Origin of the sequence: Salmonella sp. SAL04162 (assembly GCF_046551535.1) — a bacterium.
Lineage (GTDB): Bacteria > Pseudomonadota > Gammaproteobacteria > Enterobacterales > Enterobacteriaceae > Salmonella > Salmonella enterica.
This window is the reverse complement of sequence record NZ_JBGDVX010000013.1, coordinates 115,344-163,470: the sequence shown is the minus strand read 5'-3', so window position 1 is coordinate 163,470 and position 48,127 is coordinate 115,344. Positions and strand designations below refer to the sequence as shown.

Genomic DNA, 48,127 nt, shown 5'->3' with positions numbered 1-48,127 from the left:
GAAATACAAAACGCCCGATGATGTTCATCAGGCGTTTTACAGACAAAAAACTGTCAACCTATATCAGGACTAGTCACATTTCTGTCCAGGTTCGTCCATATCTGTCTGTAATTCAAAGATAATTTATTTTTCGCTAATAACCATATTTATTTTATGGCCTTTACGTGTTGGTCATTTTTCATCCATTGACATCCACGCGATCTGGGGGCAAAAAGGGGCAGATCCGGTTCGATAGAGGAGTGACCCCCAAATGGCGCTTACAGATCTCGCAATCCGGCATGCCAGGCCGCCTGGCAAGGCATACGGCTTTCTGACTGCCACGGTCTTTACATTCAGGTGACCCCCAGCGGATCCAAGCTGTGGTATCTGAAATTTCGCTTTGGAAACAAAGAGAACCGCATGGCATTAGGCCCTTATCCGCTCATTTCTCTCGCACTGGTAAGGGAGAAGCAAGCGGATAGAAGAAGGCTTATTTTAGAAGGCATTAATCCGGCGGAAAAACGCAGAGAGGACAAGCGGGGTGGAGAGCCCCTTTATACGTTCGAGTCCGTGGCGCGCGAATGGGGCGCCAGTAACATAATCTAGTCGGCGGAACATTCGACAGCGTTATTTTCTGAGCTTACAGGTTCCAGTATTGCACTGAACGCTGCCCAGTCGAGCTCACGGGTTTCTGGAACGTGCTACGTAACCGGTAACCCTCTTCTGGTTCAGTTATAACGCTTTTATGTGACATGCAGCATGATATGGTCGTTTTCTGAACTCCGTATAACCTGAGTATTTTTATCGAAGCGTGAACAAAACATTGCAGCCAGCCTTTCAACGTGGACAATAGTTATCCATACGGTGATTTTATATTCGATAAATCAATGGGTTTCATTGAAACATAGGACTGGTAATGGATGACAATGCTTTAGGGTTTGCCTCATACTGGCGCAATTCGCTGGCAGATGCTGAGTCAGGAAAGGGCAGTTTTGAACGCAAAGATGCCAAAAACTTCACTCACTGGCATGGGATAGCGGCGGGACGTCTTGACGAAACGATCGTCGGTAAATTTTTTGAGGGAGAAAAAGACGACGTCGAAACAGTCGATGTCATCTTGCGGCCAAAGGTTTATTTCCGGTTACTGCAGCGTGGAAAGGACCATTCCGCTGGTGCGCCTGATATTGTTACCCCGATAGTGACGCCAGCCCTGTTGAGCCGTGAAGGTTTTTTATATCCGGCGCCAGCGACCTCCATTCCCAGAGACCTGCTTGAACCTTTGCCAAAAGGGGCATTTTCAATTGGTGAGATTGGGCAGTATGATAAATATAAAACGACACATACCTCATTCTCTATCAACTTTGATGACAGCGTTGATAGGACCGCCGAAACGGATGAAGAACGAGAAGCACGATATGCAGCCTGGCAGCAGGATTGGCGTCAATATCTGGATGATTCAGAGAAGCTACTGAAGAACGTTGTCGGCGACTGGATTAAAAATCCCGAGCAATATGAACTCGCTGAGCACGGTTATATTGTTAAAACGGCGCAATCTGGCGGTGCCAGTTTCCATATCCTTTCGCTTTATGATCACCTGCTTGTTTGCAAAAAGGATGTGCCGCTCTTCAATCGTTTCGCCTCGCGAGAGGTTCATGCTGCAGAGTCATTACTTCCTCCCGAAGCAAAATTCAGCGACAGGCTTGGACACTCCGGGGATAAGTTTCCGCTGGCAAAGGCTCAGCGCGATGCCTTAAGCCATTTTCTGGATGCAAGGCATGGCGATATCCTTGCCGTTAATGGTCCACCAGGAACCGGGAAAACCACGCTGGTGCTTTCTATCATCGCCACGCAGTGGGCCCGAGCGGCTCTCGAAAAAGCGGAGCCTCCGGTTATTATCGCGACTTCAACGAATAACCAGGCTGTAACGAACATTATCGAGGCGTTCGGGAAAGATTTTTCCCAGGGCACTGGTGTAATGGCCGGACGATGGTTGCCAGAGCTGAAAAGCTTCGGCGCTTATTTTCCCTCAAGCACTCGTAAAGCCGAGGCCGCCAAAAAATATCAAACTGAAGATTTCTTCAACCAGGTTGAGTCAAAAGAGTATGTAGAGGATGCACTGCTGTTTTATCTGGAGAAAGCTAAGGCAGCCTTTCCTGAAAAAGAGTGTTCATCCCCTGAAAAGGTTATTGAACTCCTGCATGGTCAGTTGGCAGCAAAATCCGAACAACTGGTAAGGCTGAACACAACATGGCAAACGTTAAGCCAGGTTCGGGCAGCGCGTGAGCTTATTGCTAACGACATTAAGCAATATCTCGATAATTTAAATAAATTACTTGTCGGGCAAGAACAAAATGTCACTCTACTAAAAAGTGCTAAAGCGGAATGGAAAAAATATCGGGCCAGTGAATCACTGATCTATCCATTATTTTCATGGCTACCAGCGGTTCGCAGTAAGCGGCAGTACCAAATACAACTGTTTCTCGAAGATAAATTAGGTGCGCTGATTGCGGGAAATCAGTGGTCTGATCCTGAAACCATCGAACGTAATATCGATAGGTTACTTAATTCCGCCGAGCGCGAGCAAACAACCTACCGGCAGCAGATTGACTCCGCGCATGAAATCGTTCTTAAAGAACAGCAGGCGGCTCAGGAATGGCAGAGGCTGGCACTTGATTTAGGGTATGAGGGGGGCGAGGAACTGAGCTTCTCACAGGCAGATGAGCTGGCTGATACGCAGATTCGCTTCCCTGCATTCTTACTGGCGACCCACTACTGGGAAGGTCGTTGGTTGATGGATATGGCCAGCATTGATGATCTGCAGAAAGAAAAGGGCAAGAAAGGTGCTAAAGGAGTAGCCGCTCGCTGGCAACGCCGAATGAAACTTACCCCATGCGTGGTCATGACCTGTTATATGCTGCCCGGCAATATGCAGATAAGTGAACACAAAGGACAACGTAAATTCGAGAAAAGTTATTTATATGATTTTGCCGATTTACTCATTGTCGATGAAGCCGGGCAGGTGCTTCCTGAAGTGGCTGCTGCTTCGTTTGCTCTGGCTAAAAAGGCATTAGTGATTGGTGATACGGAACAGATCCCGCCAATATGGAGTATTACTCCTGCTATTGATATAGGTAACATGCTGGCGGAAAAAATTCTGTCAGGCAGTACGCAAGAAGAGATTACTGAGAAATATACGGCAATCGCAGAGCTTGGTAAAAGCGCCGCATCTGGCAGCGTCATGAAAATAGCGCAGTGTGCTTCACGCTATCAATATGATCCCGAACTGGCACGTGGCATGTACTTATATGAACACCGCCGGTGCTTCGATAATATTATTGGATACTGCAATACGCTTTGCTATCACGGTAAGTTGTTGCCTAAAAGAGGATGTGAAGAGAGCAATTTAATGCCCGCAATGGGTTATCTCCATATTGATGGTAAAGGAGAGCTGGCAAGTAGCGGAAGCCGATATAATTTGCTGGAGGCTGAAACGATAGCGGCCTGGCTGACAGATAACCAGCAAAGTATTGAAGCGTATTATGGTAAATCGCTTCATGAAGTTGTCGGTATCGTGACGCCTTTTAGTGCGCAGGTATCGACCATCAAACAGGCGCTGGATAAACAAGGCATCAGCGCAGGCGCGAATGAAAAGTCGCTTACAGTAGGCACCGTGCATTCTCTTCAGGGCGCTGAAAGAGCGATTGTTATATTCTCGCCAGTCTATTCAAAGCATGAAGACGGCGCGTTTATTGATAGCGATAACAGCATGCTGAACGTTGCTGTCTCCCGAGCTAAGGACAGTTTCCTTGTCTTCGGCGATATGGACCTGTTTGAGATCCAGCCAGCCTCATCTCCGCGGGGATTACTGGCAAAATATCTCTTTGAGTCAGAGAAAAATGCACTCTTTTTTGACTATAAAGAGCGTGAGGATTTAAAAACTTCCGAGACCAAAATCTACACACTCCATGGTGTGGAGCAGCATGATAATTTCCTGAATCAGACGTTTGAAAATACCGGTAAACACATCACGATAGTCTCTCCATGGCTGACCTGGCAAAAGCTGGAGCAAACCGGTTTTCTTGATTCCATGATTGCGGCGTGTTCACGTGGTATTAACGTCACGGTAGTCACTGACAGAAGCTACAACACTGAACATAATGATTTTGAGAAGCGAAAAGAGAAGCAGCAGAACCTCAAAGCGGCGCTGGAGAAACTGAACGCCCTTGGTATTGCGACAAAACTGGTCAATCGTGTTCATAGCAAAATTGTTATTGGTGATGATGGTTTGCTGTGCGTGGGATCGTTCAACTGGTTTAGCGCGACACGTGAAGCGCGATATGAACGATACGATACATCGATGGTTTATTGCGGTGATAACCTGAAGGGCGAGATTGAGGCAATTTACAATAGCCTTGAGAGGCGTCAGGTTTAGGGTGGGAATCTTGATTAGCCATCTTATCGACTGTTTTCCAGCGTAAGATGGCTGTATTACCTGGTGTGATACAAAAACTATATGATTTAGCAAACAATTATGTATGTCTGATACTGTAAGATTCACTGCGCAGTTTGTATGTACGCCCCAGAACAATTGGCAACACTATTGGCTAGCTCTCATAATTAGTACGCTCTGTTGAACGCATATACTGATCAAATATCCAGAACAAATCATTTCATCTGGGTCAAATGAGTGATATATTTTCACCCATAAACCCCGAGGAGGCATTATGTCTGAATTCGATTTATTTGCGCAGGAACTGCTAGAAAAAGCAGAAGCAGAAGAAAAACAACAACAAGAGCGCGACAGGAAGCTGATTGATCGGGTGCTTGAAATTTACGACCAGAAGTATGTCGCAGAACTACTAAGAAAAATAGGTAAAAATGAGTGGAGCCGCGAAACACTTAACCGTTGGGTAAATGGCAAGTGTGAGCCAAAATCGCTCACCATGGCTGAAGAAGCGCTGTTACGGAAAATGTTGCCGGAGCAACCCGCTCATCATCCTGACTATGATTTCCGCTTTATTGACCTGTTTGCCGGTATTGGTGGTATCCGTAAAGGATTCGAGGCCATCGGCGGGCAATGCGTTTTTACCAGTGAATGGAATAAAGAAGCGGTACGTACCTACAGAGCAAACTGGTACAACGATGAAGATGCGCACACATTCAATCTGGATATCCGCGAAGTCACGCTAAGCGGAGAAGAAGGCATCTCAGAAGAGAAAGCCTACGCTCATATCGATCAACATATCCCGGATCATGACGTCCTGCTGGCCGGTTTTCCCTGCCAGCCATTCAGTCTGGCTGGGGTAAGTAAGAAAAACTCGCTCGGACGCGCACATGGATTCGAATGTGAAGCGCAGGGCACTCTGTTTTTCGATGTCGCCCGCATAATCAAGGCAAAGCAACCAGCCATTTTTGTGCTGGAAAACGTGAAAAACCTTAAGAGCCATGACAAAGGCAAAACGTTTAAAGTCATTATGGATACCCTTGATGAATTAGGCTATGAAGTCGCTGATGCCAATATCACAGGGAAAGATGATCCTAAAATTATTGATGGTAAAAATTTCCTGCCACAACATCGTGAGCGTATTGTTCTGGTCGGATTCCGCCGTGACCTTAATATCCATCAGGGATTCACATTAAAGAATATTGATAAATTCTACCCTGAGAAAAGACCAACATTTGGTCAGCTTCTGGACTCTGTGGTTGACAGTAAATATATACTGAGCCCTAAGTTATGGGAATATCTCTATAACTATGCTAAAAAGCATGCTGCCAAAGGTAATGGATTCGGTTTTGGTCTGGTTGATCCGAATAATGAAAATAGCGTCGCGAGAACATTATCCGCTCGTTACCATAAAGATGGCTCTGAAATTCTCATCGACAGAGGATGGGATAAAGAACTCGGCGAAATCGATTTCTCTAATCCAGAGAATCAGGAACAAAGGCCAAGAAGACTGACGCCCCATGAATGCGCAAGATTAATGGGATTTGAACAACCCGGAGGCAAGCCATTCCGAATCCCCGTTTCCGATACTCAGGCCTATCGCCAGTTTGGGAACTCAGTGGTCGTTCCCGTTTTTGAAGCCGTGGCAAAACTGCTTCAGCCTTATATTATGAAAGCCGCTGCTAGTAAGGTGACCAAAAAATAATATAAACAGATCCCCCCGGAATTTATCCGGGGGGAAACAGAATCAAATTATTTCATCGGCATACAATGATTTAGTTTCATCAATAAATGTTTCTAACGAAATAAGATATTCCCGGATAGCTTTTGGGTACTTATCATGAAGGCTACTGGGCACAACTAACCTGACCCTTTCCTGCTGCATCTCTTGAAATTGAGCAACAGAAACACCTTCCTGAAGGGTAAAGAGATAAATATCCTGAATCCTGTCTGCCTCATTTAATATCTGCCGCCAGCGATCTTTACAGGTCGTTTTTACCGCTAACATACGCAGTTTCTGCTCTGGAAAAGCTTCATCGTGATAAGCTTGCGCAGAGGGGAATAAAAAATCTGGTTTCTTATTTCCTTCCGTAACGGCCTGAGTCTCAAAAGTTTTCAGTCCATACTCATTAAAAAGCTGTTCAAGATGCAGCTCCAGTGATTTTCCGGCTCGTGATTTTCGTCTGTTGCTCACGGAATTCGCCAGTGCAATAAATTCATTTACGGAACCAAACCCAGACTGAACTATACCCAGCACATGCATTTCCTCCACCAGCAGAAAAATTTCGTATTCAACACGACGACGTTCAATGAGTTGCTTATCCGGGCCTACGACATTGGGGGAATAGTGAGCTGCTGCATACTGGATAATCTCTTTACCCGAAGGGAAATTTGTTCTCCACTCTTCCGGAAGACAATACCCACTGGAAACCGGTTCTTTTAAAGCCAGACCGCCCAGAATCTCATTTGCGGGACCATAGACTAACGATCCGGGAACAATTTCTCCGAGCGATGACTCAACAATATCTTCTTCTTCAGCGTCATGACACACCCAGATATCAACGCATTGACTATCTACTCCCTGACGATGATCAAACGCCAATAAGGCCAGTGCCCCCGTGTTTTCAGAGTTTTGCAGAGGATTCTTTCCTCCTCCCCATCGGGTGATACGCTTTTCATTTCGGGTCTTACCAAAAAAACGTCCATTGTAATAAACGGCTCTGGCCTCACTGTCCGGGCAACTGTGCGAGGAGGTATGTGCATTCAGCGTCACGGACGGGTTAAGATCCCTTGTATGATTAATTGAAGGGAAAAGATGCTCAACAATCCCAGAAGGTATGTAAATGCCAACCTGATGCCCGCCCGTCGCACCGGTATCGTTGGCTGACAGGCGCTTGATGAACATATAGGTGTCACTGGTTGACTTATCTAAAAGCCATGAATGTAGCCCCGACATCATCACTTCCTCGCTGTAAAAATATCTCTGATTTATAGAGGGTTATCCTGCCACAGCTCTGCTTTTGTGAATACTCACGATGTCGTTTTATATGATGTCGTTCTTTTCCTTGTTCTCCCGTATTTAGTTCAGATCCCAAGATACTTTAAAAACCGTTTTCAGGTCGTTTTCTGAAATCTCAGTTAAGAGATTTTCACGTGCCAGGGTGCGCAGGTCATTACGCGCAGTGTTATCCGATACGCCAAGCGCTTCCGCTACGCCTGCCGTGGAATATTTCTTGCCAGGTTCCGCCAGAGTGATGTTCAGGAGTGTGACTTGCCGTCCACTCAGCCGCGATAAGCGCCCAGATTTATACAAAAAAAGATCAATTCGGGCAGCGCGGGCAACCAGATTGTCTACATGCTGTAAAAGCCTTGTCGTAGCTCGATGGATAATACTTGTAGTGGTCAAGTAATCGGCCACGGTTCTCGCACTATAGTCTGTAGCGCGCTGGTGGAGTCACACCTGTAGTCAAGCGACGCATAGAGCGCCAGATGAACCATTACGAGCGCAAGCAGAATTTATAAGGGCGGTGCCTTAAAGAGCACAGGGAGATTGTAAGCAACCCGATATTGCTGGCTTTTGCTTAGCTTGCTGACGGGATTCGTCGTATGAAGCATGAAAATTACCTCATGTTTTATATAAGGATTCGACACTATATCAAAACCGGTAACTCTCAATCTTTCAAAGCTATGTGTCAGATCAGGTCGTGATAAGACACATAAATTTAAAAATCTATATATCTGGCCAGATAGACTTTTTTATAACAGCTTTATAAATTAAACAAATCTGCCATAGAGACAGATTTGTTTAATTTATAATTAGAGGTTTGCAACGTTATGATATACTTTTTGCACATCATCATCATCTTCAAGGGCATCAACAAGTCCTTCAAAGATTTCTAAATCTTCTGGTGAAAGTTCAACTTCTGATTGAGCAATCATTTCTAATTCTGTTGTTGAAAATTCAGTAATTCCAGCGGCTTTTAGCGCTGCGATTCCTTTATGCAGGTCTGTCGCTTCAGTATAAATAACGATGTTCCCTTCTTCTTCGGTTACATCACGAACATCAACTTCAGCATCAAGCAAAATTTCAAAAATATGGTCAGGGTCTGTTCCTTTAAATACAATCACTCCAGTATTGTCAAACATATAGCTGACAGCACCTGCCGCTCCGATATTCCCGCCTTTTTTATTAAAAATTGTGCGGATATTAGCAATCGTACGGTTAACATTAGACGTCAACGTTTCAGCGATAACCATTGAACCATTTGGTCCAAAGCCTTCATAACGCCCTTGCACGAACGTTTCATCTCCGCCACCTTTGGCTTTATCAATGGCTTTATCAATAACATGTTTTGGAACCTGTGCTTGTTTCGCACGTTCAATAACGAATTTTAAAGCTGAGTTTGATTCCGGGTCTGGTTCACCTTGTTTAGCCGCAGCATAGATTTCTACTCCAAATTTTGCATATACTTTAGACGTTGCACCGTCTTTAGCCGTTTTTTTAGCAACAATATTTGCCCATTTACGTCCCACTGGAAACATCTCCTCAAAAAATTATTTACATTAATGGCAGGTTAATAACCTGCATGTTTTTCTACCGCATTATATCATAATATATAAATTCTCGTCTATGAGAAATAAAAACATCCGGCTTTTACGGGGGATTACTTTGATTTTAACAATAGCTAATATGGTGGATAAGTCATTTTCTAATTTTCTTCTGGTTCTTTTTTTATTCTTAATAATTGAATTGCAGCAATAACGTCTTATTGATGGTGGTTTCGCTCATCAGGTGAGGTGGAACGCTTGCACGTCTTGCGACATATTGTGGCAGAAACTTAATGGCGAAATTAAGAGCCTATCCCATTAGGGCTATTTTACTTGCCATTTTGGACCTGGGCAGTGCTCAAAATCCTCACGTACTACGTGTACGCTCCGGTTTTTGCGCGCTGTCCGTGTCCAAACTGGCTGCGCCAATAACGCCTACTGGGATAGTCTCTAAGACGATATATTCCCGCCTTGAGCCGCGTTAATTTGTTGAATACTTTTAAATGGAGGTATACCTCTTGTAGGCTATACCTCCTGCTTCACGTTATCGCGCGATTAACGCAAATACGCCCCAGCCAAAGTATTCTCGCGTCCAGGTGACGTGACGTTTGGGGGCTACCGTCAGTTCTGTTCGAACCTCTTGCGCAAACTCATCGTCAGGGTTTTCCTCCAGCCAGCGGCGCATGGTCATCCACTTCGCGGCTTCATATCTGTCCCAGCCTTGCGGGTCCGCCAGCACCATTTCCACTACGTCATAGCCGAGTTGGTCGAAAAAGGCGACCAGCTCGGGCAGGGGGCGAAAATCGGCGACGGATGAGACGCCACAGGCGTGGGCGATCTCTTCCGTTGCGGGGATCCGACGCCAGTACGGTTCGCCGATGAGAATGAGCCCGCCAGGTTTGAGGCTTTTGGCCAGCAGATCTATTGTCCCCGCGACACCGCCCGCAATCCAGGTAGCGCCTACGCAGGCCGCCACGTCATATTTTTCCTCGTCGATATAACCGGCCGCGTCGTTATGAATAAAATGTACGTATTCACTGACGCCGAGCTCTTCTGCACGTTGTTTTGCCTGTGTGGTGAAGAGCGGGCTTATATCAATGCCAGTACCTGTAACACCGTAATCGCGAGCCCAGGTGCAGAGCATCTCACCCGAGCCGCTACCGAGATCGAGAATCCGCGTGCCTGGCTTCATGCGTAACGCATGGCCCAGTGTGGCGTACTTTTCCGCTGTAAACGGATTATGGATACGGTGTTCGCTTTCGCTAATGGTAAAAATACGTGGGATATCCATTGGGTTATTCCTTTTACTGAGGGCAATATCCTCAGAAGTGGATGCTTTTTCAGCCAGCAGCGCAAACAGCTTGCCTGCAAAAGTTTCGCCGACCGGCCAGGTGTGGCTGTCCGGGCGCTGCAACACAGTGAAGCCAGCATCACCAAGCAGGCTGATATATTCATCATCGCGCCAGGCCTTCATTTGACTGCCGAAACGGGTGGTACAGCCGTTTTCCGCTATTGCCCAGAACTGCGTTGAGCTGGTTTGGGCCTCTTCATCCCAGGCATTTTCCGTTAACAGCAGATGAGGCACGGCAAGAAACAGGCCGTGCGGACAACGCTGCCAGCCTGGCTGCGCCATGCCCTGGCGTTTAACTTCATCGAAGGTATGCACTTCAACAAGCAGTTTGCCGTCCGGTTTCAACCACTGCGCGCAATGACTGATGAGGCTTTGCGCATCCGCAGCGCTAAAGACATTCAGTTCCCCAAACGTCATCATAATGAAATCAAAAGGTTCCGTGGGGTGGTATGTACGAATATCTTGCTGAATGTAGTCAATATTCAGGTTTGCGGCTTGCGCCTGCTGGCGAGCCCATGTGATGGATGCCGGAGAGAAATCTACGCCTGTGCAGTGAAACCCACGCTCCGCTAACAGGCGGGTATAAAAACCGGGTCCACAGCCGAGATCCAGAATGCGGGCGCCAGCGGGTAACTGACGGGTAATCCATGTTACCTGTTGCTCAATCACGGTTAGCCGGCGGCTGGCCCAGTCGTGGTCCTGCGACAGATGATTTTCCAGCATGCGTTGGCTGAAGGCTGGCTCGTCCCAGGGGATTTTGCCTTCATCGGGTAATAGCCGAATGCGATGCGTTGCAAAAATAACGGCGCTGATATCCATCATCATCTCCTTAGCGATTGTCAGGCTGGGCGCGAACGTTGTTCAGCCCGGTTGTATTAATGCGGTAGGGCTGACCATTAACGGATTTGATCAGCTTTTTGGTTTTGAGTTTTTTGAATACAGCGAGCGTGCAATCGGCAAGCAACAGCCCTTCGCGGCTATAGCATTCAACGGCGGTGACGCGGCCTGACGCATCGCGGATGTGCGTAATGCGTCCGCCTTTGGCGAGAACGTGTAAGGTACGTTGTTCCTGACGGGATAAATTCATACTGAAGAACCTGTTTAATCATCATAGGCAAAACGTGCAAACACACTGCGGTGTCCGCATTCGATTTCGGCGCATTGATAATCAGTCCGGCCTGAAAAGGTCGGGGAACTGATTATCGGATGATGACATTCTCCAGCATCAAAGCCTCGGGTTGAGTTGAAAGGTATTTACGTCGTGAATGATAACACCTGTTTTCTGTAAGTGAATAACCGGGAGTGAAAAGTGTGATCTCAAAGGGAGGATCATGCGTTTAGTAAGTCAGTTGAATAGATACCGCCGCTACCATAATGAATATTGATTAAACTCATATACCCGATAATGGCCGCTTTGATAGTCTCGACGTATCTTTTTAGCCATTGACAGGGTTGTTGCGTTGGAAATCTTTTTTTAACCCACTGAAAAATATCACTTAAATATTTTTCATGCATAAACATTTATGGTCCGCTGAGTTCGGATCTGGTTTTGTATGGGTTAAAAAAGGTACGTTATGAAAGTCATATGGACTGTCACTCCTGTGGGGTATCAGCGCATAGCGAAACGTTGCCCTTCATGCAGCGTAAAACGGGACTTCACGCCTTCTGGGGCATTTCGGGTTAATTCGCAAAAGAAGGTACTCGATGTCTGGAGTATCTATAAATGCACGCACTGCGATTACACCTGGAATATCTCCCTGTTCTCGCGCCTGCCAGTCAGCAAAATTAACCGCGATCTTTATTGTCGACTGATGGCGAATGATGCTGCCACGGTGCAATATTTTGCTTATGACAGCGCGATCCTGAAGCGAAACAATGCTGAATTATCGGGGCAGCCTGATTTTCATATTCAGGAACGGTGGCTGGTCAGTATCGCCCCCCACAAGCAGGTCAGTGTTAGCGTCAGGATTTCCCGTTCTTTTCAGGTCAGCCTGCTGTCGATTTTGAAGAAGCAACTCCTGTTAAGCGCAGCCGAAATCAAGAGACGGATTGAAACAGGACAAATAAGTGGCGTCACGATGAAAATGCTTAAATCGCGAAAACTGAAGAATGCGAAATATGATTTGCAGCTCTCTGTTGAAACACTGTATGACCGGCGAAGGATTGTTCTGACCCGTCGATAAAAATAATAAGCTCACCTTACGTTTAAGTGTGCTGGTATGGCAACGACGTAACGGAATGAAAGAAGGATTAAGGGACAGGTGAGCTTTAGTTGAATAACCCTTGTCTGTGGCATTCAGTGAAGGCTGAATGCCATGGATAATCCAGATTTTCGCACCAGTGATGATCAGCAGAATGACAAAGGGCGATGGGTTACAATTATCTGTAGAGTAAATAAATATTCACGCAACACCATTAAAAAATAAGAAAAAATGTCTCACTGTTGAGCTGATATTAATACCTGAATCACTGAATTAGAGTAATGTGAAGCTATCCATAGCGTAATCTGTTCTGTTGCGGTTAAAGGGGGAGGTATGCACACCTTTAGACCATACTCACTAAGGCATAGCGATCTGTTATATGAAGATATTCCGTTAGAAATACGCGAGCAAATAATATTATTGATTATCAATACGCTAGGAAATTGCTCCTCTTTTTATGATATGACATTATACTGCTATCATAATAGTCATTCTGATGAAGTTTATCGAAGAATATGTAAAACGTTGCGCAAAGAGTATGGCTTATTCACCTTATATGCGCATTCAACGTCATATCTGGATGAAATGAGTAATCTGTTATTAAAAACAGATGATAAAAGAAAGCATATTGATACCATTGAACTTGCTTTTAACTATATAGATACCTACCTTCGGACCTATGAAGTTACGCTTGGGTTAGAACCGGATAAGGCGATTAGTGAATTAAATAATCTATTTCATGAGCATGGTTTAAAATATCGATATGAAAATGGTAGAATTGTAAGGTTGCGCAGAATAAAACGGCTTAAAAACATATGTTATTATTTGTACTCTCCTGGAGAGTATGGCTTTGTCGAATATGATCTTATGGAAGCGTATAATCGCCTGATGCTTAATGATTTTGCCTGTGTCGTAAAGGAATGTCATGCAGCCTTCAGAAGCGTTCTTCTCAGAATTCATGAGAGAAAAGGTATCGTGTATCATGAACAAGATAGTTTAAATACACTAATGGCTAATCTGATGGCGAGAGGCGTTATATCTGCTGAATATGTACATAAATTTCATTTTTTAAGTGACGTGCTGGAATCAGAAATATTTCTGCCGATGGCGCCAGAAAAATCGCATCATCACTACGCAATGATGCTCCGTATCTCTGAAGAGTTGGCCTGTAGTATTTATTATCTTACTGAGCGGAGTATATTTTTTCTTACCCAGCGGGCTGAAGAAGATGGTGTCTCGCCATAATAATGATCGCGCTGTCGCTCAGTCAGACTGCATCATCGTTATTTAAATTTGTTCAGACGTCGGAATTTTTTGTTCTGCCGTCTGTTTTTTTAGTGATGAGCTGTTCAGTGCAATAATAAGGGGTACAGTACGATGACTGATTTTTAAACTGCATATCATCTGTGTCGCATTTACTCATAGGTATTGGGTCAGGGAGAGAGAAGAATGAGTACTATTTTAAAGCCTTTTTTATTGGCGGTAACCCTGATGTTAATCTTAATAAGGCCTGGCTTTGCAACAGAGGATGGAGCGATAACCATGGTTAAAACCTACAGCGCTTATGACTATTTGCAGACCAGAGCGCGGTTGATGCACGCTGTCGCCGATCACGGTCTGGTGTTATTTGGGGAATTTGATCATGCCAGAGCGGCACAGAATGTTAACCTGAAAATGCCGCCGACAACGGTTCTGGTCTTTGGCAATCCTAAAGGCGGAACGCCTCTCATGCTGGCGCATCCCGAACTGGCACTGGATTTACCGTTTCGGGTGCTCATTAGCCAGCAAGCCGATGGGCGAACGTTGGTCAGTTATCATCCCGCTGAAACGCTGCAACGTTATGGTCTTGATGCCGCAGCCATACAGACTTTGAAAAAACTGGAACAGCTCGTTGAAAAAAGTCTCCACTAAAGCTGAAAATCGGGCGATGTGTTTGCACAGGTGATGTCGCGAATAAATGCGCTCACATCGTCCATTACCTGATGAGATAAGGCGGCATCGAAGGTGGCGCTATCAGCATCACAGAACCCGTGCCGCGCATCGTACATTTTACACTGCACCCGGGGGCGCTTTTCCAGCGCCTGTCGCATGGCGAGGGGATCAAACGCCGGCTCATAACGCGCGATAATAACCAGTGCCGGACAGAGAGGCACAAGATGAAGGTACTGGCGTATACGGGAACCGTAATAGCAAATGACGCCATCGCATAACCCACTGGCTGCACTTAGCCATGCGAGCGTTGCGCCGACGCTATATCCTACGACGATTAACGTCTCATACTGCGTTCTGAGATCGTGGAGTAACGTGGTAACGACGGCGGGATCAAAGCCGACATTTGCTGAAAAGTGACGGTAAGCCTCCTCCTGCTGTTCATAGCGAAAGGGGGTATGGTGAGGAAACAACGCGGGAATATAGATGTCGAATCCGCGCGTCATCCATTCATGGCCTGCGCGTTGGATATGAGCGTTAATACCATAAATTTCATGCAGAATAATCGCTGCCCGGCGATGGCGGCTCGACAAACTGGAGGCGTTGCTTCCCCCGGATACGCCTGGGGCGAAAAACACGGTGTCTTTTATCATAACGCGTTCTTGATACAAAGAGAGCGGCTGGATTTTCGCCGATCACGCTATGTCAGAGGCATTGTTCCTGTCAATGTACAGACACATTTTATGGCCTGATTTTTGGTTGATAAATTTTATATTGGTAAACCAATATGCTGTTCATATTCAGGCATCAGGGCTAAAGGTGGAACATCAGTCGTGTATTGTCTATTGCCTTTCCTTTTATCTGGCCTCACTAGCGAAACGGGGCGCATTATTGTTTTGTTGGTTGACCAGTTTCGCGTTTTTGGTGTGCTACGCGTGCTATCCCTCTTTACAAATGCTATAGTCTGATACCGGGAAATCGCATCGGACGGGCACGACCAATATGAAATCAAACACTTCTCAGCAAAGACCTTACCAGGAAGTGGGCGCAATGATACGGGATCTGATTGTTCAGACGCCGTACCGCCCCGGGGAGCGCTTGCCGCCGGAAAGAGAGATCGCTGAGAGGCTCAATGTGACGCGTACCGTCGTGCGTGAAGCGCTGATCATGCTGGAAATTAAAGGTCTGGTTGAAGTCCGCCGCGGCGCCGGGATCTACGTGCTCGACAGCGCGGATAATAACGAGATGGAAGGCGCTGACGTCAATCACTGTAATGATGCCGGGCCGTTTGAACTGTTACAGGCGCGTCAGTTGCTGGAAAGCAATATCGCTGAATTTGCCGCTCTGCAGGCCACCCGCGAAGACATCATTAAAATGCGCCAGGCGTTACAACTGGAAGAGCGAGAGCTCGCCTCCAGCGCGCCGGGCGGCTCAGAAAGCGGCGATATGCAGTTTCATCTGGCCATTGCCGAAGCGACCCATAACAGTATGTTGGTAGAGCTCTTCCGTCAGTCCTGGCAATGGCGTGAAAATAATCCGATGTGGCTCCAGCTTCATAGCCATCTGGGCGATACGCTTTACCGTAAGGAGTGGCTGGTCGATCATAAGCAGATCCTCGCGGCGTTAATTAAGAAAGACGCCCGCGCAGCGAAGCTGGCGATGTGGCAGCACCTGGAAAACGTGAAGCAGCGTCTGCTGGAGTTTTCCAATGTTGATGACATCTACTTTGATGGCTATCTGTTTGAGTCATGGCCGCTGGACAACGTTGATGCCTGATTATACCTGGAATAGCGTGGGCAGGCCCAGTCCACGTTTTACTTCCTGTAACGTCTTTTGAGTGACCTCATGGGCCCGCTCGCTACCTTTTTTCAGCAATTCCATTAGCATTCCCTTATCCGCAATAAAGGTTGCCCGCCGTTCGCGTATTGGCGCGATCAGTTCTTGCAGGCAGGTCTCCAGCTCATTTTTACAGACACGGTCGCCTAATCCGCCTTGTTGATAATGTACTTTCATCGCCGCGACTTTGGCTTTATCCGGATGGAACGCATCCAGCCACGTAAAGACGACGTTACCTTCTATTTTTCCCGGATCGCTAATTTTTAAATGATTGGAATCGGTGTACATCGCGCTGACCGCACGGTGGATAGTCTCTTCGCTGGCGGAAAGAAGCAGGGTATTGCCGAGCGATTTCGACATCTTGGCGCTGCCGTCAATGCCTGGCAGACGGCCCGTATCGCTCAGGAGCGCCTGACAGGGGCGCAATACCGGCGAGGAGAAAAGACTATTCATCTTATGAACGATCTCATTCGTTTGCTCAATCATGGGCAATTGGTCGTCGCCAACTGGTACCATTTCGGCCTTAAAGGCGGTGATATCTGCCGCCTGGCTAATGGGATACGCCATGAACCCGACCGGCAGGGAACGGGTAAAGCCTTTTTGGGCAATCTCATTTTTTACCGTAGGATTACGCTCGACTCGGGCGACGGTAACAATATTCATATACAGCACCGTTAATTCAGCGAGGGCGGGTAATGCGGATTGCAGGCAGATCGTCGTCAGCTTGGGATCGATGCCGACGGCCAGATAGTCAGCTAACACTTGCGGAATATTATCGCGGATTTTTTGCGGATTACTGCCGTTATCGGTGAGTCCCTGCAGGTCGGCAATCAGGACATACTGTTGGTGATCCTGCTGTAGCGCGACGCGCTGGCGCAGTGAACCGACATAATGGCCGAGGTGCAACGAGCCGGTGGGGCGATCGCCAGTCAGAATGATGGGAAGGGTGTTCATTAAGGACTCCTTTATGCTTACTGTAAAGCCGAAAGACGTCCCGAAACACAGTAGCCGCCTTTCGGCGGCTACTTAAAGAGGGATAGTGATCCGTGCCGCCTTCAGGAAGGCAGCCACCAGCGGAGATGGCGTTGCGTAGCGTTGGATCGTTTCGTGTTCATGTGATCTAACGTATCACGACTAAACGTAAGGGTAAAGCGGCTGGCGTGTCGTCCGGGCATAAAGTCATATCGCCTGAACAGAGAACATGTTACTGACTTTGAAACGCGATTTTATAATTTGCTGTCCAAAAATACGTGGCGCTGAAAGGCGCATTTTTGATGCAAATCATTTATTACTGTGATAACACTGCGCGCGATAAAAACATTAAATATATTCACATAGTAAATATGTTCTATTGGAATGGTTGTTTTCTATATGACAAAAGTCTAAAAAACCCATTGATGTGAAAAGGAATAAGAATTGTCTATATTCCGATTCTGTGTAATTAAGTAATTTCTCGGATAAAAATAAGAAATGATATTGATATTTCTTTTTTGATATGGTTCTTATAGCGGCTATGGTTATTCAGGAAACGATGCTTGAATGCCAGGCGTAATAGATTTCAGGTCAGTAGCGCTATTGTAAAATGGATTGTTGATGGCAGAAGGTATTTAGCAAGAATCCAGTTATAGCAGATTGTCGGTATTTAATCTGGTATACAGAGACACCAACGAAATGGCTGGAAAATGGAACGTTCTTTCATTGTTGGCGTTCCGTCCTTGTCAGCCTGCTTTGCCGCATGATAATCACGGAGGGGGGATGGACGCCATCTATTTAAAACTGGACGGTATTGAAGGCGAAAGCCGGATCAAAGGTTTTGAAAACCAAATAAAACTTATTGCTTACAACCACAACCCGACGAAACGGGAGTCCGGCGAAGCGAGAGGGACATATATTGGAGGATTGACGCTGACAAAGCCTGTCGATCTTGCTACGCCTGGCCTCTATGAGCACTATTGTAACGGGAAAACGGTGAAAGAAGGCGTGCTGACATTATGCCGTCGTGATAAGGGCGCAATGCTGCCATTTATTATTTATACGCTCACCAATGTGCGGATTTCACGCATGAGCAATCATGGCGACGCCGAAGGCAGCGCCACGGAGACCGTGGATTTGGTTTATAGCCATATTCGCTGGGATATTCCCGCATTAGCGTCGAAAAGCAAAACACGGCGGCCCCTTCACCGACAGGCGCTGTGGCGATGAGGATAAAACAAGCGTGCGGACTCGCAGTGGGCAATGCGGTGTAGCGAAATGGCATTTAGCGGCTTGCGAAGGTCGATGAGCGCTCATGTAACCAATCGATTGCCAGAAAAGGCGATAACGCGTGGCCCTTACACCCGTTATGATTTTTACGCATAGCCGCTAATAAAACGGCATTTTTTATATACACATCAAGTTGATAGTGTGTTTCTGACCTTGACGTAAATAAGCGGGAAAAGCGATGAAACACACCATTGGGATACTGGGGGGGATGGGACCTGCGGCAACGGCGGATATGTTGGAAAAATTTGTTGAATTACGACATGCCAGTTGTGATCAACAACACATCCCGCTCATTGTCAGCTCTATTCCTGATATTCCCGATCGTACAGCATGTCTGTTATCCGGCGGGCCTTCGCCATTCCGTTATCTGGAGCGTTATCTGCATATGCTGGAAGACGCCGGGGCGGAGTGTATCGTTATCCCATGCAACACTGCGCATTATTGGTTTGATGATTTACAGAACGTCGCGAAAGCGCGAATGATCAGCATTCTGGACGCTACCCTGGGGGATATTCCGCCATCGGCGCGGCACGTTGGTCTGCTGGCGACCAATGCGACGCTGGCGACCGGGTTATATCAAAAGAAAGCTCTGGCGCGGGGGCTGACGTTAATTCAGCCGGAAGACGCGGGGCAGGCGTTGGTAATGCAGGCTATTTATACGCTTAAACGTGGCGATAAAACTGCGGCGCAAGCGCTGCTGCTGCCGCAAATCGATAGCCTTATTGCCCGTGGCGCGCAGGCAATTATTATGGGGTGTACCGAAATTCCGCTTATTGTGGCCGGACATGAACGCGCGATAGCGTGCCCGATGATTGATTCCACAGCGTCGCTGGTGCGCGCGGCGATTCGTTGGTATGAGTCCTGGCCGGACACCCGCGCCTCTTTGACCGGGGAACAACGCCTTACCGCCTGATGTGTTTACAGTGCGGCCTGAAGCCCACGCAGGTCGCGCCAAAATGTTTCGGCTACCTGACTCATGCGGGTATTCATGCGATAAGCATAAGCCTGGATCGGGATAACCAGTTCGTCGGCATCAAGCACGATCAGGCGCCCGTCAGTAATCTCCTGACGGATAGCATACTCGGGCAACCAGGCGATTCCGCAGCCGTCCATCGCAACCTGTTTTAACAATTCACTCATCGAAGAGACGAAAAATGTACTGAAACTCAGTTCAGCATGGCGAGTCAGGGTACGATTTATCAGCCGGCCCATATAGGAGTTCTGACTGTAATTAAGCAGGGGAAAGTGCGGCTGCTCAAGCGTATAGCGCGGCTCGCCCCGGCCATTGTTGGCGCAAACCGGAAACAGTCTCGACTCAAACAGGCGGATGTTATCAAACGGCGCTTGTTGCAGGTTTTCATCGTGATAAGAAAAGATAAAATCGCTTTGCCCCTCACGTAACATATCCACCGCCTGGTCGACATCTATCGCCTCAACGGCGTAGGTAAACTGCGTCGGCATCTGCTTAACGATGGTCGGCAACAGGCCGAGGGAGAGCGAGTGGGCGGCGGCAATCTTGATTTTACGCAGCGTATAATCGCTGCCGCCGCGCAGTTCGGTCAGATTACTTTCCAGCTGCTGTAACAGGTGGCGAACCTGGGAGTGAAAGATTTTACCCTGTTCGGAAAGCTGTAGCGGCGAGACCTGTCGATTAAACAGTTCAACGCCCACGGCATGTTCCAGGGCGCGAATCCGCCGGCTAAAAGCGGGTTGCGATACGTTGCGGATAATGGCGGCCTGAGAGAAATTGCGGCACTTTTCCAGCGTCAGAAAATCATATAGCCATTTTGTCTCAATATTGTGCAAACCTGCTCCAGTTACATCCATTTACCGTTATCCTGTCAGCCGCCCGAAAGGGCATTCTACGTCCATTCGGGCGGCTGACAACCGCTTATCCCGTCCTCTTTCAGAATGCCGTGATGGGGCAGCCTGAAACTGGCGGGAATTACGCCGGTTCAAAGGTACCTTTTACGCAGGCTTTCCCCTCATTGACCATGCGTTTGCCGCGCGCATACACCTGCTCAATGCGTAAATCTGCGCTAAAGACAAGCAGATCCGCATCGTTACCGGGACGGATTTCGCCTTTGCTGTCCAGACTGAGGAAGGCGGCTACGCTGGTCGTCAGCGGGCGCAGAGCATCGGTCAGGCTGAATCCGTAGTGGTTAACCAGCGTCTGCAACGTCTCCAGCAAACTTTCGAAGCCCGCGACGCCGATACCCGTCAGATTTCCGGCAGCGTCAAATAGCGGCTGGCTGCCGTTACCGTCTGAACTGAGCGTCACCCGGGAAAGCGGGACGCCGGCTTTTACCGCTCTGGCAATGCCCTCCGCCGGCGCGACGGGATCCGGGATACTGGAGGTAATGTCGATCACGCCGCCTTTAAGCGCAAACGCCAGCGCCTGCTCGAAAAGAGATTCGCTACGGTTGACGTGGGTAGGCAGCAGTTTACCGATCGGCACGTCGCTGTTTTCCAGGATGTCATACAGCGGCTGTAACCCTTTTTTGCTGCTGCCCATATGAAAAACGCTGACACCGGGTTTACCGCCCAGCAGGCCGCCAACGCGTGATTCGGCGGCCATGCTGGCGAGTTGATTCCCGCCGGGCGCGGCGGAACGGTGGTCGGAGACTGCGCATTTCACGCCAATGACGCGATCGATCAGCGCGACGTCTTTTTCTACCGAGCCAGTAATGGTCGGCGACGGAACGTGATAAGCGCCCGTGAGCATCCAGGCGGTGATCCCCTCCTCATTTAGCGCTCGCGTTTTGGCTAACAGCGACGCGGGATGACGGCTGACGGAGTCGGTGCCAAGCAGGCCGACGACCGTTGTTATCCCGGCTTCCGTCAGGCGGCTCAGGGAGACTTCCGGCGTCCGCGTCGTCGGCCCCGCTTCGCCGCCGCCGCCGATCAGATGAACGTGTTGGTCGATAAAGCCCGGGCACAGCATACGACCGCTAAGATTAATCACCGCACAGTCCGGTACGATATCGCCGGGGATGTCAGCGCCGACGGCAATAATTTTGCCATTCGCGAGCAGAACATCACAGATGCCCCGGTCTTCTGGCGCAAACAGGTGCGCGCCCTGTAACAAGGTAAACTCCGCGGCGGATAAATCAGGCATGATAACTCCTTATTAAACAATAAGCTGCATGACCCAGATCGACAGCAGCGCATTGATGGCGCAGACTGCGATAATATGCGGGTAATATTTGGCGTTGACTTCGGCAGTACCGAGACAGCGGCCGACATTCTGTACCGGGTTTCCCATCAGGTAAATGGCTGGCAGTAGTACGGTAACATCGTGGCCACTTAGCGCGCCGGCGGTAGCCAGACTGGCCGCCACGCCAACGGCGCCGCCCATACTCATCAGCGAAGCCAGAAGTACCGTAGCCGCTTCGCCGGGAAGCCCCCACAACGCCATCACGGGCTGGCAGATATGGCCTACCCAGTCGAGCAGACCGGTAATTTTCAGCGCCTGAATAATGACAAATGCCATGACCACATTGGGTAACAGGTTGGTTGTGGCGATGGTAAAACCGCGGCGTGCGCCATCGATAAACATATCCATGACATTCTTACGTACCTGAGTCGTCATGATTGGGCTCCTTGCGCAGGGTGACGGCGTTCTTCGATGTTAATCCAGATGCGCAAAAGGTTTGCGCCGATAAATTTGAATAGCAGAATGACCACCAGCGGAATGATGACTGACGTTCCCAGAAAGGCGAATACCGCAACGCCGGAGGAGAAATAGTTGGTGATAATAGCGCTGCCGCTGGTCTGCCAGGCGGCAAAAATCACTTTATCGCGTTCGGTGATTTCGCCTTCCTGCGCCAGCTCTTTGGTCATACCCGCCGCGGCGTCGGTATTTTGCAGGTTGGCGATCAGCGCCAGTGAGCAAATGCCGGGAATGCCAAGCAATGGTTTCAGGATGGGCGTCATCAATTGCTGCGCCGCCCGCAGACCACCCAGTCCATCCGTAATCGCGATGATACCCAGAGAAAGGATAACCGACGGTGCCAGCTCCAGCGCAAAAAGGAAGCCATCTTTCGCGCCCGTTCCGCCCGCGCCGCGAAAGGTCTGCGTACCGGTCACATGACCGAATGACCCGTTGAGTACGGTAAAATCAAAAACGCGCCACCAGCCTTCGCTTCCGGAAAATACGCCGGAAAAGAAAATAATGGTGAGAAAAAACGCCAGGTATCCCTTTATCCCGACCTTTTCTGTATCAAGCGGCATGGCCGCCCCGTCCACTTGTTGCGCCATAGCGATCCCCGAATTTTTTTGATGATGTGTTGGTTGTAGCCACAGGCCAAAAAGCCCGAAACAGAAAGACCTTATCAGCCATAAGGGTAAGGACAAAATGCAAGTATGTATCGTGCTATGCGTTTCTTGCATAGCAGCGCGAAAAATCACCATCTTCGCTACTGCCGGAGGCGCGGGGAACCGTGGACGGTATAACGCGAGGTAAAAAAGCAAAGAAACAGGTGTTGACGAAGACCGGAGCCGGGAGCAGGAAAAAGGAGAAATAAATTTGACGTTAGTCAATTTCACGCCACTTAATTATCGTTGTTAAAAAATAGGATTTTTTAACCTAAATTTTACTTTTTTACTGTAATTTTTCACGCCTTAAGAGGAATTGTCACGGTCAGGTCAGTAGCCGCTGATGGGTCAGCTTGCACCCTAAGAATCCTACGGGCAGGTAATAAAAAACGAATCATCGAATTAATTTCATGATGTGATTTATTTATAATTGTGATGATTTGAGAGGAAGCGATAATCATCATAATGGAATATATAGCCAAAATAATTCGAGTTGCGTAAAGGCGGCAAGGGAGTGAGTCCCCAGGAGCATAGATAACTATGTAACTGGGGTGAGCAACGGCCCGTCAGGGCGAGGCCTATGGATGGGCCGGGTAATCCGTAGCCAACACATAATCCACTTGAAGTATGAAGGGTATATAAAATAATAGGCAGATTGATAGCACTAAAAACCATAGAATAAGTATAGTTTTTAGTGGCATCTTTACCCTGAAATAACGTGTTGAGGATGTGCTATTAAAAACAGATCCGCATTGCGCCGCGAATAGCGTTAAAGATACAACCCGGTGCGGATAGCGCGGGTTTACTCTACCGCTTATTCACGTATCACAAACCGTTTTTGTTTTATCTGCTGCGCGGCGCTGATCAGCGCGGCAAAAAAGAGCGCCGCGGCGCCGCAAAGCGTGGCGTTGATAATTGCCGGCGCGCCATTGCCTGACAGACTGGCGGCGAGCGGACCGAGAATTTGCCCAATACCATACGTTAGCGTCACCAGGCCTAACAAATTAATATTACCCGGCGCGCTGAGCTGTCGGGCAAGCGGCATCACCAGCGAGGTTGTGCCCATAAACGTGGCGCCAAAACCAATACTGCTCAGTATTAACAGCAACAACGAGTCGCTGGCGAGAGACAGCAGCACGCAGGCGCTCTGGATCAACAGGTTCGCGGTCAGGCATGGCAGGACGCCCCAATGTTTTGCCGCCCACAGCCAGCCGAAGCAGCCGGGAATGATCGCCAGGCCGACCAACGACCAAAGGTGCGCCGTGAGTAGCGGAGAGCCCGCGCTTTTCGCCATCAGCGGCAAATAGGTGGCGACAATGATGTAGCCGAATCCGGCGAAACCGTACAACAGCGCCAGTTGCCACCAGGGCATAGGCTGATTTTCGATTCTTGCTAAGGGCGCAGGCGGCAGCGCATGAGCGCGGGGGGGAATCAACATTGCCACGATTAATAGCAATATACCGGCGAGCGCTCCGGCCCCCAGCCATAGCGAATGGGCCGAAAGCGCATAATGTAAACCGCCAATGACATATTCGTTGCCCAGTGCAATCCCGGCCCCGACGCCGGAAAAGAGCGCGGCGATCACAAACGGATGGCGGGTATGATGCAACACAATCATTGATCCAAAAATCATCATTCCCGCACTCGCGACGCCTGCCAGGAAGCGTACCAACATGACGACCGCGGGCTGAGTAAATATCGCCATAGACAGAATAAGAATACCGGTGGCGACCGCCGAAGCCAGCAGCATGGGGCGTAGACGAGAGGGGAGATGAAAAAGGCCAAAGGAAAACAGTAAGCTTCCCGCCAGGTACCCTGCATAATTGGCGCTGGCAATCCAGGAGAGCTGATTAAACGTTAGCTGCTTTTCCGCCAGCATTACCGGCAGCATGGGCGTATACAGAAAGCGGCCAACTCCCATCCCCAGCGTCAATACCATCATACCGAAAAGCGCCGTAAAAATGGGATGGCGAGGTGAAGCGCTCTGAGCATTAACCATGGTTTTTCTCTTTGCTAAAGTAAGGCAGGAATGCCGGATTGCTGTTGTAAATGATAATAAAAAGTAAAATTAATGTTTCAAATTTGCAAGAAAAGAAAGTGAAGCGCAGGCGAATAACGGATTGAGAAGAGGGGCATCGGTGGGAAATGACATTAAATTAATGCCTCCCACGTGCGGGGTTTGGCAGTTAAACTGAACGAGAATTGCGCCTTCCCCTTCTTAGATACTGAGCAGTGCCGGTATTTGCGACAGTAAATATAACACCAGACCAATAGCGCCGCCGACCAGCGTGCCGTTCACGCGGATAAACTGCAAATCTTTACCGATATTAAGCTCAATCTGCTGCGACATATCGCGCGCATCCCAGCCTTTTACGGTATCGCTGATGTGGCGCGTCAGGAAGGCGGCGAATTCCGGCGCGACCCGGTGCGCGGCCTGTTCCAGATGACCGTTAAGCGAGGCGCGTAATGCGTCGTCGGCGATCAGCGTCTCGCCAAACCATTGTCCGGCATGAGCGATGCGCTGCTTTACCTTCGAGTCTTCGGCGTTGATATCTGTTTTTAACCACTGGCGTAGATCCGCCCAGATCTCGCCGAGATAACGGTTAAACGCCTCATCTTCCTTCAGGTAACTTTTAATGTTTTCTGCCCGGGCAGCCATTTCCGGATCATGTTTAAGTTTATCGATCAGCTTATACGTCGCGCGATCGAAGGCATGACGAATCTGATGCGCGCGGTCGTGACTGATATCATCCAGCAGAGAATTTACCGCGTCGGAGACCAGTTCAGCGCTGTGTTCTCCCAGCCATTCGGTCGGCAGAATCTTCGCTTTTAACGGATGCTCGGTCTCCAGCCAGCGTATGATCTGTCTGGCGATAAATGTTCGGGAGCTGTCACGCTGTAACAGGGCGATAAGCTGGGCGATCAGCGTATCGAATAACACCTGGTGACGATCGTTTTTGGTCATGCTTTCCAGCATCAGGGCGCTGGTGCCGGAAAGGTCCACTTTATCAATCGCCTTATGTACCGCTCGCTTGAGCAGCCGCTGAATACGGGCGTCATCGGTTAGTTCCAGAAAGCCGCTCATAATTTGCAGCAGATGCTGCCCGACCCGGCTGGCGTTGTCCGGCTGGCTGAACCAGTTTCCGATAAGCAGCGCGGGTTCATGGCGGCGGATTAGCGCGATCAGCGACTGCGTATCAAGGAACTTCTCCTGCACAAATTGCCCAAGATTTTCGCCGATTCGGTCTTTATTACGGGGAATAATCGCCGTATGTCGTGAAATAAACGGAATGGGAATACGGCGAAACAGCGCCACCACGGCAAACCAGTCCGCCAGCGCGCCAACCATCGCCGCTTCGGCAATAGCTTTTACGCCCAGCACCCAGAAACTGGGCGGCAGGAAAAGCGTGGTTACAAACGTCGCGGCGGCTATCAGCAACAGTGAGAGCGCCAGGCGTTTGGCGCGTTTGAGTTCGGCGATTTTATTCATAGGGTTAAGGATAGAGCCAGACGGCAGGAACGTGCAAAAAACATCAGATTATCCTGTGCCGGATAAGCCTCTATCCGGCAGAGTAGTTACTTCTCAGCGGCCAGTTCTGCCGCCTCATGCTGGCGCACGCGCTGTAATAATGTCGCCAGGGTGAAGACCACAATCACCCCGGCCACCGCTGCCAGCAGGTGAAACGGCAGTCTCCCGCCGTGAAACCACAGCCAGCGGCCAACTTCGACCGACACCGCCATCACCGTCAGAATCACCATGTTCAGCGAGGCCGAAACCGTCCCTTTTGGCAAGTTGTTGGAGAAAAGCGTGAAGCGAAACAGCGTCGGGAAAATCATGCCAATGCCGAACGCGTACAGGCTGGTGCCCAGCACAGACCAAAGCCAGACGTGCGGCAGAAGAAGATTACCGAGGAGCAATGTTGCCAGCCCGCTTAACTGAATTGGTACGGCGCGCCAGATAAAACGCGGTCGGGTCGGATCTTTCACCAGGCGCACAACGATCATATTGGCCACGATCACCGCGCCGAATACGGGCACCTGCGCCCAGGCGAATTGCGAAGTACTCATCCCGCCGGCATCGATCAGGATCACCGGCGACACCGCCACCCAGCTCATCATCGGGATATAGCTCAACGACAGCGTCGCCGCCCCGGTGAGAAAAATCGGGTTGCGAAACACATTACGAAAATCGCGCAGTACGCTCACCGCACTGAACGGCACCGCGCCGCGTTGCACCGTTTCTGGCATCGCCAGCAGCAGGCCGCACAACGCCAACAGTCCCATCACCGCAATAATACCGAACAGCACCTTCCAGTGAACGAAGTGCATCAGCGCGGCGCCGGAGAGCGGGCCGATAACCGGAGCGACCAGCACAATGGAGGTAATAATCGCCATCAGCTTAATGGCTTTGGTTTGACCGAAAGCCTCCTGTACCGTGACGTAGCCGACCGTTGCGATAAAGCAAATGCTGGTGCCCTGCACAAAACGGGCAACCAGAAACTGCGTCATTGAGGTCGTCAACAGCGTTGCCGCGCAGGCGAGAGTAAAAATTAATGCCCCTGCGATCAGCACTGGCCGGCGGCCAATCCTGTCGGATAGCGGCCCCAGAAGCCATTGCAACGCCATTCCGCCCGCCAGATAGAGACTGACCGAGGCCGGTGCAAGACTGACGTCAGCATTAAAATCGCGCACGACGTTAATGATGCCAGGCTGAATCAGATCCGTCGTCAGATAGGCGGCAAAATCGTACAAAATCAGCGCCATCGGGAAAAATAACGTTGTGGCGCGTTGGGAGAAAAACTGAATAATCCGTTGCATAAAAAATGCGCTCCATGTCGGAGAACCCCATGATGGGACCGCGAAACTCAATACCGTCATCGTGACGTCAGGCAGGCGATGGAAACAGCGGCTGCGGATGTACTGAATTTCATGTAATCAAAAACGCTGCCGGTGAAAACACAGACAGGAAGAGACGCGTTCTGAATCTCGTCAGAACGTGTGGCGATTACAGATAACAATCAGCACATCACACCTCGGGAAATTTACGTTGCACGGAAAATATACACATTAAGTGTAATTAAATTTTGATGTTAATCAAAAGAGTTTGTCTGGTTAATAAAGATAAAGGCAGGGCGCGCAGACTGGCGTTTTGCGTGTTCAGTTCCGAAAACGCATGTGCATTACAGATAACAGGATTTATCTTCCGTCGCGCCTCGCAATGCTGAAAAGGTACGGATGAGAAAGGAATTTTCAGGAGGTAGAGTCGCAGCATCCTGGTTTGGGGTGACGGAGCGCCATGAAAAAATCGACGACCTCAACACCGCATGATGCGGTGTTTAAAACCTTTTTGCGCCACCCGGAAACCGCCCGCGATTTTATGTAGATTCATCTGCCGGTGTCGTTACGCCAGCTTTGCGACCTGCGGACGCTAAAGCTGGAGCCCGGCAGTTTTATTGAAAAAAATCTGCGAGCCTATTATTCCGATGTGCTTTGGTCGCTGAAAACGCGCGAGGGCGACGGTTATATCTACGTCGTGATTGAACATCAGAGCACGCCGGATGCGCATATGGCGTTCCGGCTGATGCGGTATTCGATGGCGGCGATGCAGCAGCATCTGGATGCGGGGCATAAGCATCTTCCGCTGGTGGTGCCGATGTTGTTTTATCACGGTGTTGATAGCCCGTATCCTTTTTCGCTGTGCTGGCTGGATGAGTTTGCGAACCCGGAAGTGGCAAGAAGACTCTATGCCGCTGCCTTTCCGCTGGTCGATATAACGGTGGTATCGGATGATGACATTATGCAGCACCGCCGCATTGCGCTGCTGGAGCTCATCCAAAAACATATCCGCCAGCGCGACCTGCTGGGACTGGTTGAACGGATTGCTTCGCTGTTAGTTACTGGTTGCGCTAATGACAGGCAGCTTAAAGCGCTGTTTAATTATCTTATGATTCAGCACGGACACACGCCTCGTTTCACCACGTTTATTCGTGATGTGGTAGGGCATGTCCCGCACACTAAGGAGAGACTGATGACGCTGATAGAGAGGATCCGCGCAGCGGATCGCAGAAAAGGGGAACGGCAAGGAAGACAGGTCGGTCTGGAGGAAGGATTAGAAAAAGGGCTGGAAAAAGGTCAGCGCGTTGCCGCATTGCGTATCGCCAGACAGATGCTGGCGGACGGACTTGACCGCGAGACTGTCCAGCGGTTCACCGGCCTTACGGCTGAAGAGCTTCAGGATGTTAGCCACTAACGCGGTTCCAGTCTGAATGTTGCAGGCCCGGTGATCGCCGGGCAACGCTCTCTGTAATTATCGCTGATAACCGCACGAATATACCGAACTTTACCGATAGCGCCAGCCATCTCTACTACCCTTATTGTTCTGAGCGGCATTTACGGCTGCCTTAATGACGATAACAAGGAGACATGTGATATGGCTTACCAGACAGTGAATCCTGCCAATAATCAGCTCATTAAAGAGTACCCCCCGCACACGGACGCGGATATTGAAGCCGCGCTGCAAAAAGCTGACGCGCTCTATCACTCCGACTGGTCCAAAGGAGAGATTGACCAACGTCTGCCGGTACTGCATAAACTGGCTGACTTGATCGACAGCCGTGTTGAAGAACTGGCAAAAATCGCCAGCCAGGAGATGGGTAAGCTCATCGAGCAGAGCCGTGGCGAAGTCAAACTGTGCGCGCAGATCGCTCGCTATTATGCGGATAACGCGAAGCAGTTTCTTGCCCCGGTGCCTTATAAAACCGAGTTTGGCGACGCGTGGGTAGAACATCATCCGATTGGCGTCATCATGGCCGTTGAGCCGTGGAACTTCCCGTACTATCAGTTGATGCGTGTGCTGGCGCCGAACCTGGCCGCAGGTAACCCGGTGCTGGCGAAACATGCCAGCATCGTACCGCACTGTGCCGAGACGTTTGCCCATCTGGTGCGTGAAGCTGGCGCGCCGGACGGCGCATGGACCAACCTGTTTATTTCCTCCGATCAGGTGGCGAACATCATCGCCGACCCGCGCGTGCAGGGCGCGGCGCTGACCGGATCTGAAAAAGCGGGGAGCGCCGTGGCGGCACAGGCGGCGAAGCACATTAAAAAATCGACGCTGGAACTGGGCGGGAACGATGTGTTCGTCGTGCTGGACGATGCCGATCTTGAGAAAGCGGTGAAAATTGGCGTGCAGGCACGGCTCACTAATGCGGGGCAGGTATGTACGGCGGCGAAGCGCTTTATCCTGCATGAGAAAATCGCCGATCAATTCCTCAGCCAGTTCACCGAGGCGTTCAGGAAGGTGAAGGTGGGGGATCAGATGGACGCTTTTACCGAACTGGGGCCGCTGTCGTCGAAAGATGCTCTGGATACACTGACCAGACAGGTCGAGGAAGCGGTGAAAAATGGCGCGACGCTGCACGTTGGCGGCAAGCCGCTGGAAAGCAAAGGTAACTTCTTTGAGCCGACGATTCTGACCCACATTACGCGTGACAACCCGGCGTACTTTGAAGAGTTCTTCGGCCCGGTGGCGCAGATGTATGTGGTGAAAGACGATGACGAGGCGGTAAAACTCGCCAACGATTCCCACTACGGCCTTGGCGGCGCGGTGTTTAGTCAGGATATTGAGCGTGCTAAACGCATGGCCTCCCGGATTGAAACCGGGATGGTTTATATCAACTGGCTGACCGACACCGCAGCGGAGCTGCCGTTCGGCGGCGTTAAGCGTTCGGGCTTCGGACGCGAGCTATCGGATCTGGGGATTAAGGAGTTTGTGAACCAGAAGCTGGTAGTGGTGCGCCGCTAATCCCTGTTGCCCCTCTGAAAACGGGAGGGGCCTGGCTTTTTTGCAGCGAAGGACGCGGATCTTAAATCAGAACGAAATAAGCGAACAAAACACCTTCAATCGCCCTCCTTATTTATCCACGTTGCACTAACCGTGCTTTTTATCCCGATATTGTTTGTACAGACATTCATGATGCCCGCATTTTCTGTTCTATGCGGAGGTCGGTATGGAATTTTACGAGAACCGCCCCAGACAACCATTTATTGGCTTTGTGCAGCTCAGACGGGCGCTAAAAAGGTGGTGGCTGCGTAAGCGGGCCTGTCAGGCGCTGCGACGAATGAGTGACGAGCAGTTAAGGGATATTGGGTTGGAAAGGAAGGATGTGGAATAACAGATAAGAGCCAGTAAAACTGGAAAGGCTGGATAATCTTATCTTAACCTCTCCAGTAGGCGGGTATCCTGGAACGCTAATTTTCCTGCCAGGCTTTCTCGATCAGCAGTTTGGCTTTATCCAGATCGTGTTCGTTACGCACAATCAATTCGACGTCGCCGGTTCCCCAGTGGCCAATGTTTGTGACGTCCCGGCTAAATCCTTCTTCAAGCTGGATATGCTGTGGATTGATTTTCAGCCACAGGCGTAGGTGTGGATCGGTCACGGGATAAACGGCCACGCACAGAAAGTTACGAATGAGGCGGAAGGCGTCATAGAGCTTAAGCTCTTTAAACTGAACCTCATCACTGAGTGAGAGCACATAACTTTTTAGCTGTTCATATAATGAAAGCAGCGCGGGTGAGGCCGAAGAGAGCTGTTCGCGCTGCGTGCGGGTATGGCGCTTACCGTTACCGCTGCTGACGGAACCGTTCGCGATGATGTGCTGAGGGCTATTTTCGACCACGGCGTTAACCAGTTCCAGCATTAACAGGTCGTCGGCAAAAAGCTTGTAGCGAATCAGGTTGATATTGCGGTTGATTTGCTGAACGGCATGTTCGTCGTATTTATTAAAATCGGCGGCAATACAGATTAACCGTGTGCCGGACCAGTCAATGGCTTTGGCCGCGGTTTTACTTATTTTCTCCATCACCAGCAACTGAAATTCCGCTTTATGATCGAGCAGCCAGTCGAGATAAAACAGCCCCTGGTTAATGACGTTTTCATTGCTGTGGCGCTTATATTCAATAATCACCGGGCAGTTATTTTCGTCGAGGCCGAGGGAATCAATTCGCCCACGATGGGTTTTACCCGTGCGGTATTCGGTCTCGAGAAAGCGGACGCCAAGGAATGTTTCCATATGGGATTCGATCAGCATTTGCAGATCTTTTTCAATGGCTGCAGCTTTGCCCGGCAGTTCTTGTACTTTCCCGCCACCGAGGCGGAAAAGCTGGATATCGCTCATGGATCCCTCCTGAATTTTCTGCGCACTATCATACGTTATGTGAAAAGAGATAAAAGCGGAAATCGGGCTTTTGGAGGTGAGATATGTTATAAGCCCGACAGCAGGTGGTTACCGGGCAGCGGGCCGTAGGTCGGATAAGCGTTAGCGCCATCCGACGCTGTTACAGCAATTTGCGCGTCTTACAGAAGGAAAGTCCAGCTGAAAATCAATGAAAATAAGCCGCTGGATGAGAGGTGATATTATATTTGGTGATGAGAATAAAGCGGCTATTTAGTCGCTTTATTGGTTTCTGGAGGCAGGTTAATTTATGGCGGCATCGGCATTATAAGAAGGAAAGGGTTCGAATGATGCAGACCCTATTCATCTGCCCGGGCAACGTTGACCACCGTATAAAGATGCCCCTCATTGATTTAACTTGTAATGAACTGCCACACAATCCAGCAGCCAAAGGCGATCAGAATGCCGCCGGCGGCGCGTTCAATTTTCCAGACAAGATTACCCAGACGACCTTGAATTTGCGGCAGGGCGATAAGCGTTATCAGCAGCAGATCCCAGAGTAACACTACGCTGGTCATCCAGATTCCACATATGGCCTGCTGTGTAACGGTCACGTTTGGGCCCAGCAGGGCGGTCATTAGCGCCAGATAAAACAGAGCATTTTTCGGATTCAACAGCGATGAACCTAGCCCCAGTAATAGTTGTTTTGCCAGTGACGGACATGCCGATGCGGCGTACCGCCACTCCAGCGGCCCGGCGCGGCTTTTCAACAGTTGACGGCCCACCCATAGCAGGTAGGCGGCACCCAATAGTTCGATGATGGTAAAGAGCAGCGGCGTCTGACGTAGTAGCCCTGACCCAATCACCACCAGCAGAATATAGAGCCCATTTCCCGCCGCAATGCCGAGGCACAGCCCGACGCTACCGCGCAGCCGATAGCGTACGGCGTAACCGACCAGCAAAAAGAAGTCCGGACCCGGGCTGAGCAGCGCCATAAAATGCGCCAGCGCCAGTGCGGGAAACGCCGGAGGAAATAACGTTGTAACCTGTTCCATAGTAACCTCAGTGATGATACTGAGGTCAGCCTATACCTGCGGATGCGCTATTTATTGTCGGATATTGATCTGTTCTGCGCGTACTGACGCGGCGTTGCCGCCGTGTAGCTGACGAAGGTTTTGTGGAAATGACTTTGATCGGCGAAACCGGTCTGATAGGCAACATCGGCAATATCGTCCCCGGCGCGCAATCGGTGCCGGGCATATTCAATGCGGGCCATATTGGTAAAGCTGACAGGAGTCAGGCCTGTATCCTGCTTAAAAGTGCGAATCAGAGTCTCCTTACGGAGCGCAAACTCCTGCGCCAGTGTGTCCAGCGTCGGCGGTTCCTGAAGGTTGCTGACTAAGCGGGCAACCAACTGGCGGCTGATGGCGCATGGCGGTTCGGCGTCGGCGCTTTGTAGCGGCAGGGCGCGCAACAGGTGGATAATAAGCGCCGGAAGTCCGGCGGTTTGTTGCTGAGTAATAGACGTCACAATTTGCTGATAAAGCTGGAAAAGCTGCGGGTCCTGCAACTGTGGCTGCGTGGTATGCAGGCGGCTATTCGCCGGCAAATGGGGGAGCTGCGTCAGGCACCAGTCCGCATCGAGATACAGCATATGATAGCTGCGTGGTCGCTCGTGGAGCGGGTTACAACTGTGTGGAGATTGCGGGGGGATCAGGATCAGCTCGCCGGGGCGTAACAGATACTCTTGTCCGTTACTGATGCAGCGGGTTTCTCCGGCGATGATTGCGCCCAGCGACAGTTGCGGGTGGCTGTGGCGCTTATAGGCCTGACGGCTTTCACTGGTGGTACGTAGCTCCAGCCACGGCAGTTGTGGCAGACGCCAGAAGCGTTGGTGAATATCTCGGATAAGGGGCATACAATCTCCTGTGCGGCCCGGCTTTTCTGCGCCCGTTTACTTCCTTAACCCCGCAAACGCCGCTCTAATCTCGTCTTCCGGCAACTGGATCCCGATAAATACCAGCGTGCTGTGCGGCGTTTCGTCGCCCCACGGTCTGTCCCAGTCGGCGCTGTAGAGGCGCTGCACGCCCTGGAACAGCAGGCGGTTGGGTTCGCCGTCGATCCACAGCATCCCTTTGTAACGCAGCAGTTTATCCGCTGATTCCAGCAGCAGATTTTCCATCACCCGCGAAACCTCGCTGATATCCACCGGGTAATCCAGTTCCACCACAATTGACGACACATCGTTCTGTTTATCGGCAATAAAGTGGAAACGCGGTTGGCTTGCCAGCACGTTCTCTTCCAGCATAAAGCCGCTGGTATTAAACAACTGACTCAGGTCAATATCGCCGTGTACCACGGTGTAAACCGGGGCGCGGGCGTTGATACGCGCCAGCCGCTCGCGCAGTTTCTCGCTGTCGCCTGCCACGTCGGTTTTGGTCAGCAGGATACGGTCGGCGTAGCCTATCTGCGACTGGGCGATGGTGAACTGGTTCATCTGCTCGTTAGCGTGCACCGCGTCGACCAGCGCAATCACGCCGTCTAACAGGTAGCGTTCGCATAATACGTCATGGGAGAAAAAGGTCTGAATAATCGGGCCGGGGTCAGCCATGCCGGTGCATTCAATTACCAGGCGGTCGAAAGCAATATCGCCGCGGTCGCGGCTGTCGAGCAGGTCTAATAGCGCATCTTCCAGCTCGTTGGAGCGGGTACAGCAGATGCAGCCGTTAGTCAGGGTTTTGATCTGTGTGGCGCGATCGCCAATCAGTTGATCGTCAACGGAGACTTCGCCAAATTCGTTTTCGATAACGGCGATTTTAAAACCATGTTGTTCGTTGAGGATATGGCGTAGTAGGGTGGTTTTGCCGGCACCAAGAAAACCGGTAAGTAGGGTAACTGCAATCGGGGTCATAGTCTCTCCATTAACAACAGCGCATACCGCCTTTGCCATCGCCGCCGTAACGTGCTTGCTGACGTTCGCGGAAGAACTCTTCATAGGTCATGTACGGCTTGTCGGGATGGTTGGTTTTCATGTGCTCGACATAGTTGTCGTAGTCCGGAATACCAATCAACATTTTTGCCGCCTGGCCGAGATATTTTTTTGCCTGACCTAAAGTATCAAACATTCTGCCGTCCTGTTAATGAATAAAGCCGGATGGCGGCTTGCGCCTTATCCGGCCTACACTAGCCGGGATCGCTGTGCGCTACCCGGCATCAGTTTTAGTGGTGTGAAGAGATCTTCACGCCGCCTTCCGGCACGGGCACATACGGGGTTTCTTTGTCGGTACGTTTATCGCTGTTGCGTACCTTCATCCAGGTGGTGAAACCGTAGAAGATAATACTGTACACCACCACCAGGAACAGAATACTCAAACCAGCGTTAGTGTAGTTGTTCACCACGATATGGTTCATGTTGGCAATCTGTTGCTCGGTCAGGTTGGTGCCGTTGGCAATCTTCTCTTTATACAGGTTTGCCATGTAGAAGAAACCTTCCATCTGTGGGTTGGCGCTGAACAGTTTCAGGCCCAGCGCCCAGGTGGTGCAGATCAGCAGCCATACCGCCGGGATCACCGTTACCCAGATGTACTTGGTGCGCTGCATTTTGATCAGTACCACGGTGCTCAACACTAGCGCCACGGCGGCCAGCATCTGGTTAGAGATACCGAACAGCGGCCACAGGCTCTTCACGCCGCCCAGCGGGTCGACCACGCCCTGATACAGCAGATAGCCCCACAAACCGACGCAGCCTGCGGTACCGATGATACCCGCGACCAGAGAATCGGTTTTTTTCAGGAACGGGACGAAGTTACCCAGCAAATCCTGCAACATAAAGCGGCCGGAACGGGTACCCGCATCCAGTGCGGTCAGGATGAACAGCGCTTCGAACAGAATACCGAAGTGATACCAGAAGCCCATATCCGCCATCGGCAGGACTTTGTGGAACACATGCGCGATACCTACTGCCAGCGTTGGCGCGCCGCCTGCGCGGTTCAATACTGACGGTTCACCGATATCTTTCGCAGTTTGCAGGATTTGTTCCGGGGAAATCACAAAGCCCCAGGAGCTGACGGTCGCCGCTGCATGTGCGGTAACGTCTTTCAACTGCGCCATAATCAGCGGCGCGTTCTCGCCGCCCATCTCGTGCAGGTTTGGCATGGTAATGCCCAGACCTGCCGGCGGGGTGTTCATCGCGAAGTAGAGACCCGGTTCAATGATCGAGGCCGCCACCAGCGCCATCACCGCAACAAAGGACTCCATCAGCATCGCGCCGTAGCCGATAAAACGCGCATCGGTCTCACAGGCCAGCAGTTTCGGCGTGGTACCGGAAGAGATGAGCGCGTGGAAGCCAGAGACGGCGCCACAGGCGATGGTGATGAACAGGAACGGGAACAGAGCGCCTTTCCACAGCGGGCCGGTACCGTCGACGTACTGCGTCAACGCCGGCATTTTCAGTTCCGGGTTGAGGATTACAATCCCCAGCGCCAGACCGACGATCACGCCGATTTTCAGGAAGGTAGCGAGATAGTCGCGCGGGGCGAGGATCAGCCATACCGGCAGCAGCGCGGAAACAAAGGCGTAGCCGATCAGCGCGAAGGTAATGGTGGTGTCTTTAAAGGTCAGCGCCGGGCCCCAGTACGGGTCGTGGGCAATCACGCCGCCGAAGTAAATAGACGCCACCAGCAGCACGATACCAATAACGGAGACTTCGCCTACGCGTCCCGGACGCAGGAAGCGCATGTAGATGCCCATAAACAGCGCAATCGGCACCGTTGAGCAGACGGTGAAGACGCCCCACGGGCTTTCGGCCAGCGCTTTAACCACGATTAATGCCAGCACCGCGAGGATGATGATCATAATTAAGAAGCAGCCGAACAGCGCGATGGTGCCTGGAACGGTACCCATCTCTTCTTTGATCATCTCGCCAAGAGAGGCGCCGTTACGGCGGGAAGAGATGAACAGCACCATAAAGTCCTGCACTGCGCCCGCGAGCACCACGCCCGCCAGCAGCCACAGTGTCCCCGGCAGATAGCCCATCTGCGCGGCCAATACCGGCCCGACCAGCGGACCTGCGCCGGCGATGGCGGCGAAGTGGTGACCAAACAGCACGTAGCGGTTAGTCGGCACGTAGTTCAGGCCGTCGTTATTGATGACCGCCGGCGTCGCGCGCGTCGGGTCGAGCTTCATGACCTTCTGGGCGATATACAGGCTGTAGTAGCGGTAAGCCACCAGATAGACGGAAACGGAAGCGACCACGATCCACAGGGCGCTCACGTGTTCACCCCGACGTAGGGCAACGACCGAGAGGCAGAAAGCACCGATGATTCCGAGAATCACCCAGGGTATGTGCTTGAATATCTTTTTCGTATCCATAGTAAAACCTGGTTGTAAGTTTAATTATCAGCCGAAGCTGGGTGGACATTGAGTTCGTGTTTGAGGAGGTAGATTGACTGCTATGCTGAGAGGATCTTGCCAGATCATCGCGCGCGTAAAGTTAGGTAAATCAGTGAGTGGTTGTATGGCGGTTTAAGCGGTCGGACGTACCGGTAAGCGGTTTCGCGGAGGAGGGCGTGGGCTATTTTATATGATTGAGATCACAATATAAAATGGGACGATCCTTGTTGCGCGGGGCGTCATAACGACTTAACTGAGCTAATCGTGATATTAATGGCGCGCATCCCATAAAGTTTTCCCTTTCCAGGCCGAAAATTCTGTATCTGTCTAGCGGAAAGAGAAAACATGTTAAAACGAATTAAAATTGTTACCAGCTTACTGCTGGTATTGGCGCTATTTGGCCTTTTACAACTGACATCCGGCGGGCTGTTCTTCAACTCGCTGAAGAATGACAAAGAAAACTTCACCGTATTGCAAACCATTCGTCAGCAGCAGTCTGCCCTGAATTCAACCTGGGTGGAGCTGTTGCAAACGCGTAATACCCTGAATCGCGCGGGTATCCGCTGGATGATGGACCAGAGCAATATTGGCAGCGGCGCAACTGTCGCTGAACTGATGCAGGGGGCGACCAATGCGCTGAAGCTCACCGAAAAAAACTGGGCGCAGTATGAGTCGTTACCGCGCGATCCACGTCAGAGCGAGGCGGCTTTCCTTGAGATCAAACGAACCTATGATATCTACCACGGCGCGTTGGCGGAGCTTATTCAGCTTCTTGGCGCGGGTAAGATTAACGAGTTTTTTGATCAACCGACTCAAAGCTATCAGGACGCTTTTGAGAAGCAGTACATGGCCTATATGCAGCAAAACGATCGTCTGTACGATATTGCTGTTGAGGATAACAACAGTTCCTACAACCAGGCGATGTGGGTACTGGTCAGTGTGCTGATTGCCGTTCTGGTGGTCATTATCGCCGTCTGGTTCGGCATCAAACTGTCGCTTATCGCCCCGATGAATCGTCTGATTGAAAGCATTCGTCATATCGCCAGCGGCGATCTGGTGAAGCGTATCGACGTGGAAGGCTCCAACGAAATGGGGCAGTTGGCTGAAAACCTGCGTCATATGCAAAGTGAACTGATGCGTACTGTTGGCGATGTACGTAACGGCGCGAATGCGATCTATAGCGGCGCCAGCGAGATTGCGATGGGCAACAACGATCTCTCTTCCCGTACTGAGCAGCAGGCAGCGTCTCTGGAAGAGACCGCCGCCAGTATGGAACAACTGACCGCCACCGTGAAACAGAACGCCGAAAACGCCCGTCAGGCCAGTCACCTGGCATTGAGCGCCTCTGAAACAGCGCAAAAAGGCGGCAAAGTGGTGGATAACGTCGTACAAACAATGCGCGATATCGCCTCCAGTTCGCAGAAAATCGCCGATATTATCAGCGTAATCGACGGTATTGCTTTCCAGACCAATATCCTGGCGCTGAATGCGGCGGTAGAAGCGGCGCGCGCAGGTGAGCAGGGACGCGGGTTCGCGGTGGTGGCCGGTGAAGTCCGTAATCTGGCCCAGCGTAGCGCGCAGGCGGCACGGGAGATCAAGAGTCTGATTGAGGATTCCGTGAGCCGTGTTGATGTGGGGTCGACGCTGGTCGAAAGCGCCGGTGAAACCATGGATGAGATCGTCAATGCAGTTACCCGCGTGACCGATATCATGGGCGAGATTGCCTCGGCGTCCGACGAGCAAAGCCGTGGTATCGACCAGGTGGGCCTGGCGGTAGCGGAGATGGATCGCGTAACGCAGCAGAACGCCTCGCTGGTGGAAGAGTCCGCCGCCGCGGCTGCGGCGCTGGAAGAGCAAGCCAGCCGTCTGACCCAGGCCGTCGCGGTGTTCCGTATTCAACAGCAACAGCAGCGTGCGCGTGAAGTGGCAGCGGTAAAAACCCCGGCAGCCGTGTCGTCACCAAAGGCCGCTGTGGCCGACGGCAGCGATAATTGGGAAACGTTTTAAGGGCGTATGGTGAACAGTCGGCCTACAGATGACCGTAGGCCGGATGAGATGTTCACACTTTTGCCTGATGGCGCTTCGCTTATCAGGCCTGGCAGTCCGCACAGGCCGATTTTAAACCAGCATCAGGCGCATGGCGCAGCGTGATTTATACGCCAGGCCGTGCGCCGCTTCCTCCTCTCTTTTCTGATATCGCGCGCTAATCCAACGTTGAGTGAAGGTGTGCGGTGATCCACAAAAAATGAATAAAGCAAGAGATTGCACGACAGGAGAGCCTTGTTTCGCGGCATCATAATTGCTGATGTGATAATCGTGAGAGGATACGATGCGCAAAGATGCCCTGCTTGCTTTCCTGATGAACCAAACGGATTTTTTTGATCCGGAAAATGTCAGTGAGGTGTTTACCGCGCGCTATCTGGCGCAGCGTTTTAATATGCAGCGCAATACCGCCAGCCATTATCTGAACCAACTGGTGGCGCAGGGCGTGCTCTGCAAAATCAATACCCGTCCCGTCTATTTCCTGCATAAGCAGGCATTTAGCCAACAGTTTTTTACCCTTTCGCGTAATGAATACGCCAGCGTCGCGGAGCTGTTAGCGCACGGGGAACAGGAGTGCGCGCCGGACGATCACTTTTCCCTATTGATTGGCCATAACGAAAGCCTGAAGCGCCCGATTGAGCAACTGAAAACCGCGCTTTTTTATCCCGACGGCGGACTGCCGCTACTGATGACCGGCGAAAGCGGCACCGGGAAAAGTTATCTGGCGCAGCTCATGCACGAATATGCCATCGCCCAGGCGCTTCTGTCGCCGGATGCGCCATTTATCAGTTTTAATTGCGCCCAGTATGCGAGCAATCCCGAACTGCTGGCGGCGAATCTTTTTGGCTATGTGAAGGGCGCGTTTACCGGCGCGCAGAGCGACAGACCGGGCGCGTTCGAGGCGGCTGACGGCGGCATGTTATTTCTGGATGAAGTCCACCGGCTGAGCGCCGAAGGGCAGGAGAAGCTCTTTACCTGGCTCGATCGTGGTGAAATTTATCGGGTAGGCGACACCGCGCAGGGGCATCCGGTTTCGGTACGTTTGGTATTTGCGACGACCGAAGAGATACACAGTACCTTTCTGACGACATTTTTGCGGCGCATCCCGATTCAGGTCAACCTGCCGGATCTCCAGCACCGCAGCCGCCAGGAAAAAGAGGCGCTGATCTTACTGTTTTTCTGGACGGAGGCGAAAAAACTCTCGGCCACGCTTATCCTCAAACCGCGTTTGTTGCAGATCCTCAATCAGTATGTTTATCGCGGCAACGTCGGCGAACTGAAAAATGTGGTGAAGTATGCGGTGGCGACGGCATGGGCGAAAAAGCCTGGGCAGGAAACCGTTACCGTGTCGCTGCACGATCTGCCGGATGCCATGCTGTCAGCATTGCCGTCATTGAATGAACCGCTGGCGGACGACGCGCCAGTGAGCATCTCGCCCGACACGAACCTTACCTGGCAGCTGCGCGCCCGCGACGAGATGCAGGGCATGATCCATGATACGCAGTGTCATGTGCTGGCGCTGTACGAGCTGGTACGTAGCGGGAAAGAGGGGTGGGAGACGGTACAAAAAAGAATGGGCGATGAAATTGAAGCTCTCTTCGATCGTCTGATTTTTACCGGCGACGATAATGTGCACTCCCAGCGGTTGCTGTTAATTACAAGCCAGGTGCGGGAAGAGTTTTATCGTCTGGAGAAGCGCTTCAATATGCAGCTTAACGGCAACTGTATTTACGCGCTTAGCCACTATTTAATCCATCGTACCGCACTGGCGCCTTCTCGTCTCAACAGCGAGCAGATCCGCCAACTGGACGCCTTCCTCGCCCAGAAATATCCGCTGCTGTACAGCTTCTGTTTACAAATTCTGGAGACGCTGGGCCAGAAGCTGGATCTGGAGCCGAGACGCATTGATATGCTGCTGCTGGCGCTTTGGCTGCATAAACAGGGGGCTAACAACCAAAAACAGGTGACGCATGCGGTGATTCTGGCGCATGGCTATGCCACAGCCAGCAGTATCGCCAATGTCGCCAACCGGTTACTGAAAAATACGATTTTTGAATCGTTCGATATGCCGTTGGACGTCACGCCGGAGGCGATAGCGCAGCAGGTGATGCGCTATCTGGAAGGGCACCCGCTCGCCTCTGGCCTGATGATTCTGGTGGATATGGGATCGCTCAAGGCCATTCATCGTCATTTTGATCGCGCGCTTTCCACGCCGGTGACGATTATCAACAACGTATCGACCAGCATGGCCCTGTATGTCGGGGAGCGTATTTTACAGGGGCATTTTATTGAAGAGATCGCCCGCGATATCGCCCGGGATGTGCCGGTCGAGTATCAGCTCTACTGGCCGAAAAGCAACAAACCGCGCGCCATACTGACTACCTGCGCGACCGGTATCGGTGTGGCGACTAATCTTTGCGCATTACTGAGCGCCAGTATTCCGCAGGCGCTGGAGATTGACGTCGTCGCCTGCGATTATGCGATGCTGGCGAGCAATAAAACCCAGGAGCCGGTATTTATGCGCTACGACGTACTGGCGATAGTCGGCACGTTGGACCCGCACATCGCCAGCGTGCCGTGGATTTCGCTCGACTCGCTGATCTCCGGCGAGGGGAATCACTATCTGATGCGGCTGTTTGGTTCGCTGACCACGCCGGAGCAGGTGGCGGAGATCAATAACCTGCTGCTGAAAAACTTCTCGCTCCGACGAGTGATCGAATCCGTCACCATCCTCGACACCAGCAAAGTCATCAACCACGTTGAGCAGTTTCTGCTGCGCTATGAGCATCTGGCGGGCGTTACCGTCTCGAATGAAAGAAAGGTGGCGCTCTATGTGCATATTAGTTGCCTGATTGAGCGTCTGATCCGTCATGCGGGCATTACTGCTTATAGTGGACAACAGTGTCCGGAACAGGAACTGAATCGGCTACGGGAAGCGTTTAGTGTCATTGAGAGTAACTACAGTGTCAAAATCCCCACCGCCGAGCTTGGCTATATCCATAATATCCTGACCTTCGAAACAGAACTTATCGAGCAAGATCAACAGTTTTAACGATTCCTCGCTGTTAACCCGCATCTTTTTTCGGCGCGCCACTTTTTCTGGCACGCCGCTTGCTCTCTTTTATCACAGTGGAATGTGTTTTAGAGGTCAGGATGAAGAGACATTATATTTTCGCCAGCCACGGCACGCTGGCCAGCGGGGTTTTAAACTCCGTGGAGCTGATTTTAGGCAAACGGTCAAATGTCTGGACGCTGTGCGCTTACGTTGAAGAGAGCGTGGATTTAAGCCAGCAGGTAGATACGCTAATTGCCCGGATCCCGCCGGAAGATGAAATTATTGCGCTGACCGATATTTTTGCCGGCAGCGTGAATAACGAATTTGTCCGTTATTTATCACGAGAAAATTTTCATCTGCTGGCAGGGATTAACCTGCCGCTGGTTATCGATCTCTTTATGTCGGAAAACGATGGCAATACCACGCATACCATAATGACGGCGTTAGCGGATTCAAAAGAAAATATTCAGTACTGCAATCAAACTATTACCAGCGCCATGCAAAGCGATAAAGATTTTTAAGGGGAGGAAGCGTCATGATTGTTTTTTTACGGGTGGATCATCGTTTATTACATGGACAGGTCGCCTTTTCCTGGACGCAGTACGTTGGCGCCGACTGTATTTTAATTGCCAACGACAGCGTACCTAATGATGACCTGCGTAAAACCACCATTAAAATGGCGAAGCCGCCCGCGGTGAAGCTGGTTATTAAAAATATTGCCGATTCAATTGAAGCGATAAAAAGCGGCGTTACCGATAAATATAAACTTTTTATTGTTGTTGAATCCGTGGCGGATGCGTACCGGCTGGCGCGCGAATTACCCGACATTAAAAGTATTAATTTAGGCGGCACGAAGGTGCGTGAAGGGAGTCAGAATATTGCTAAAGCCATCAATCTGTTAGCGGATGAAATGACTCAACTTCGGGAGCTGGCGGCTGGCGGAGTAGAGATAGAAATTCGGCTGGTGCCTAACGATCGTAAACAACTTTTTGCCTGAGCGGATACCCTCCTGAGGACATATTATGGTAGAGGCGCTTTTACTTGGACTGGTGGCGTTTATCGCCCAGTCTGAATATGCATTAGGGACGTCGCTGATTTCCAGACCTATCGTGACCGGACTGTTAACCGGACTGGTGCTGGGCGACATGGAAACCGGAATTGTGATGGGCGCGACGCTGGAGTTGGCGTTTATCGGTTCCTTTTCGGTGGGCGCGTCGCTGCCGCCGGATGTGGTCACTGGCGGTATTTTAGGTGTGGCCTTTGCGATTAATTCCGGCGCCGGGGCGGAAACCGCGCTGTTATTAGGTTTGCCTATCGCGACACTGGCGTTAATTGTGAAAAATATCTATAACGGAATGTTTATTCCGTTGCTCTGTCATAAAGCCGATGCTTACGCTGAGGTAGGGGATACCCGGGGCATTGAGCGTATGCATTTAATTTCCGGCATTGGGCTGTCACTGACGTTGGGGATTATCGTCACGGTCTCTTATTTAGCGGGCGTGAATATGGTTAAAGGTTTTCTGGATGCCATTCCAGAGTTTATTAAACATGGATTAAGCGTTGCCACCGGTATTATTCCCGCGCTGGGTTTTGCCATGCTGGCGCGCTTATTAATTAATAAAAAGGTCGCCCCCTATTTTTTCCTCGGTTTTGTCTTAATGGCATATTTAAAAATTCCGGTGACGGGTATTGCGATTCTTGGCGCGATCGTCGCCGTCGTGATGGTCAATATGCCGAAATTTGCGGCCTCGCAACCGGCACCTGCGCAAGGAGCGTCTCATGACGATGAAGATGATTTCTGATAAAGACCGCCAGCAGGCGGAAACCACTGGTCTGGTCACCGCGCGTGATTTACGCCGCGTCTTCTGGCGGTCATTCCAGATGGAGTTTTCCTGGAACTATGAACGGCAAATGAACCTGGCGTTCGTCTATACGCTTATTCCGGTATTAAAGAAACTGTATAGCCGAAAAGAAGATCTTGCCGAAGCGCTAAAACGCCATCTGGCTTTCTTTAATACTACGCCGCACATTGTGACGTTGATCCTCGGTATTACCGTGGCGATGGAGGAGAAAAATAGCCAGCAAAAAGAGATGGACGCCAGTTCTATCGATAACGTCAAAGCGTCGTTAATGGGGCCGCTGGCGGGTATTGGCGACTCTTTTTTCTGGGGAACATTGCGTCTTATCGCCACTGGCATCGGTACCAGTCTGGCGCTGAAAGGCAATATTCTGGGGCCGATTTTATTTCTGCTGGTGTTTAACGTACCGCATATTCTGGCCCGATGGTTCTTTACCCGCTGGGGCTATGTGCTGGGAACCGGCGTACTGCAACGTATTCAGCAAAGCGGAATGATGGAAAGCCTAACCTATGGCGCCTCGATTATCGGTCTGATGGTGGTTGGCGCGATGACGGCCTCCATGATTGATATCACCATTCCCATTACGTTTGGTACGGGAGAGGCGAAAACCCATGTCCAGGACATTATTAACGACATCATGCCTTGTCTGCTGCCGTTAATTAGCTTCGCCATTGTGTACTGGCTGTTAGGGAAAAAAGTGAAACCGTTAACCATCATTGGCGGTATTGCGCTGGTGGGAATTTTCGGTTCCTGGATAGGGTTATTTTAAGAGGGATACACAATGTTACCAACCATGCTGACCTATATTAACGAAGAGTCTGACGTCCTGGCGAATATTATTCTCCGCCATCGCCAGTCGCTGGAAGAAGTATCGCGGTTCGCCAGCCAAAAAACGTTACGACGAATCCTGATATTAGCCACCGGATCGTCATTGAATGCCGCCTTTTGCGCCCGTTATTTCTTTGAGCGCTGCGGTATCTCTATCGATATTAAAGAGCCGTACACCTTTAGCCAGTATGAGAATAGCGATCCGCAAGCCGATATGGTTATTGCTATTTCCCAGAGCGGGAAAAGCGCTTCTACCCTGGAGGCGATGCGTAAAGTTCAGGCGCAGGGACGTCCGGTATTCGCTCTGACCGCCGATCCGCAAAGCCCTTGTGGCAAGGCCAGCGATTATCCACTGGATATTCTGACCGGGATTGAGTCCGTCGGCTTTGTTACCCGTGGATTTAGCGCGACGGTACTGAATCTGTTGCTTATCGCGTTGTTAATTGCCCGTCAGCAGCAGCGACTGACGGAATCGCAGGTCGAGGAGTATGTGGCGCAGCTTCAACGCATCGCGGCAACCCTGCCGTTGGTTATCGTGCGTACGGAAGCGTTTATTCACCAGCACCAGTCCGTTTTACGAAACGGGACGCGTTTTGTGGCGATAGGCTACGGCGCGCTGGTTGGGGTGGCAAAAGAGTTGGAAACTAAATTTACCGAGACGGTGCGTGTTCCCTCAAGCGGGTTTGAGCTGGAAGCCTATATGCACGGCCCGTATCTGGAAGCCAATGCGGAACATGTGATGTTCTTCTTTGAGGACCGGCCCGATGCGCGCTCCAGGGCGCTACGGGAGTATATGACGCCTGCGGTCGCCAAAACCTTTACTCTCACGCTGGCGAAGGCGGCGCAGGATGACCAGACGCTTGCGCTGGATGTAGCGGTTGATCACCATTTCTCGCCATTGCTGTTGATTGTGCCGGTACAACTCATGGCGTTTCATATCGCCTCACTGAAAGGCATCGACCTTTCGGTACGCATTTTTGACGATTTCGATCGCGTTTTAAAAAGTAAAATCTGAACAATCAGGAGAAAAATATGTTGGGTTTTAATCAGGACGAGTACCTGACGAGTGCTCGTGAGATCATCGCTGCGCGCCAGAAGGCAGAACAGGTTGCTGACGAGATTTATCAGGCCGGGTTCAGTTCTTTATTTTTCGCCTCTGTTGGCGGTTCACTGGCGCCAATGATGGCAATTAATGAATTTGCCAAAGAATTAACAACGTTGCCGGTTTATGTTGAGCAGGCGGCAGAATTAATTCATAAAGGAAATAAGCGGCTGAATAAAGACTCCGTGGTTATTACGCTGTCTAAATCCGGTGATACCAAAGAATCGGTGGCGATCGCCGAGTGGTGTAAAGCACAGGGAATACGCGTAGTCGCTATTACCAAAAATGCGGACTCTCCGCTGGCGCAGGCGGCGACATGGCATATTCCGATGCGTCACAAAAATGGCGTGGAATATGAATATATGCTGCTGTACTGGCTGTTTTTCCGCGTGCTGTCGCGCAATAACGAATTCGCCAGTTACGATCGCTTCGCCAGCCAACTGGAAATTCTGCCGGCGAATCTGCTGAAAGCGAAACAAAAATTTGATCCGCAGGCTGATGCTATCGCCAGCCGTTATCATAACAGCGATTATATGATGTGGGTCGGCGGCGCGGAGATGTGGGGCGAGGTCTATCTGTTCTCCATGTGTATCCTGGAAGAGATGCAGTGGAAGCGCACGCGCCCCGTCAGCTCTGCGGAATTTTTCCACGGCGCTCTGGAGCTGCTGGAAAAAGACGTTCCGCTCATTCTGGTGAAAGGGGAAGGGAAATGCCGCGCGCTGGATGAACGCGTTGAGCGCTTCGCCAGTAAGATTACCGATAACCTGGTGGTGATTGATCCGAAAGCGTATGCGCTGGACGGCATTGATGATGAGTTCCGCTGGATCATGGCGCCCTGCGTCGTCTCGACACTGCTGGTTGATCGGCTGGCGGCGCACTTCGAGAAATATACCGGCCACAGTCTGGATATTCGTCGTTACTACCGTCAGTTCGATTATTAACAGAAAGGGGCGTGTAGCATATACAGTGCCTGATGGCGCTTCGCTTATCAGGCCTGTGCGCCAGTTTATTGATAAAGATGATGTGTAGGCCGGGTAAGGCGCAGCCGCCACCCGGCATATATGACATTCTCTTTTAACCCTCAACATTCACCACTTTGATCTCCACCATGCCAATCCCCAATTTGCGCGGCGAATGGCCCAAAATATTACCTTCGTTGGTGGAGACGGGAGCGGGCGGCGCAATGACTAAGGTATTCGCGTCCGTCGGGTTGTTGAAATGCAGCGTGATAGTGGACACATCGTGACCCAGCACCAGCGTCTGTTCTTCGTTGCCTACACGTACCGGAATCGGCCGATTCGCGTTGTCGCCGAAGGCTTTGGCGGTGATCACCAGATCAAACTTTTTCGGCAGCGGCGCTTTATATTCGATTTTAACCTCATCGCCCAACTGCGCATTTGACCAGCGCCCCCAGGACTCCGGCCGGGAAATGCCGCTAAACTGCTTCACCTCCTCCGGTGCGCCCGCGACATTAAAGATAAAGCTATCAGCTTTATAACGAATATCGTTATCGACAATCTTTAAGGTATCGACGTTGCCTTTGTAGCGTTCCATATCGATCATCGTGTCTTTAAACGCAGTCTTACCCTGCCACTGCGCTTTATCGACATGCTGTACGGTTTGCTGCCCGCCAAGCTGCCCCTGCGAGACGCACCAGTCGGTGGAGAGCGCCAGCGCCGGTGCCCATAGCTGCGCCATCTTGTAACAGCGATCGACCCAAACGAAATTATCGCGCGGGGCGAAGTCGGCCAACTGGAACCGTAGCGGAGCGGAGTATTCACTTTCCGGTAACGGCTCGACGCGCTTATCCG

41 protein-coding genes and 3 pseudogenes (1 of these 44 running past the window's edge) are annotated in these 48,127 nt (G+C 50.8%); 20 read left to right on the top strand and 24 right to left on the bottom strand.

Annotated elements, in window-relative coordinates:
- Positions 1–250: 250 nt before the first annotated feature.
- The 3 genes and pseudogenes from ACLJRH_RS21735 (at position 251) to ACLJRH_RS21725 (ending at position 6,128) form a co-directional block, all read left to right on the top strand.
- Positions 251–585: pseudogene (locus ACLJRH_RS21735) on the top strand (Arm DNA-binding domain-containing protein).
- A 310-nt stretch (positions 586–895) separates the two neighbouring features.
- Positions 896–4,411, top strand: a complete 3,516-nt coding sequence (locus tag ACLJRH_RS21730) for an AAA domain-containing protein (protein WP_023136878.1) — start codon at positions 896–898, stop codon at positions 4,409–4,411.
- 292 nt (positions 4,412–4,703) lie between these two features.
- Positions 4,704–6,128 (top strand): DNA cytosine methyltransferase, encoded by a 1,425-nt coding sequence (locus ACLJRH_RS21725; RefSeq protein WP_023136877.1) that lies wholly within the window; start codon positions 4,704–4,706, stop codon positions 6,126–6,128.
- 42 nt (positions 6,129–6,170) lie between these two features.
- On the opposite strand, the gene ACLJRH_RS21720 is transcribed toward ACLJRH_RS21725, so the two are convergent.
- The 5 genes from ACLJRH_RS21720 to ACLJRH_RS21700 all read right to left on the bottom strand — a co-directional run bounded on the left by ACLJRH_RS21720 (position 6,171) and on the right by ACLJRH_RS21700 (position 11,409).
- On the bottom strand, positions 6,171–7,379 hold the full coding sequence (locus ACLJRH_RS21720) for a type II restriction endonuclease (RefSeq protein WP_023136876.1): 1,209 nt from the start codon (positions 7,377–7,379) through the stop codon (positions 6,171–6,173).
- 123 nt (positions 7,380–7,502) lie between these two features.
- Positions 7,503–7,829 (bottom strand): DeoR family transcriptional regulator, encoded by a 327-nt coding sequence (locus ACLJRH_RS21715; RefSeq protein WP_223173016.1) that lies wholly within the window; start codon positions 7,827–7,829, stop codon positions 7,503–7,505.
- 410 nt (positions 7,830–8,239) lie between these two features.
- On the bottom strand, positions 8,240–8,956 hold the full coding sequence (locus ACLJRH_RS21710) for a YebC/PmpR family DNA-binding transcriptional regulator (RefSeq protein WP_000532939.1): 717 nt from the start codon (positions 8,954–8,956) through the stop codon (positions 8,240–8,242).
- Between the two features lie 559 nt (positions 8,957–9,515).
- Positions 9,516–11,147 (bottom strand): class I SAM-dependent methyltransferase, encoded by a 1,632-nt coding sequence (locus ACLJRH_RS21705; RefSeq protein ID WP_077909915.1) that lies wholly within the window; start codon positions 11,145–11,147, stop codon positions 9,516–9,518.
- Positions 11,148–11,151: 4 nt separating this feature from the next.
- Positions 11,152–11,409 (bottom strand): YjhX family toxin, encoded by a 258-nt coding sequence (locus tag ACLJRH_RS21700; protein ID WP_001054380.1) that lies wholly within the window; start codon positions 11,407–11,409, stop codon positions 11,152–11,154.
- 487 nt (positions 11,410–11,896) lie between these two features.
- Between ACLJRH_RS21700 and ACLJRH_RS21695 the strand changes: the two genes are divergently transcribed.
- The 3 genes from ACLJRH_RS21695 (at position 11,897) to ACLJRH_RS21685 (ending at position 14,434) form a co-directional block, all read left to right on the top strand.
- Complete coding sequence (locus ACLJRH_RS21695) at positions 11,897–12,505, top strand: DUF1062 domain-containing protein (protein ID WP_001635352.1); 609 nt, start codon at positions 11,897–11,899, stop codon at positions 12,503–12,505.
- 351 nt (positions 12,506–12,856) lie between these two features.
- On the top strand, positions 12,857–13,768 hold the full coding sequence (locus ACLJRH_RS21690) for an STM4504/CBY_0614 family protein (protein WP_001647363.1): 912 nt from the start codon (positions 12,857–12,859) through the stop codon (positions 13,766–13,768).
- 204 nt (positions 13,769–13,972) lie between these two features.
- Positions 13,973–14,434, top strand: a complete 462-nt coding sequence (locus ACLJRH_RS21685) for a DUF302 domain-containing protein (protein ID WP_001642121.1) — start codon at positions 13,973–13,975, stop codon at positions 14,432–14,434.
- On the opposite strand, the gene ACLJRH_RS21680 is transcribed toward ACLJRH_RS21685, so the two are convergent.
- On the bottom strand, positions 14,431–15,105 hold the full coding sequence (locus ACLJRH_RS21680) for a dienelactone hydrolase family protein (RefSeq protein WP_000588690.1): 675 nt from the start codon (positions 15,103–15,105) through the stop codon (positions 14,431–14,433). The two genes, ACLJRH_RS21685 and ACLJRH_RS21680, sit on opposite strands and share 4 nt — an antisense overlap.
- A gap of 349 nt (positions 15,106–15,454) precedes the next feature.
- On the opposite strand from ACLJRH_RS21680, the gene uxuR reads away from it, so the two are divergent.
- Complete coding sequence (gene uxuR, locus ACLJRH_RS21675; RefSeq protein WP_000841654.1) at positions 15,455–16,228, top strand: Uxu operon transcriptional regulator; 774 nt, start codon at positions 15,455–15,457, stop codon at positions 16,226–16,228.
- Here the strand turns inward: uxuR and trpS are convergent, their stop codons facing one another.
- A complete protein-coding gene (gene trpS / locus ACLJRH_RS21670; RefSeq protein ID WP_001094619.1) occupies positions 16,229–17,242 on the bottom strand; it encodes a tryptophan--tRNA ligase in 1,014 nt (337 codons plus the stop codon).
- Positions 17,243–17,959: 717 nt separating this feature from the next.
- Between trpS and ACLJRH_RS21665 the strand changes: the two genes are divergently transcribed.
- Both ACLJRH_RS21665 and ACLJRH_RS21660 read left to right on the top strand, forming a co-directional pair.
- Complete coding sequence (locus tag ACLJRH_RS21665; protein WP_000907671.1) at positions 17,960–18,490, top strand: Hcp family type VI secretion system effector; 531 nt, start codon at positions 17,960–17,962, stop codon at positions 18,488–18,490.
- Between the two features lie 238 nt (positions 18,491–18,728).
- Positions 18,729–19,463: an aspartate/glutamate racemase family protein gene (locus ACLJRH_RS21660; RefSeq protein ID WP_000683243.1), complete on the top strand. Its 735-nt coding sequence runs from the start codon at positions 18,729–18,731 to the stop codon at positions 19,461–19,463.
- A gap of 5 nt (positions 19,464–19,468) precedes the next feature.
- Here ACLJRH_RS21660 and hypT read toward each other — a convergent pair whose 3' ends face one another.
- The 7 genes from hypT to mdtM form a co-directional block, all read right to left on the bottom strand.
- Entirely contained in the window at positions 19,469–20,377 is a 909-nt protein-coding gene (gene hypT / locus ACLJRH_RS21655) for a hypochlorite stress DNA-binding transcriptional regulator HypT (protein ID WP_000383509.1), read from the bottom strand.
- A 118-nt stretch (positions 20,378–20,495) separates the two neighbouring features.
- Positions 20,496–21,668, bottom strand: coding sequence for a beta-aspartyl-peptidase (iadA, locus tag ACLJRH_RS21650; RefSeq protein WP_023137550.1), 1,173 nt, complete (start codon positions 21,666–21,668; stop codon positions 20,496–20,498).
- Between the two features lie 12 nt (positions 21,669–21,680).
- Positions 21,681–22,142, bottom strand: a complete 462-nt coding sequence (locus ACLJRH_RS21645; RefSeq protein ID WP_000211979.1) for a YjiG family protein — start codon at positions 22,140–22,142, stop codon at positions 21,681–21,683.
- Positions 22,139–22,810, bottom strand: a complete 672-nt coding sequence (locus ACLJRH_RS21640; protein WP_000068750.1) for a nucleoside recognition domain-containing protein — start codon at positions 22,808–22,810, stop codon at positions 22,139–22,141. Before ACLJRH_RS21640 ends, ACLJRH_RS21645 begins: the two co-directional genes overlap by 4 nt.
- A gap of 871 nt (positions 22,811–23,681) precedes the next feature.
- A complete protein-coding gene (locus ACLJRH_RS21635; RefSeq protein WP_023137549.1) occupies positions 23,682–24,866 on the bottom strand; it encodes an MFS transporter in 1,185 nt (394 codons plus the stop codon).
- A gap of 219 nt (positions 24,867–25,085) precedes the next feature.
- Complete coding sequence (locus ACLJRH_RS21630; protein WP_023137548.1) at positions 25,086–26,357, bottom strand: DUF445 domain-containing protein; 1,272 nt, start codon at positions 26,355–26,357, stop codon at positions 25,086–25,088.
- 86 nt (positions 26,358–26,443) lie between these two features.
- A complete protein-coding gene (mdtM, locus tag ACLJRH_RS21625; protein ID WP_001188918.1) occupies positions 26,444–27,685 on the bottom strand; it encodes a multidrug efflux MFS transporter MdtM in 1,242 nt (413 codons plus the stop codon).
- Positions 27,686–28,163: 478 nt separating this feature from the next.
- Between mdtM and ACLJRH_RS21620 the strand changes: the two are divergent.
- Positions 28,164–29,117, top strand: a pseudogene (locus ACLJRH_RS21620) (Rpn family recombination-promoting nuclease/putative transposase).
- Here ACLJRH_RS21620 and ACLJRH_RS21615 read toward each other — a convergent pair.
- Positions 29,114–29,257, bottom strand: a complete 144-nt coding sequence (locus ACLJRH_RS21615) for a hypothetical protein (RefSeq protein ID WP_153247006.1) — start codon at positions 29,255–29,257, stop codon at positions 29,114–29,116. The pseudogene ACLJRH_RS21620 and the gene ACLJRH_RS21615 overlap by 4 nt on opposite strands.
- A 40-nt stretch (positions 29,258–29,297) precedes the next feature.
- Here ACLJRH_RS21615 and ACLJRH_RS21610 point away from each other — a divergent pair, with 40 nt between their 5' ends.
- Positions 29,298–30,668: an NAD-dependent succinate-semialdehyde dehydrogenase gene (locus tag ACLJRH_RS21610; protein ID WP_023137545.1), complete on the top strand. Its 1,371-nt coding sequence runs from the start codon at positions 29,298–29,300 to the stop codon at positions 30,666–30,668.
- Positions 30,669–30,763: 95 nt separating this feature from the next.
- Here ACLJRH_RS21610 and ACLJRH_RS21605 read toward each other — a convergent pair whose 3' ends face one another.
- A complete protein-coding gene (locus ACLJRH_RS21605; protein ID WP_001541460.1) occupies positions 30,764–30,907 on the bottom strand; it encodes a hypothetical protein in 144 nt (47 codons plus the stop codon).
- Here ACLJRH_RS21605 and yjiS point away from each other — a divergent pair.
- Entirely contained in the window at positions 30,874–31,038 is a 165-nt protein-coding gene (yjiS, locus tag ACLJRH_RS21600) for a DUF1127 domain-containing protein YjiS (protein WP_000397917.1), read from the top strand. The two genes, ACLJRH_RS21605 and yjiS, sit on opposite strands and share 34 nt — an antisense overlap.
- A gap of 76 nt (positions 31,039–31,114) precedes the next feature.
- Here yjiS and ACLJRH_RS21595 read toward each other — a convergent pair whose 3' ends face one another.
- From ACLJRH_RS21595 to btsT, 6 genes are all read right to left on the bottom strand, one after another.
- Complete coding sequence (locus ACLJRH_RS21595; RefSeq protein WP_001280245.1) at positions 31,115–32,041, bottom strand: DUF5655 domain-containing protein; 927 nt, start codon at positions 32,039–32,041, stop codon at positions 31,115–31,117.
- 410 nt (positions 32,042–32,451) lie between these two features.
- Positions 32,452–33,093, bottom strand: a complete 642-nt coding sequence (locus ACLJRH_RS21590; RefSeq protein ID WP_000438685.1) for a LysE family translocator — start codon at positions 33,091–33,093, stop codon at positions 32,452–32,454.
- 47 nt (positions 33,094–33,140) lie between these two features.
- Positions 33,141–33,956 (bottom strand): AraC family transcriptional regulator, encoded by an 816-nt coding sequence (locus tag ACLJRH_RS21585; RefSeq protein ID WP_001128427.1) that lies wholly within the window; start codon positions 33,954–33,956, stop codon positions 33,141–33,143.
- A 36-nt stretch (positions 33,957–33,992) separates the two neighbouring features.
- The gene (gene yjiA / locus ACLJRH_RS21580) at positions 33,993–34,949 is read right to left on the bottom strand and encodes a GTPase (protein WP_000187838.1); all 957 of its coding nucleotides are present in this window, start codon (positions 34,947–34,949) and stop codon (positions 33,993–33,995) included.
- A gap of 10 nt (positions 34,950–34,959) precedes the next feature.
- Positions 34,960–35,163, bottom strand: coding sequence for a YbdD/YjiX family protein (locus ACLJRH_RS21575; RefSeq protein WP_000460616.1), 204 nt, complete (start codon positions 35,161–35,163; stop codon positions 34,960–34,962).
- A gap of 94 nt (positions 35,164–35,257) precedes the next feature.
- On the bottom strand, positions 35,258–37,408 hold the full coding sequence (gene btsT, locus ACLJRH_RS21570) for a pyruvate/proton symporter BtsT (protein ID WP_000379929.1): 2,151 nt from the start codon (positions 37,406–37,408) through the stop codon (positions 35,258–35,260).
- Positions 37,409–37,774: 366 nt separating this feature from the next.
- Here btsT and tsr point away from each other — a divergent pair, with 366 nt between their 5' ends.
- Positions 37,775–39,436: a methyl-accepting chemotaxis protein gene (gene tsr, locus ACLJRH_RS21565; protein WP_023137544.1), complete on the top strand. Its 1,662-nt coding sequence runs from the start codon at positions 37,775–37,777 to the stop codon at positions 39,434–39,436.
- Positions 39,437–39,547: 111 nt separating this feature from the next.
- Here the strand turns inward: tsr and ACLJRH_RS21560 are convergent.
- Positions 39,548–39,622: pseudogene (locus tag ACLJRH_RS21560) on the bottom strand (GNAT family N-acetyltransferase); the annotation flags it as partial.
- A 136-nt stretch (positions 39,623–39,758) separates the two neighbouring features.
- Here ACLJRH_RS21560 and ACLJRH_RS21555 point away from each other — a divergent pair.
- From ACLJRH_RS21555 to ACLJRH_RS21525, 7 genes are all read left to right on the top strand, one after another.
- Positions 39,759–42,524, top strand: coding sequence for a sigma 54-interacting transcriptional regulator (locus ACLJRH_RS21555; protein WP_023137543.1), 2,766 nt, complete (start codon positions 39,759–39,761; stop codon positions 42,522–42,524).
- A 101-nt stretch (positions 42,525–42,625) separates the two neighbouring features.
- Positions 42,626–43,048, top strand: a complete 423-nt coding sequence (locus ACLJRH_RS21550) for a PTS sugar transporter subunit IIA (protein WP_000820693.1) — start codon at positions 42,626–42,628, stop codon at positions 43,046–43,048.
- Between the two features lie 14 nt (positions 43,049–43,062).
- The gene (locus ACLJRH_RS21545; protein ID WP_000634729.1) at positions 43,063–43,524 is read left to right on the top strand and encodes a PTS sugar transporter subunit IIB; all 462 of its coding nucleotides are present in this window, start codon (positions 43,063–43,065) and stop codon (positions 43,522–43,524) included.
- Positions 43,525–43,549: 25 nt separating this feature from the next.
- A complete protein-coding gene (locus ACLJRH_RS21540) occupies positions 43,550–44,329 on the top strand; it encodes a PTS mannose/fructose/sorbose/N-acetylgalactosamine transporter subunit IIC (RefSeq protein WP_000228866.1) in 780 nt (259 codons plus the stop codon).
- Complete coding sequence (locus tag ACLJRH_RS21535; RefSeq protein ID WP_000178065.1) at positions 44,307–45,155, top strand: PTS system mannose/fructose/sorbose family transporter subunit IID; 849 nt, start codon at positions 44,307–44,309, stop codon at positions 45,153–45,155. Before ACLJRH_RS21540 ends, ACLJRH_RS21535 begins: the two co-directional genes overlap by 23 nt.
- Before the next feature lie 12 nt (positions 45,156–45,167).
- On the top strand, positions 45,168–46,229 hold the full coding sequence (locus tag ACLJRH_RS21530) for an SIS domain-containing protein (protein WP_000938089.1): 1,062 nt from the start codon (positions 45,168–45,170) through the stop codon (positions 46,227–46,229).
- A 17-nt stretch (positions 46,230–46,246) separates the two neighbouring features.
- Complete coding sequence (locus ACLJRH_RS21525) at positions 46,247–47,257, top strand: SIS domain-containing protein (RefSeq protein ID WP_000900307.1); 1,011 nt, start codon at positions 46,247–46,249, stop codon at positions 47,255–47,257.
- Positions 47,258–47,390: 133 nt separating this feature from the next.
- On the opposite strand, the gene opgB is transcribed toward ACLJRH_RS21525, so the two are convergent.
- Positions 47,391–48,127: the 3' end of a phosphatidylglycerol--membrane-oligosaccharide glycerophosphotransferase gene (gene opgB / locus ACLJRH_RS21520; RefSeq protein WP_023137542.1), read on the bottom strand. It continues 1,555 nt past the right edge of the window; 737 of the gene's 2,292 nt are visible here — the last part of the coding sequence; its start codon lies beyond the right edge, outside the window — the gene reads right to left on this strand; it ends in the stop codon at positions 47,391–47,393.

Coding starts and splice junctions, on each gene's coding strand:
- ACLJRH_RS21730 (WP_023136878.1), top strand. CDS start 896: ATGGATGACAATGCTTTAGGGTTTGCCTCATACTGGCGCAATTCGCTG.
- ACLJRH_RS21725 (WP_023136877.1), top strand. CDS start 4,704: ATGTCTGAATTCGATTTATTTGCGCAGGAACTGCTAGAAAAAGCAGAA.
- ACLJRH_RS21720 (WP_023136876.1), bottom strand. CDS start 7,379: ATGTCGGGGCTACATTCATGGCTTTTAGATAAGTCAACCAGTGACACC.
- ACLJRH_RS21705 (WP_077909915.1), bottom strand. CDS start 11,147: ATGATGATGGATATCAGCGCCGTTATTTTTGCAACGCATCGCATTCGG.
- ACLJRH_RS21700 (WP_001054380.1), bottom strand. CDS start 11,409: ATGAATTTATCCCGTCAGGAACAACGTACCTTACACGTTCTCGCCAAA.
- ACLJRH_RS21695 (WP_001635352.1), top strand. CDS start 11,897: ATGAAAGTCATATGGACTGTCACTCCTGTGGGGTATCAGCGCATAGCG.
- ACLJRH_RS21690 (WP_001647363.1), top strand. CDS start 12,857: ATGCACACCTTTAGACCATACTCACTAAGGCATAGCGATCTGTTATAT.
- ACLJRH_RS21685 (WP_001642121.1), top strand. CDS start 13,973: ATGAGTACTATTTTAAAGCCTTTTTTATTGGCGGTAACCCTGATGTTA.
- ACLJRH_RS21680 (WP_000588690.1), bottom strand. CDS start 15,105: ATGATAAAAGACACCGTGTTTTTCGCCCCAGGCGTATCCGGGGGAAGC.
- uxuR (WP_000841654.1), top strand. CDS start 15,455: ATGAAATCAAACACTTCTCAGCAAAGACCTTACCAGGAAGTGGGCGCA.
- trpS (WP_001094619.1), bottom strand. CDS start 17,242: ATGAACACCCTTCCCATCATTCTGACTGGCGATCGCCCCACCGGCTCG.
- ACLJRH_RS21665 (WP_000907671.1), top strand. CDS start 17,960: ATGGCTGGAAAATGGAACGTTCTTTCATTGTTGGCGTTCCGTCCTTGT.
- ACLJRH_RS21660 (WP_000683243.1), top strand. CDS start 18,729: ATGAAACACACCATTGGGATACTGGGGGGGATGGGACCTGCGGCAACG.
- hypT (WP_000383509.1), bottom strand. CDS start 20,377: ATGGATGTAACTGGAGCAGGTTTGCACAATATTGAGACAAAATGGCTA.
- iadA (WP_023137550.1), bottom strand. CDS start 21,668: ATGCCTGATTTATCCGCCGCGGAGTTTACCTTGTTACAGGGCGCGCAC.
- ACLJRH_RS21645 (WP_000211979.1), bottom strand. CDS start 22,142: ATGACGACTCAGGTACGTAAGAATGTCATGGATATGTTTATCGATGGC.
- ACLJRH_RS21640 (WP_000068750.1), bottom strand. CDS start 22,810: ATGGCGCAACAAGTGGACGGGGCGGCCATGCCGCTTGATACAGAAAAG.
- ACLJRH_RS21635 (WP_023137549.1), bottom strand. CDS start 24,866: ATGGTTAATGCTCAGAGCGCTTCACCTCGCCATCCCATTTTTACGGCG.
- ACLJRH_RS21630 (WP_023137548.1), bottom strand. CDS start 26,357: ATGAATAAAATCGCCGAACTCAAACGCGCCAAACGCCTGGCGCTCTCA.
- mdtM (WP_001188918.1), bottom strand. CDS start 27,685: ATGCAACGGATTATTCAGTTTTTCTCCCAACGCGCCACAACGTTATTT.
- ACLJRH_RS21615 (WP_153247006.1), bottom strand. CDS start 29,257: ATGCCGCTCAGAACAATAAGGGTAGTAGAGATGGCTGGCGCTATCGGT.
- ACLJRH_RS21610 (WP_023137545.1), top strand. CDS start 29,298: ATGGCTTACCAGACAGTGAATCCTGCCAATAATCAGCTCATTAAAGAG.
- yjiS (WP_000397917.1), top strand. CDS start 30,874: ATGGAATTTTACGAGAACCGCCCCAGACAACCATTTATTGGCTTTGTG.
- ACLJRH_RS21605 (WP_001541460.1), bottom strand. CDS start 30,907: ATGGTTGTCTGGGGCGGTTCTCGTAAAATTCCATACCGACCTCCGCAT.
- ACLJRH_RS21595 (WP_001280245.1), bottom strand. CDS start 32,041: ATGAGCGATATCCAGCTTTTCCGCCTCGGTGGCGGGAAAGTACAAGAA.
- ACLJRH_RS21590 (WP_000438685.1), bottom strand. CDS start 33,093: ATGGAACAGGTTACAACGTTATTTCCTCCGGCGTTTCCCGCACTGGCG.
- ACLJRH_RS21585 (WP_001128427.1), bottom strand. CDS start 33,956: ATGCCCCTTATCCGAGATATTCACCAACGCTTCTGGCGTCTGCCACAA.
- yjiA (WP_000187838.1), bottom strand. CDS start 34,949: ATGACCCCGATTGCAGTTACCCTACTTACCGGTTTTCTTGGTGCCGGC.
- ACLJRH_RS21575 (WP_000460616.1), bottom strand. CDS start 35,163: ATGTTTGATACTTTAGGTCAGGCAAAAAAATATCTCGGCCAGGCGGCA.
- btsT (WP_000379929.1), bottom strand. CDS start 37,408: ATGGATACGAAAAAGATATTCAAGCACATACCCTGGGTGATTCTCGGA.
- tsr (WP_023137544.1), top strand. CDS start 37,775: ATGTTAAAACGAATTAAAATTGTTACCAGCTTACTGCTGGTATTGGCG.
- ACLJRH_RS21555 (WP_023137543.1), top strand. CDS start 39,759: ATGCGCAAAGATGCCCTGCTTGCTTTCCTGATGAACCAAACGGATTTT.
- ACLJRH_RS21550 (WP_000820693.1), top strand. CDS start 42,626: ATGAAGAGACATTATATTTTCGCCAGCCACGGCACGCTGGCCAGCGGG.
- ACLJRH_RS21545 (WP_000634729.1), top strand. CDS start 43,063: ATGATTGTTTTTTTACGGGTGGATCATCGTTTATTACATGGACAGGTC.
- ACLJRH_RS21540 (WP_000228866.1), top strand. CDS start 43,550: ATGGTAGAGGCGCTTTTACTTGGACTGGTGGCGTTTATCGCCCAGTCT.
- ACLJRH_RS21535 (WP_000178065.1), top strand. CDS start 44,307: ATGACGATGAAGATGATTTCTGATAAAGACCGCCAGCAGGCGGAAACC.
- ACLJRH_RS21530 (WP_000938089.1), top strand. CDS start 45,168: ATGTTACCAACCATGCTGACCTATATTAACGAAGAGTCTGACGTCCTG.
- ACLJRH_RS21525 (WP_000900307.1), top strand. CDS start 46,247: ATGTTGGGTTTTAATCAGGACGAGTACCTGACGAGTGCTCGTGAGATC.